We start from the raw sequence: 57,671 nt of genomic DNA, 5'->3' as shown, positions 1-57,671 counted from the left end.
AAAACAGATAAGATAACCATTAAAATTTCTCAAAATGCATCCGGCGCATATAGTGCCACAAGAGATGATGGCGTAGCTATTAGTGTAAATAATGGCACCATAGAGACCACGACAAAACTTTATGGCGTTACGACAAATTTCACGACCACATTTACCGACAAAGCTGGCAACAAAGCAGACCCAGTCACAGACGAGATCACCGTAGATAACAGCATAAAGGTGCAGTTTGCAAGGGATAATGACGGAGACGGGCTAATTGATAGCATCACCACGCCTTCTGGCTCACCCTCAACCCAAAGCGACCTTGATATCTACGTGCCTAGCAATGCAAAACCAGGAAGCAATGTAAGCGTCACTATCTCAACTCCGACCATACCAGCCATAACCACAACGGTCAAATACACAATAAGCGACGATGGACTAACTGCCTTGCCAAGCGACGGCTCGGCGCCACTTCCTATAGTAGATGGCAAATTTAGCATACCAAATGTCCCTATCTCGGTCGATCACTCTACGCCTGTTAGAGCCACTATCACTACACCAAACGAGGTCACCACAACTGATGGCGTTCGCGGTAGACTCTTTGACTTTGGAATTTTAAGCTACATAGATGACGTCAAGCTTGCCACGCAGATAGATGGCGGAGCTATAAATATCGCTAAATACCTTAGGGTAGAGGACTATGAGAAGGTTATCCAGAAAAATAACTTTGATGATGAGACAAAAACTATAAAAGAGTACAACATATCACTTACTAACGACGAACAGCCAAACATTATATTTGGCGTGGACCGCGACCCTGGCACAAAGCTTCGTTTAGCACTTGAGGATGATCATGGTAATGCCAAAATTTTACCAAGCGGGCAAACATATATAGATCTAACAGTCGGCGCAGATAAACGTGTAAATATGGACTTTGAGGCCCTTGGTATAAAGCTAGATGAGAGATATTCAAACATAAGAGCAACCGTTTTAAAGAGTGATGACACAAAGGATGATGATCTGATAGTTCACGTAGATCTAGACGCCACTCCTGATGCGATCGGCACTCCAACGGCAACTTCACATGTAACTAGCGTAGATATCTCAGGCAGTGTTGGCACCGATGCTAGTGGCAATAACACTCTAAATAAAAACACCATAAACAAAGTAGATCTTTATGATCTGCTAAATTCCGTCCATAAAAGCTCAGCCCTTGATGATACGCACAGCTACTCTGAAAATTTTGCCCTGCCAGCAAACAGCACTGGAGCAAATTTCATGATAAAAAATGCCGACACCGCAGGAAATGTCTCTGTTAGCACAGTAACTTTTATCGGCAATAGCGGCCTTGATGCTGATATGTGGTTTTATAACTACGTAGATCCATCGTGGAGAGCTAGAGTTGGTGGCGATTCTGGTGTTTATTCGCAGCGAGGGGGCAAATCCATCTATAAAGACTATATCAAAATTTACTCTCCAAGCGCCTCTACTACATATGACGTTGTGCAGTTTGCATCTGGGACGCGCTATAAGACCCTGTCTGATCAAGGCAATATGCATGCAGAAGATCTAGCAAGAGTGGGTAGATACGGAAACGATGCCTTGTATAGCGCATCTAACCCATACGCACCAAAGAAATTTATAAACGGCGTAGATACGACTGCTGGCACGGGAGAAAATATTGGCTTTGCAAATGGCGTACTAAAAGGCAAGCCTGGCAACTACACGCTTGGAGAGTCAAACCCTGTTGGCTCTGATCTTGTCATGAAAATGGATGGTTGGATATATGTAAATGCTCCTGGAACATACTCAGTAAGAGCAGCCGACCTACACAACTATGTAGAGCTAACTATAAATGGCAATACACAAAAATTTGGAAGTGCAACAACATTTATAAATCCGTCCACAGAGGTATCATATGGCAAAAATGGTCAATGGTGGAGCAGGGATTTTACATTTAATAAAGCTGGCTTTTATAAATTTGACATGGAGTATATGGACGGAACTGGCGAGATGAATTTATCTTTATACATAATGCAAAAAAATAGTGCGCCAGCTAGTGGACCTTATCCGATAGACACTTTAGTAGGATCAGAGCATAGTGGTACTCGCCTCTTTAGTAACAACTACGTTGAAGCGCTCATTCAAAATGATTTTATAAAAAAGATAGGCACTACAAATTCTTACGAGATAAATACAAGCAAATATAGCGAGGCAAATTTTGGTGACCCTGTATACCTAAAACAAGAAGGCGATGTAAAGGGAGGCAACCTAGATGACGCTTTTGTTTATAGTAAGGGCAGGGCGATAGATGGCAAAGGTGGAGTAGATACGCTTATAGTAGTTGATGATGTGGATTTTTCAAATTTAGACAATGTTAAAAAGATAAATAACTTTGAAAAAGTGCAACTTGGTAGTGCAGATCAGGCTGTTTCTATAAAATTTAGCCCAAATGGCATATTTGATATCGTAGATAGTAGAAATACAAGAGATGCGAGCAATAGTGCAGCCAGCGAGAGCGTAAATACTGTGCTAAAGGTTATAGGCGATAGTAAAGACCTGGTGCAGCTTACACATGATTTTGTAAAAGCAACAAAAGCAGATATCACCACGCTAAATAATAAACATAGCGTCGTTGGCGATACGTACAACAAAGTAGATGTCACAAGCGATGGTGACGCGGTAAATCAAGTCTATAAAGCAACATTTAATCGCCAAGAAGTTATCAATGGTAACACAATAAATTCAAAGCACACTGTATATGTCGAGATCCAAGATGGCGTGCAAGTCGATCTGTTATAAAACTCACCTTGGTTCTTTCAAGAGAACCAAGAATAGTCTATAAATTTAATTTTATGTAATTTTATATATAAAATAATATGTAAAATTTTATGCAAATAAAGCTAAATTTGCTCGTTTTTGCTCTTTGCTATCTTTTTTATAAGCTCCATATCGCCGTTCATTGCTAAACTCATAAAGCAAATGCCGTTTGCGCCTGCTTTTATGGCCTCTTTGTAGTTTTGGTTGTTTAGTCCACCAAGTGCGTAAATTTCTTTATCAAAGCTTTTTAGCTCACTTATAAAATTTAGCCCTTTTGGCTCTAAACCCGCCTTGCAAGAGGTGGTAAATATATGAGAAGCAACGAGCACGTCAGCGATTGTAGCTGAAATTTTAGCCTGCTCTAGGTCGTGAGCTGGGGCGTAAATTTTGGCTGTTTTTCTAAATTCATCTAAAAAAACGCCGTGATTTTTAAAAAAATCAAGCTGTGCCGAAGTGAGCCAAAAGTCGCTCTTTAGCTTGCAAGCTACGTCAAAAAATTGATTAATGATAAATTTCTTGCGGTAGTTTTCACAAATTTGAGCCACAACCCTAGCAAGATCGTAAAAATTAGCCTCATTTAGCCCCTTTGCTCGAAGCAAAATTTCATCCACGCCAGCCTTGCAAAGTAGCTGAATCCTCTTTAAAAAGTCATCGCCCTCATAGCTTTCAAAGTCGGCCACACAGAGAATTTTAAACATAGACATACTCGCTCATCAAGGGTTCTAGGCCGTTTGCTTTTATCATTGCTTTTATCTCATCCACGCTTCTGCTATCACTTATCTCAAACTGCTCGTCGCCCTTTTTCTCTTCGCCGTGAGCGCCGATGCTCACTTTTACGCCAGCGCTTATCTTGTTTGCAGCGATCTTTACGGCATTGTCGCGAAATTTCGCCTTTTCTCTGGTTGAGATCGTTATACTGGCTGTTGGCATGAAAATTCTATAAGCGCAGATCACTTGCAAAAGCTCGCGCTCGCCCACGTCACGGGGATTGATGCGGTCGTTGTTGATGATAGGGCGAAGTCTTGGGCACGAAAATGCGATCTCAGCGTGCGGATACTTTTTTTGAACTAAGCTTGCGTGAAGTGCCGTAGCAAAGGCGTCAAGTCTAAAGTCATCTATGCCAAGAAGTGCCGCAAAGCCAACTCCTCTCATGCCTCCAAGAAGCGCTCGCTCTTGCGCATTTAAGCGGTATGGGAAAATTCTTTTATTGCCGCCAAGGTGGATTTTCTCGTATTTTGTGGGATTGTAGGTCTCTTGAAAGACGGTCACGTAGTCTGCGCCGCTTTTGTGAAGCAGGGCGTAGCCGTCAGAGTTTAGTGGGTAAATTTCAACCCCAACGACTTTAAAAAATTTCTTTGCCAAAGCGCAGGCGTTTGCGATGTAAGCGACACTTGAGTTGGTCTCGCTCTCGCCAGTTAGAATTAAAATTTCTTCTAAGCCGCTCTTTGAAATTTCTCTTAGCTCCCTTGTGATCTCCTCGTCGCTTAGCTTTGCTCTTTTTATATTATTTTTAGCGTTAAAACCGCAATAAACGCAGAGATTGTCGCAGTAGTTTGCTATGTAAAGTGGGGTAAAAAGCGTGATGTTTGAGCCAAAATTTGCCCTTGTTTTTGCTTGGGCGAGCTGGGCTATTTGCTCTAAAAATGGCGCTGCAGCAGGCGAGAGCAGGGCTTTTAAATTTTCAAGTGAGCAGTGCTTTGCATTAAGAGCTGCTTTTACGTCAGCTTCGGTGTAAATTTCAGGTTTGTAGCTAGCGCGCTCTTTTAAAATCTCATCCATAATGTCGCTACCAACATCTTGCATGTGAGGTAGTAGCTGCATGTGGTCAGTTTTAGTAAAATTCATCAGTCTAAAAATCCAGTGAGCGGAGATGAGGCATTTGCGCTTTTGCTCTTTGCGCCAAGGCCTGCTAGATAGGCGTTGCGACCAGCGATGATGGCCTCTTTAAAGGCTCTTGCCATTAGCGGGATATTTTTAGATGAGGCGATGGCTGTGTTTGCCATGATCGCAGCCGCTCCCATCTCCATCGCTTCGCACGCTTGTGAGGGCCTGCCTATGCCAGCATCAACGATGATCTGCGTATCAAGCTCGTTTATCAAAATCTCAATGATATCTTTAAAAACTAGCCCTTGGTTTGAGCCAATGGGCGCAGCTAGAGGCATTATGCAGCTAGCTCCCGCACTTAGCATCGCTCTTGCGGCATTTAGATCTGGAAACATATAAGGCATCGGCACAAAGCCGTCATTTGCCAAAGCTTCGCATGCTTTTATGGTTTCAGCGTTGTCTGGAAAGAGAAATTTAGAGTCAGTGATGATCTCTATCTTAACAAGCTCGCCACATCCAAGCTCACGTGCGAGATGGGCGATACGAACGGCCTCTTTGGCGTTTCTGGCGCCACTTGTGTTTGGCAAAAGCGTCACCCCTTTTGGGATAAAGTCAAGTATATTTCGATCTTTGCTTTCGTTTATGCGCCTAAGAGCAAGGGTTAAAATTTGCGCTCCAGCCTCGTTTATGGCTGAGTCTATGAGCTCATGCGAGTACTTGCCAGAGCCAAGGATAAAGCGGCTTTGAAACTCCTTGCCGCCAAGGATCAAACTATCATTTTGCACTTACGCCTCCAGGTCCATAAGTAGTCTAATGGCCAAATTTGCTTGGTGATTTGCGCAGACTGCGACGCGCGGCGCCATGAGCCCTTGACCGATCTTTGCCTCGTTTGTGAGGTCGCCGCAAAGATAGACATTTTTGGCAAATTTTATGGTTTTTATGAGATTTGAGCTAAAGTGGCCTGCCATGCCAGAAGCGCCGATGATCTTTTTCTCTTTTAAGCTAGCTCCTGCTTCGTTTAGTATCATCGCCTTGCCAGCGACGTTGTCAAAGGCTTCGCATAAAATTTCGCACTCACCAAAGACGCTAGCCACGTTTTTTTCATCCAAAAATATATCGTGAGCTTCGACCTCGACAAAGGGATTTACGTCATTTATCAGCTCTTTTAGCGCCTGCGTCTTTTTCAAGCCGATGTGGCGGACAAAATACTGCTGGCGGTTTAGATTGCTTGGTTCAATAACGTCAAAGTCGGCAAGCACTAGCTTTTTTACGCCAACTCTTGCAAGGCTTAGTGCGATATTTGAGCCAAGGCCGCCAAGTCCAGCCACGCCGATTACTGCCTTGCTTAGGGCTAAATTTAGCTCAGGGCTGTTTCGTGAAGCGATCATCGCGCGTAAAACTTCACGCTCAGGCATCACGCCACGCCTTATAAATACGACGTTTGAGCCATCTTTTAGCTCGCTATCTTCTTTTATAGCAAAGCCATCAACTATAAAAATGTCCGGCTTTGTCGCGTTAAATTTCTCTAAAAATTTATAAATTTCACTCTCTTTATCGCCAAGAGCAAGCTCTTTTAGCTCGCCAAGGCTTTTTACTGGCACTTTAAATTTTGCGCCATTTAGTACTATCTCTATCATTTTCTCCTCATCCGCCACCAACTAAAGTGACGATCTCATAGGCTTTGGCCTCGCTCATAAAGTGCTCACTCCAAAGCTTTTTTGGCAAAATTTCTCCGTCACGCTCAAGGGCTATAAATTTAAGCTCATAGCCATTTTGAGCTAAAAAATCATAAACGCTTATATCGTTTTCAAGCTCGAAAATTTTGCCATTTACTCTAAATTTGATCATTAAATTTTGTAGCTTTTTACAAAATTTGCGATCCTCTCGATCGCTTTTTTTATGCTCTCGATGTCGGTTGCAAAAGAAATTCTAAAGTATCCCTCCATACCAAAGCCCACACCTGGCACGGTTGCTACGTTCGCCTCTTCAAGCATCTTTTTGCAAAACCTAAGTGAGTCGCTATCTACATCTTTACATTTTACAAATAGATAAAACGCGCCATCAGGCTTAACTACGCTTAGCCCAGGGATAGCATTTATCATCTCAACTGCCACGTCGCGTCTTTTTTCATACTCTTTTCTCATGTTTTCGATATCTTCGTCAGTTTCGCCTAGAAGTGATGGGATAGCACCTATTTGCACGATCGAGCTGATGTTGCTTGTGCTTTGGCTTTGTAGCTTTTTGATGCCTGCTATTAGCCAGTCCATCGAGCTTGCGATATAGCCAAATCTCCAGCCAGGCATCGCTCCGCACTTGCTTAGGCCATTTATCGTGACCGTTCTTTTGAAAAGATCCTCGCTTACTGAAGCCACTGCGTGAAATTCTTTGCCGTAGATCACTTTTTCATAAATTTCATCGCTTGTGATGATGATGTCAGTACCCTTTAAAATCTCGCCAAATGCTATGATCTCATCTTTTGTATAGACAGCTCCGGTTGGATTTGTCGGGTGATTTAGTGAAAATACCTTTGTCTTTGGCGTGATCGCTTTTTTTAGCTGCTCGGCGGTTATCTTAAAATTTGTGCTCTCATCTGCTTCGATAAAGACAGGCACGCCGCCACAAAATTTAACGATCTCAGGGTAGCTCACCCAGTATGGAGAGGGGATGATGACTTCATCACCTGGGTTGATAAGCGCTTGAAATACGTTAAAAAGTGAGTGTTTTGCGCCGATGTTTGTGACGATTTGGCTTGCTTTATAGTCAAGTCCGTTATCTCTTTTTAGCTTTACTCTGATGGCCTCTATCACTTCAGGCAGGCCAGGCACTGGCGTGTATTTGCCACTTTTACTGTCGTTATCAAGTGCGTTTTTTACAGTTTCTCTTATCTTTTTTGGAGTCATAAAGTCAGGCTCACCAGCTGAAAGCGAGATCACGTCGATGCCAGCAGCCTTCATCTCTTTGGCCTTTGTGCTGATCGCGATGGTTATAGACTCGCTTAATGTTTGCATTCTGTTTGCTAGTTGCATTTTCGTCCTTTTTTAGTTGATCGTCTTTAGGTAACTATTGTCATTTAAAAATAGATAAAGTTCGCCCAAAATTTGCTTCTTTTGCGTTTCGTTTATCAGAGTTGATTTCTCTAAGCGCTCATTTAGAGTGTCTTGGATCTCGTAGATATCGTAGTCCATGTCTTCCATGATATCAAGGATCGACTGGCTCTCTAGTAAATTTGTGATCTTGTAGCCATCACTTGTTATCTCCACGGTAGCTTCTGTTGGATGAGTGAAGAGGTTGTGCTTCATGCCGATCACCTCTTGATATGCGCCAACTAGGAAAAATCCCAAGAAATAATCCTCCTTCTCCACATCCACATCGTGCAAAAGTAGTGGGTTTTTCTCGTCATCATAGCTGATCTCGCCGTCGCTATCGCAAGTGATATCCCAGATCGAAGCTGGCAGAGTAGGGCGCTCATCGAGCCTGTCAAGTGGCATGATAGGGAAATTTTGCTTTAGACCCCAAAAGTCTGGCAAGCTTTGAAAGATCGAGAAATTTAGTAGGTATCTCTCTTGAACCTCTTTTTGAATTTTAGTTAGATCGCTTGAGTTGCTCTTATTGCCAAGCATCACGACAGCCTTTTTGCTAATGAGCCTTAAAAGCACCTCTGCGTTTGACCTATCTTGCAGATCGACATATCCTAGATCAAAGAGCGTGAGGATGCTTTCTGTGTGGTGGATGGCGTCGTGCAGATACTCTAGGGCGTTTGAAGGCTTGATTGATTTATAAAGATCGACTAGCTCGGTTATTAAATTTGGATTGTTTTTCTTTAAATTTAGCTTCTCTTCGGTGTATTCTTGAGAAAAAAGCTCAAGCACAGGAGCAACCAAAAGTGCGTGAGAAGCGGCGATGTAGCGACCTGACTCTATGAAGATATCTGGCTCGATCTCCTTTTTTTGCTCGCTTATAGTTTTAAGCATATAAACAACGTCGTTTGCGTATTCGTTTAGCGTATAGTTTCTGCTGCTCTCTTCTTTAAACTGCGAGTACTCGATCGCAAGGCCACCACCTAAATTTATAGCTTTTAAATTTGAGGCGCCCATTTTTCTAAGCTCAGCGTAGATGTTGCCAGCCTCGATGAGTGCTTTTTTGAGTGGATGGATCTCGCTTATTTGAGAGCCTATGTGAAAGTGTATCATCGTAAAATTTTCAAGTAAATTTGCCTTTTTTAGCATCTTTACAGCTTCTATTAGCTCAGTTGATGTTAGGCCAAATTTAGAGTGTATGCCTCCACTTTTTGCCCAGAGCCCTGAGCCTGTCGAGTGCAGTCTTACCCTAAGTCCGATCTTTGGTTTTGGTTTAAAGCGCTCTTTTGCGATGGCGATTATAGCTTCAAGCTCGTTTAAGCCCTCGATCGTTAGTGTGATGTTATGCCCCATTTCAGCGGCGATAAAGCCTATGTTTATCATCTCTTTATCTTTAAAGCCATTTACCGTTATAGGCGCTTTATCGTTGTTATAAGCCATAGTTAGAAGTAGTTCAGCCTTACTACCAGCCTCAAGGCCGTAGTTGTAGGGTTTGCCAAGGCGAACTAGGTTTTTTACAAAGCCTGGATATTGATTGACCTTAAGTGGAAAGACAGCGTTAAAGCTGCCTTTGTAGGCAAACTCTTTCTTTGCCTTTGCAAAGCTCGCGTGGATCTGCTCGATCTGCTTTTGGATAAGGTGCGGAAAGCGAAGCAGTAGCGGCCCTCTATAGCCATCGTCTCTTATCTCTTTTACGATGTCGATGATCGCTGGCTTGCTAGCTTCGTTTATGCAGACTTTGCCATCTTCTATCACAAAATTTGAATTGCCCCAAATGCTAAGTCCAAAATCATTCATCCCAGCTCCTTTTCAAGCTCATCTAAATTTATCGTTTTTTCTTCTTTGGTCTCTAAATTTTTATACCAAATTTTATTCTCTTTCATCTCATTTTCGCCCACGCAAAGGAAAATTTTTGCATTTTTATTGTCGGCATTTTGTAGATGTTTTTGAAGTTTTTTAGCTTCATAAGAAATTTCAACCTGATATTTTTTGCGAAGTTTTGAGCCAAGATTATAGATAAAATCAACATTCGCCGCATCAAGCGCGCAAAGATAAACTCCCTCTCGCTCATCCCCAGCTTCGCCTAAAATTTCCATTATCCTCTCAACGCCCATCGCAAAGCCAACGCCGTAACTTGCTCTACCGCCAAGATATTCAACTAGCCTGTCGTATCTACCTCCGCCTGCGACTGCGCTTTGTGAGCCGATCTCGTTGCTGATAAACTCAAACGCCGTCTTGCAGTAGTAGTCTAGCCCACGAACGAGCTTAGTGTCTATCTCAAATTTAACGCCATTTGCCGTTAAAATTTCTTGCAGTTTTGCAAAGTCAGCCTGCGCCTCATCGCTTAAGCTATCAGTGATAACTGGAGCATTTTTATAAATTTCTTGGCAGCTTTCTATCTTACAGTCAAGCACGCGGATAGGGTTTAAAAGCTTGCGTCTTTTGCAGTCCTCGCAAATTTTTTCGTCGTTTTCATCTAGAAATTTGACAAGCTTTGCTTTGTAAGACTTCATCGAGCTCTCGTCGCCAAGCGAGTTTATTTTTAGGGTTGTTTTTATATTTAGTCTGTTAAAAATTTCGCTCACCATCAAGATAATGCTCGCATCCTCATAGACGCTGCCCTCGCCAAAGCACTCACAGCCAAACTGGTGAAATTCTCTCAAACGGCCTTTTTGTGGGCGCTCGTAGCGAAACATCGAGCCGTGATAAAAGCAGCGTTTTGTCACATTTGCCCTGTCAAGTTTTGCCTCGATAAAGGCTCTAACCACGCCAGCCGTGCCCTCAGGACGCAAGCAAACGTCGTTGCCGCCTTTGTCTTCAAACTGATACATCTCTTTGCCCACGATGTCACTGCTCTCGCCGACACTTCTTTTAAAAAGCGCCGTCTCCTCGAGGTGCGGGGTCAAAATTTGCTCATATCCGTAGTTTTTTGCGACTTCCTCGCAGGTTTTGATTATCTGTGCATAAAGTTTTGCGCGAGCTGGAAGCATATCTTTCATGCCACGAAGTGCCGTTATCATCGCATTATCCTTTTTATTTTTTTGTGATTTTACTTAAAATTTATAAAATTTTCTATCTCTTTTGAAATTAGCTCTATGCTTTTAGATGCGTCTATAAAAAGCGTTTCAAAGCCATTTTTGATAAGAATTTGCTTCATCAAACTTTGCACTTTTAAAAGATACTCTAGCCCACGAGCCTCGATCTTATCGCTGGTGCCTCTTACTTTTAGGCGCGAGCTTATAAGCTCACGGCTTGCTTCAAAAAAGATGATCTTATCTGCAAATTTATCATTTAGTGCAAATCTATTAAGCTCTAAAAGCACGTTTTCATCTAAGCTTTCATCATTTGCCAAAGCGTAGGCGATGCCAGAGATAAAGCCTCTGTCGCTTAAAATCAGTTTGCCTAAATTTGGAGCGACTAGCTTTTCAAAATGCTCAGCCCTATCAGCTAAAAAGAGTAAAATTTCAGCCCTTTTGCCTATTTTTATGCTTGAGCTTAGTAAAATTTCACGTAAATTTTCACCAAGCTTTGTGCCGCCTGGCTCTTTTGTGACGATGGCATCGCTAAATTTAGAAGCTAAAATTTCTATCTGCGTGCTCTTGCCAACGCCGTCAATGCCTTCAAACAAAATATACATTTTACGCCTTTAAATTTTTAAGAATTTTTGCTGGCACTAGGTTGCTCACGTCGCCGTCATGGCGCAAGACTGAGCGGACGATCGAGCTTGAGATAAAGGCGTTGTTTAAGCTTGGCATAAGATAAACCGTCTCAAATTCGTCCCAAAGTGCAGCGTTTGCGTAGCCGATTTGTAGCTCGTATTCAAAGTCGCTAACCGCGCGAAGCCCCCTGATGACGGTGTTTATGCCGTGCGATTTAGCAAAATCAACAAGCAAGTTATCAAAGCCAAGCACGCTTACATTTTTTAGCTCACAAACTGCCTCTTTTACCATCTCTATGCGCTTTTCGTGTGCGAACATCGGCTGCTTGCTGTCACTTTTTGCAACTGCGACGATTACCTTGTCAAAAATTTTTGTAGCTCTTATGATAACGTCTAAATGGCCGTTTGTTATTGGGTCAAAGGTCCCTGGATAGATGCAAGATTTTTTCAAATTTGCCACCTTTTGTAAAGATTATTTTCGATTTTTAAGGCATCAAGCCACTTGCCGATGATGAAATTTTCCATATCAGAAAGGCTCTTTATGCCTGCGTAGTAGCCTAAAACTGGCGGAGCGATGGTAGCTCCAAGAGATGATAGAAGCTGCATCTGAGAAAGCGCGATCGTAGAAAATGGCATCTCTCTAACGCCCAAAACTAGGGTTTGTCTCTCTTTTAATGCGACACTTGCGGCCCTTGTGATGAGTGTGTCGCTTATACCGTTTGCAACTTTTGCCAAAGTATTAGTAGAGCAGGGCGCTATGATCATAGCATCCGTGCCAAACGAGCCAGAAGCTGGACCTGCGCTAAGGTCTTGATCATCATAAATTTTTACGCCAAGATCATCTAAATTTAGCTTCAAATTTTCTTCAGCCTCCAAGACTTTCATAGCATTTTTACTAACTATGACATGCGCTTCGCAACTATTTTTGGCGGCATTTACTAGCTTTAGAAAAAGCCCAGCACCGCTTGCTCCAGTGGCTGCAAAAACTACCTTTTTCATCTGATAACTGCCTCGTCTTTGCCTGAAACTGTGGCCTCTAAAATTTTATTTTCTCTTGTTCTTACCTTTATCATATCGCCTAAATTTCCATCTTCAAGCGCCTTTACTTCAGCGATTATCTTGACGCCACCTTCGCTTAAAACTGCGTTTAGCATTTGACCTTTTTTGACTAAACTTATGGCGTTAAACTGACGTTTGGTTAAAATTTCTCCGCTTCTTATCTGCACTTTTGTGACAAGCGTTGAGGCGCTAAGTCCAAAGAGTGCGTCACGCGGCCATTTGCTAAACTCGATCATCGTTGGTTGGTAGTCAAGCAAGCTTAAAATGTGGTTTGTGTTCATTGAGTTTATAGCGATAAAAACTGGCATTTTAGCGTTAAAACTAAATTTAAAATAAAGGCTCTTTAAACTTAGATCAACATCCTCAAATGAGGCTCTAAAAACGCCTTTTTGGCTATTTTGATCGTTTAAAAATATATTTTTAAAAACTAAGTCTTTAAAATTTGCAGGAAGTTTGTTTTGCGGACTGATGCTAAGATCGCTCACGCTGATGCCTGGATATTCGTTGCTGATCTCTCTTAGAAACTGCATCTGAATTTCATCCATGATAGAGCAGTTTTTCACAAAAGCTACGCTGCCGCCGCTTTTGTCATTATATGTTTTAAAATTTGCTGTTAGAATTTCATAGAGTTTTTTACTATCTATCTTGGCAGCTCTTTTGCCCTCTAAGTTTAAAATTTCATTGTCTTCGCCTTCAAAGCCAAAAGTACTAAGTGAAATTTGATCATTGACGACACAATACATCGGATAGATGCTGACTTCATTTGCAAAAAGTTTTGTGAAAAATAAAAAAAAGAGTATAAAAAAGATGGAGCGGGAAACGAGATTCGAACTCGCGACCCCAACCTTGGCAAGGTTGTGCTCTACCCCTGAGCTATTCCCGCAATCAAAATGAAGTCCGCATTTTATCAGATTGTTTTTCATTTGTCAAGGATTATGGAAGCTTTATAAGTGAAATTTCACTATTTTGTAAAATTTCACCTTGATCAGGGCTAGTTATCAACACAAAATCACTCTTTAATATATGATTTATCATGCCTGAGCCATATTTTCCGCCGTCAGTTGCTATAAATTTGCCATCAGTTACATTACCAAAAACCGCATTTGCTCTGCCTGATTTTACCTTTAAATTTTCGCTATTTATAGCTTTTTGCGTCACAAAACACTCGCTTTTTAGAAGTGGCAAAACAAGCATCATCGTACAAAGATAAGCAGCCATAGGGTTGCCAGGCAAGATAAAAACAAGCCTGCCATCTTTTTCATAAGCCTTGCAAGGTCTGCCAGGTCTTATGTCAAGGTGCGAGAAAATTTCGTTGTATCCAAGCTCACTTAGGGCTATCTTCATAAAATCAGCCTCACCAGCGCTTGCTCCACCAGAGCAGATAACGATGTCGTAGTTTACAGCGTTTAAAAATGCCTGCTTTACAGCGCTTAACTCATCTTTTATAATGCCAAGATATGAGCTTTTTTGGCTGATTGAGCTAAGAAGTGCAGCGATGCCAAGTGCGTTTGCATTGTAAATTTCATCCTCGCTAGCTCTTTGCCAAGGCTCGATGATTTCGTTGCCACTTGAGTAAATTCCAACACTAGGCTGCTTTTTCACATCTATAAAGCTTATGCCCTGAGCTGCAAGCATCATCACGCTTCTTGTGTTTAAAATTTCGCCACTCTTTAGTAAAATCTCACCAACTTTTGTCTCTTCGCCTTTAAAGCGGTAAGCCTCGCCTTTTTTAAGCTTAGCTGGCGCTTTTACAAACTCGCCCTCAACCACGCAATCTTCAAACCTCATGACAGTATCAGAGCCCTTTGGCATCTTAGCACCTGTCATTATCTTCACACACTCGTTTTTGCTGATAGCTAGCTGCTCTTTATCGCCTGCAAAGGCACTTGCGATTATCTTATAAGGTTTATCTTTCTCATCAAATTTAACAGCAAAGCCATCAAGCGCTGAGTTATCAAAGCAGGGCAGGTCTTTGACCGCTATCACGTCATTTGCTAAGGTTTTGCCAAGAGCCTCGCTGATGGGTAAAATTTCGCTCTCATTTTTTGGTTTAAATTTAGCTTTTAAAGCCTCAAGTGCGTCATTTACTAGCATTTTTACTCCTCAAGCCTAACAATTTTTGCCCCAAGGCTTTTAAATTTCTCCTCCAGCCTCTCATAACCTCTATCAAGGTGGTAAATTCTATGCACCAAGCTCTCGCCATTTGCGATAAGAGCGGCTAGTATCAGCGCTGAGCTTGCTCTAAGATCAGTCGCCATGACATCAGCTGCATTTAAATTTGCAGGGGCATAAACGCTTGCGATGTGACCGTTTAAGCGGATATCTGCGCCCATTCTAGCTAGCTCACTAACGTGCATAAAGCGGTTTTCAAAAAGCCTCTCATCTATCGTGCTAACGCCATTTGCCGCAAGACAAAGCGCCATAAACTGAGCCTGCATATCGGTTGGAAAGCCTGGATACTCAGTCGTTCTTATCCCGACTGGTTTTATCTCATTTGCCGGCAAAATCGTGATCTTATCGCCGTCTATTTCGATGCCAAAGCCCATCTCTTCAAATTTATTTAAAATGGCCGTCATGTGCGCAGCATTTGCCTTTGTGACTGAAATTTTGCTATTTGTGATAGCTCCAGCGCAAAGGTATGTGCCAGCTTCGATCCTATCAGGGATAACCTCGATATCACAAATTTCAAGCAGTTTTTGACCGCTTCCAGTGATCTTTAGCTCGCTCGTGCCTATGCCTTCGATCTTGACACCACTTCTTGATAAAATTTCACAAATTTGCACCACTTCAGGCTCAAGCGCGACGTTAAAAAGCTCTGTCGTGCCGTGTGCTAGAGCTGCTGCCATGATGATGTTTTCGCTGCCAGTTACGGTGATCTTGTCAAAAACTATCTTTGCACCTTTTAGTCCATTTGGTGCGGTTGCGACGACGTAGCCTTGCTTTATCTCGATATTTGCACCCATTTTCTCAAGTGCGCTTAGGTGCAGATCTATTGGTCTTTGTCCGATCGCACAGCCTCCAGGTAGGCTCACTTCGCAGTGTCCAAAGCGCGCTAAAAGCGGACCAAGCGTCAAGATAGAAGCGCGCATCTTTCTAACGATGTCGTAGTTTGCCGTGGTCGAATTTACGCTGCTCGTGTCGATACTTAGTGAGTTTTCATCTTTAAATTCACACTTTGCTCCAAGATTAACAAGCAACTGGCAAAGCGTCTTTATGTCAGCGACATTTGGGATATTTGTTAAATTTATCTTATTTTTAGCAAGTAGGGTTAGGGCGATGATAGGTAGGGCGGCATTTTTGGCTCCGCTGATCTTTACTTCGCCGCTTAATTTGGCATTGCCTTCTATTTTTAAATAGTGCATCATTATTTTTTACCTTAAGAAAATATATTTTTTGCCGATTATATTGTTTTTAAACTTAGAGTAAAGAAAACAGGGCGCTATTTTCGCTTTATTTACATTTAAGAGTTAAAATTACGAAAATTAATTATTTTGGATAAAAATATGTTAAGTTTAATAAATAAAAGAGTATTTTTTGCACTTTGTATCGCACTTTTTACAGGTTGTTCTTTCACCTCAAATGAGCCTAAAATCCCACAAAATGACTACAATCAAACCGCCTCTACAAATAGTGACTTTAGCAGGCAAACTTCTGGTGAGCTTTTAGACGAAGATGACGGCAGAGCTGATAAAGAATTTGGTTCATTTTTTAAAAAATACTTAAATACTAGAGCAGGGGGCGATTGCTCAGGCTTCGTCTCTATCGTTAATGCAAAATATAAAAATATGTATTTTGATGAAAAAACCATCAATAACTACTACAGCAAGGGTGGCAGAAAGTCAAAAGCCATCTACAACTTCTATGAAAGCCAAAATTTGATCACTCATAAAAATCCAAAAAAAGGCGATCTCATCTTCTTTTCAAACACTCTTGGCAAAGGCATACAAAAAAATAAAGACAAGAAAAACGTCACTCACGTTGGCATCGTAACTGCCATACTTCCAGATGAGACGGTCAAATTTATCCACAACTCTGGCGGCAGGATCATCCACAGCTATATGAATTTAAAACAAAAAAACACGCATCTAAAGGGCGATAAAGAGATAAATAGCTACGTTGTAAGATGCTCAAACGCTAGCTGCCTAGCGGCAAACAGATTTGCTGGATATGGCAAAGCTAAGTAGCCCAGCTACATTTGCGCTTATCCTTTTAAATTTAGCTGCATTTTTTGGCGTTACCTTTTTGCACTCGCGTGAGCTATGGCTTGCGCTTGGTTTAAATATCTATTTTTTAGAAAAACTCTATTTATTTCAGCCCCTCACATCTATCTTTATGCACGCAGGCACAGCTCACTTGCTCATGAATATGATCTTTTTATATCAAGTTGGCACGATGAGCGAGCTATATCTTGGCACGAAGAAATTTATCATTTTTTATATTGTTGGCGGCGTTTTGACGCAAATTTTAAGCTTTATTTATATATATTTTGCATTTGAAAATGAGAAATTTATAAATTTAGTCGGTGCAAGCGGCGCTTTGTGTATGCTCTTTGGCATGCTGGCGACCTCGATGCTTTACTCAGACAAAAAGGCGTGGTTTGGCTACTTTGCCATAGTTGTCGCTATGAGCTTTTTGCCGCTACTTATGGGCATAAATGTCGCATGGTACGCGCACTTTATAGGCTGGGGCATTGGCTGTTTGTATGCTAAATTTTACTTAAAGAGAGCAGATGAGATTTTTTGATGAGATCTGGGACATTTTAAACGAAGGCGACGTGGGGCTTAAATTTTTAAAATTTGAGCTATTTTACGAGAAATTTAGATCAAATTTGGATATTTGTTTTGACGAAATTTCTGCGCCAAATGAGCTAACTACCCCATGCTACGCTAAATTTTGCGACGTTGTTAGCATGAAAGAGCTAAACAAAAAGGTAAAGCCAAAAGATAAAAACCTAAATTTCATCCACTCAGTCGCTCACATCGAGTTTAGTGCCATTGACATCGCGCTTGATGCTTGTTATAGATTTAGAGGGCTGCCAAGGGAGTTTTACGAGGACTGGCTGGAGGTGGCTGATGATGAGATCAGACACTTTTGCATGATAGAAAATTTACTCACAAAGCAGGGCGGTAGATATGGCGAGCTAAGCGTACATGATGGCCTATTTATCGCACTTCAAAAGACTTCAGACAAGCTTACTAGCCGCATGGCGCTACTACCAAGATATATGGAGGCAAACGGGCTTGATGCAAACGCTCACATCATCAAAAGGCTAGAAGCTGAGGGCGGGCAAGAAGAGCTCATTGAGTGCCTAAAAGTCATCTTAAAAGAGGAGGTCTCTCACGTTTATAAGGGCGATAAATGGTTTAAATTTGCCTGCAAAAAAGAGGGCGTCGATGAGAAAAGCTACTTTGACATCATCTTAAATTTATATCCAAATTCATTTAAAAGCATTAGAGAGATCAACGAAAAAGACCGCTTAAAGGCTGGATTTAGCGAGGAAGAGCTTAGTTGGATAAAGAATTTCTCAAAGGAGAGATCATGAGCAAAATTTACTTCATAAGGCACGCAAAAGCAGTTGATGAGAACAAAGACGGCGCAAAAGACGCTTCAAGAGAGCTTAGTCCAAAAGGAAAAGAGGACGCTAAATTTATGGCTAGCAGGCTAAAAATGTATGATGTGATGCCAGGAGCTATCTTTTCAAGCAGTGCTAAAAGATGTGAGCAAACAGCAAAAATCATCGCTAAAACTTTAAAATTTAAAGAAAAATCCATAGAGATAAAAGACGAGCTTTACGACATAAGCTTTGAGGATCTGTTGGAGTTCGTAAGAAATTTAGACAAAAATTTAGATGAAATTTTCATCATCACGCACAATCCAAGCATAACTGAAATTTGCGAATATCTAAGTGACTCATCGATCGATAATATCCCAACTTCAGGCATTTTTTGCATTGAGTTTGAATGTAAATTTAAAGAGCTAAAAGAGGGCAGTGCAAAAGCTCTGTTTTTTGACCACCCAAAGAAACATCAAAGATAATTTATTAAAAAATCCACAAATTCACTCATCGCAATTTGACAGGCACAAAGAACATCTGCTTGTTTTATTTTTAAATGCAAGTTTTGCTTTTGAATCAAAAATCATTTTCTACTCAAATTTAAAATTTATTACTCTTGAAAATTTAACCATTTCAAGTTCAAATTACTAAGCATAAAAGCAAATTTAAAATCAACCATAATTGCAATGCAAAATATGACAAAAGGTAAAATGCAAGGTATTTTATATATTTTATATTGAAAACTATAATTTTCAAATTGATATTTTAAAATCTTTATTCTGCTCTTTTAAATGTTTTAAATGGCTAGATTTGGCTAGTTTTTGCATTTTATCTTTTGTGTGATCTAAATTTATCCATTAAATTTAGCGTAAAAATATTTGTAAGAAAATGAGTTAAATTTTACACTTTTCAAAAATTGTGAAATTTACATTTATCTTATACGTAACTTAAAATTTGATCTACCCTATTTTGAAAATGTAAATAAAGTACTTGCTTGAGATGGCATTTTTGGAGGCAAATTTAATCCAAAGCGAGTGCTTTTTAAAAGCTAATAAGGCGATCTTATGCATATAAATTTTAAGAGCAGCATAAAATAGAATAAATGCGTGATATCTGTTTTTGTGTGCCAAATAGTGATCTTGTGAGTTCAATTTTGAAGCAACTAGTAGTTAAATTTGCTGTGAAAACACGCATAAAAACTATTTTTCAAGCTAAAGTGCGTAATTAAATTTTATCGTCAAAAAGCGTGCGGATATCTAGTGTGTAGTTTTTAGACATAAAGATCGGTGAGTCTAAAATTTCAAGCACGCCGTCATCAAATGAGAGAAATTCCACTACTCTTTTTGGCTTTCCGGCGGTTTTTATGCTCATATCAGCTTAGGCGCACTACCTTTATGATCTGCATTTTATCTGCCGTCCATTCAGAAAAAGCTAGAAATTTAGAGTCCTCTGAAAATAAAAAGCAAGCAGTCGCCCTTTCGCTAAGTAAAATTTGATGGGCACTGCCATCTTTAACTAAATTTTGATCCAAATTTGATAGTCTTTTTGCGTGGTTTGAAAGCTCGTTTTTTAAATTTAAATAGTGCTTGCTATTTATAAAAAGCCGTAGCTCACCAATGGTTGGAGCGCCCATAGCGACCTCGCAACCTTCAAATTTGGCGCTAAATTTACCATCACTGCTACATGCATTTGCCTCGTAGTCCCAAGCCGAATTCATAAATTTACCTATTAAATTTGCCTGCCATGGCTTTGTAGATATTTAGCTCGTCTTGTAAAAGCGTGTATTTTGCTTTTAGTAACCCTATTTTAGCCTCTAGCTCGCTGTTTTTAGCCTCTAAAAACTCTTTTAGCTCAACCTTGCCGTAGGAGTATTTTAGCTCGTAAATTTTTGAAATTTCTTCATAGTTTTTTATCTGATCTTGGTAGTTTGTAAGTAGCGCTTCGTCGGATAAATAGCCTTTGTAAAATGCGTCTATCTCGTTTAATGCGTTATTTAGTATGCTTATGTAGTTTAGCTTTGCAAGCTCGAAATTTGCCTCGCTAACTTTTAAATTTGACTTTAGCTTGTGGTAGTTTAAAAATGGTAAATTTAGAGCGATGTTGCCATTTAGAAATTTAAGGCTAAAGGCTTCCTCTTTTTTGTCGGTGCTGCTTTTGAGGCTGGCTCCTAGCGTGATGCTTGGATAAAACTCTTTTTGGCTCGCTTTGTAGTTTAAGATGCCCTCTTCTATGCGGTAAATGGCCGCTCTTAGATCAGGCCTGTTTGCTATGGCGCTTGTTGGCACATCTAGATCAACACCCGCACTTTTAACGGGACTTAGCGTGAGGCCTTCAAATTTAAGCTCAAATTCTGGCCTCTCATTTAGCAAAATCCTAAGCGTTTTTTTAGCACTCACTAGCTCTTTTTTGGCACTTTCTATCTTATTTTGAGCGTTTAGTTGCTGCGAGTTTATCTGCTTTAGGCTTAGCGCCTCCTCTTTGCCAAGCTTAAATTTAAGCCCAACTATCTCATTTAGCTTGTTATAAATTTCTAAAATTTGCTCATAAGTTTTTATGCTCTCGTTTAGATATAAAATTTGAAAATAAGCATCTGCCACGTAGTTTATCACGCTTAGTTTGCCAGCCTCTAGATCAAATTTAGTAGCTCTAGCTTCAAACATCGCTGCGTCTTTGCTATTTGCTAGCTTTTGCCAAAGATCAAGCTCGTAGCTAAGCCCTATGCTTGAGCCAAAGCTTCTAGTGACCGCGCCACCCTCTTTTATGTTTTTACTACTTGTTGCCTCGATGCCAGCGCTAAAACTAGGGATCAAATTTGCCTGCAAAACGCCAGCTTGAGCGAGCGCTTTATTTACATTTATCGCAGCTTTTGCAAGGTCGGTGTTGTTTTTAAGAGCAAGCTCTACAAGCTCATCAAGGTAGCTTTGCTCATACTGCTTCCACCAAGAAGTGTCTAAATTTAGCTCACCACTGGTGTTATCTTCAAGTAAAATTTGTTTGTAGTTTTCATCTATATTTTTAACAGCGCAGCCGCTTAAAACGAGCACTAAAGCTAGGCTTAGAAATTTCATATTACTCCCTTGAAAGTGCATCTATTGGATTTAGTTTTGAGGCGTTTTTAGCTGGCATGTAGCCAAAGATGATGCCAATCGCCATCGACGTGACAAGTGCAAGCACGATCGAGCCGTTTGAAAAGATCATGCTAAAGCCGTTTAAGAAGTTGTTAAAGATGTAGCCAATGGCGTAGGATAGGACGATGCCGATGGCTCCGCCGATAAGGCAAAGTAGCACGGCCTCTATCAAAAACTGCTGCAAGATGTTGCTCTGTCTAGCTCCGATCGCCATTTTTATGCCTATCTCTTTGGTGCGCTCGGTGACTGAGACTAGCATGATGTTCATGACGCCTATGCCCCCAACTACGAGTGAGACGACGGCGATGCTTGAGATGAGAAGGCGCATGGTTGAGATGGTCTCTTCGATCGTTTGTTTGATGCTGTCTGAGTTTCTTGTAAAAAAATCCTTTTTGCCGTGCTTGATCTCTAAAAGCTCAGTTAGTGTTTTTTCGGCGATTTGCGCATTGACGCCCTCATTTACTTTGGCTGTGACCGAGCTTATAAATTTATCTCCAGTGACCTTGTTTAGCACGGTCGTGTATGGAGCGTAAATTTTAAGCGTGCTTGAATCTCCCATCTTAAAATCATCCTTTTGCAAAACGCCGATAATGCGAAGTGGCTTTTTGTTAAAAAGTATGATCTTGCCGATAGGATCATCATTTTTAAAGATGCTATTTTTGGTGTTTTGATCGATTAGTGCGACTGAAGCGGAGTTTAAAACCTCGTCATCATCGTAAATTCTGCCCTCTTCTAGCTTTAGCCCATTTACGTCAAAGCTCCCTACCCCGCCACCTTTTAAGCTCGCACTTAGCGAGATATTTTCATAGGTTAGCACGCCTGAAGTGCTTGTATTTGGCGTGACTGAGTCTAGAAAGGACTGCTTGGCAAGCATGTTTGCGTCGCTAATGGAGAGCGTTTTTACCTTGCCTGAGAGCATATCGCCAAAGCCTTTACCTGGCATGATGTCGATCGTGTTTGTGCCGATCTTTCTGATACCAGCTAAAATTTGCTCCTGCGAGCCTTTGCCAAGGGCTACGACGCTAATAACCGCGGTGATACCTATAATAATGCCAAGCATCGTTAAAAGCGATCTTAGTTTGTGCGCTAGCATCGCATTTACCGACATTTTAAAGCTCTCTATTAGCTGGTCTTTATAGTAGGTAAATTTACTCTTTTCTGGCTGGGTTTGCTTGCTGGCTTCATAAATTTTGCTATTTTTGACATTGTCAATTACGATGTTGCCATCTTTTATCTCTATCACCCTACTCGCATACTCTGCGATCTTTGGGTCGTGCGTGACGATGATGATGGTGTGACCTTTTTTGTAAAGATCAACTAAAATTTCCATCACCCTAAGCCCACTTTTGCTATCAAGCGCGCCAGTTGGCTCGTCTGCTAAAATGATCTCGCCGCCATTCATCAGCGCCCTTGCTATGGATACCCTTTGCTGTTGTCCGCCTGAGAGCTTGTTTGGCAAATTTTTAGCTTTTTCGCTAAGTCCAAGCGAGCCAAGAAGCTCATTAGCTCTTTTCTCTCGCTCGCTCTTATTTGCCCCTGCGTAGATGCTTGGTAGCGCTACGTTTTCAAGGGCATTCATCGTGCTAAGCAGGTTATATCTTTGAAAGATAAAGCCAAATTTATCTCGTCTAAGCTTAGCAAGTGCGTCGCTATCAAATTTTGATATGTCTTTGCCGTCCAGTAGGTACTGCCCACCACTTGGGCTATCTAAGCAGCCAAGGATGTTCATCAGGGTTGATTTGCCAGAGCCAGACTGACCGATGATGGCTATAAACTCGCCCTTTTTTATCTCTAAATTTATGCCATGCAGGATCTCTATCTCATTGTCACCTAGCTTAAAGCTTTTGGTGATATTTTTTAGGCTTATCACTTAAAACTTCTTATGTTCTTTTGCGATCATCTTAGCGATCTCGCTTGATGAGCCTTGAGATGTGATGATCTCGTCACCCTCGTTTATACCGCTGATGATCTGCGTATCGAGGTTGTCTTTTATGCCGGTTTTGACCGCTGTTTTTACTGGCTTGCCATCTTTTAGCAGATAGACAAAAGTGCCGTTTTCATCTTTTTTGATGCCGATGCTTGGCACGATGATGGCGTCCTCGACGTTTGCTATTAAAAGCTCGTTTTGTGTGGTCATGCCTATTCTTAAAATTCCATCTTTATTATCAACGATGCTTTGTGCGTAGTAATAAACCGCCGAGCTGCTACTTGAGCTACTTGAGTATGAAGACTTGCTGCTACTACTTGAGCCGTAGCTGCCATCACTTAGCGTAGTAAGCCCAGGATCTATCGAGCTAACAGTCGTTTTAAATTTCTTCGTTGGCTCAGAGAGGATCGAGTATTCAACTGGCGTGCCGACTTTGATCTTTGTGATGTCGCCCTCTGCTATTTGCATCTTCATTTTAACTCGGCTAAGATCAGCGATATTTACGATAGTTGGCGTAGTTTGGTTGGCATTTACAGTCTGACCCTCTTCAACCTGCACGCTTACAACCGTGCCATCTCTTGGAGCGGTGATCTTTGTGTAGCCTAAATTTATCTTTGCGGTGCTTAGCTCGATATTTGTCTGCTTGATCTGAGCTTCAAGCTCCTTTATCTTGGCGCTATTTGCACTATATGTGTTTTTTGCGCTTTCAAATTCTTGCTTTGAAGTGGCGTTTTTGGCAAAAAGTGCATTTTCTCTATCAAACTGCGTTTTAGCGATATTTAGAGCCACTTTTGCGCTTTCAAGCTGGGCTTTGTAGATGGCAAGCTGAGCTTCTTTATTGTCTATGCTATTTTGCTGGGTTGAGCTATCGATACTTGCGATCATATCGCCCTTTTTTACCTGATCTCCAAGCTTAACATATAGCTTTTTTATCTGACCGCTCACCTGAGCTCCCACGTCGATTAGCTCGGTGGCGAAAATTTCTCCAGTTGCATCGACTTTTTTGCTAAATGAGCCTTTCTTTGCCTTTTTGGTGATAAACTCCACCTTTTCATCTTTTATATTAAAAAATTTATCATAGATGAAGTATCCACCAACGCCTAAAATAAGCAGGATTATTAAAATTTTAGTTTTTTTCATCGCTTCTCTTTGTAAAAAATTGGTAAATTCTACTTCACAAGAGTAAATACTCTCTAAGCTTCCTCTTTTGCCATGCCAGCCTCTATCAAAAACCTACTTGGTTGGTAGGTCACCTTCTTTATCTTGTCGTATTTTGCATAGCTAAGATATAGCTCGTCTTTTGCTCTAGTAACTGCCACATAAAAGAGCCGCCTCTCCTCTTCTAGGCTGCCGCCCATGCTCATTAGCTTTAAATTTGGAAAGCGATTTTGCGCGAGATCGACGATGAAAACTTGGTCAAACTCAAGCCCCTTGCTCGCATGCACGCTAAGCAAGCTAACGCCCTGCCCTTCGCTCATCTCGTTGCTTCCAAGGGCTAAGAAGTTGTAAAATTTACTGATATCTTGATACTTTTTAGCTAGCTCGCTTAGCACCACGCTCTTTGCCATTATGCGCTCTTTGACCTCTTCTTTGAGCGCTAGATCGACGTTGCCGTTTTTTAGAGTTGCCCTTTTTGTACTGATGTTTTCGACGATTAACGAGTAAATTTTGCTAGTTTTTATCTCATTTATCATCGTAGCTGGCTTTGAGATATTTCTCATGCCTCTTAAAAAGTTGTAAATTTCATATAAAAATTGCGCCCCACTCTCGCTTAGCTTTTGTAGCTTTAGCACAGGGTGGCCTAGAAATTTATCGCTAAAGCCAAGCTTAGAAAACCTTGAAACCTCGGCAAATTCGTCAAGGTCATCAAAAAGTCCTAGCTGGTAGTTTCGCCTTTTGTTTGATGAGATATTTACGCTCTCATCTGGCTCAACTATCCCTTTTATCAAATTTCCATGCCCAAGCTTAAGCAGTGCGTCAAAAATTTCTTTGCTAACTGCGCTGCCAACGCCCTTTGCGTATTCGCAGATGTGGATAAATGCCATTATATCTTTTGGATTGACATAAATTCCCATGATGTCGATGAGCGCCTTGATCTCGCGGCTCTCAAAGAAGCTCACCCCACCCTTTCGCTTTGAGCCGATGCCTCGCTCTTTTAACGCGACCTCGATGCCGTCTGCTGATGAGTTATTTCTAAAAATTATGGCGATATTTTCTCTATTAAATGGCGAGAGCGAGATGATATCGGCGATATTTTGATACTGATCAAAAAGCTCGTTATAGACAAGTAGTCTTGGAGGCTTGAAATTTCCCTCTCGGCTAACTGTAAGGTGCTTTTCATAAAGCCTTGGATTGTTGTTTATGACCTTATTTGCAAGAGCTAGTATGCTTGAGCTTGAGCGGTAATTTACATTTAAAGCGTAGATATTTGCGTTTGGGAAGCGATCTTTAAATGAGCCAATGATCTCGATGTTTGCGCCGTTAAATGCGTAGATGCTCTGGTCAAAATCGCCCACACAAAATAGGCTCTTTGTCTTAAATGCGTCTATGAGGCTACCTTGAAGTGTGTTTGTGTCTTGATACTCGTCGATCAAAATTTCATCATAAACTAAATTTGCCCCTTTTTTTAGCTCGTCGCGCATTTTTATGAGAAGGTCGTTAAAATCAGCGTAAGAAAATTTAGCCTTTTCAGCCTCAAACTCCTCTAAAACATCTTCATAAATTTCAGCATAAACGCCCTGCTCTTCGCTCTTCTCACTTATCCATTTGCCAAAAGTTGTGCCTTGTTCGCTGTTTTGAAAGAGCGAGTAAAGGTCGTATAGATAGGCTCCGCCGTAAGGCTTGACGTCGCTTAAATGGTAAAATTTACGCCTCTCAACAAGACTTTTTAAAAGCGTCTTTAGCTCGCTTGGCTGCTTTAGCGTGACGCCTTTATCAAGGCTTTTTAAAAGCAAAAATGAGACCGAGTGAAAGGTGCCTGCGGTGATTTTGGAGGTGATTTGTTTATCAAAATACCTATTTAAGCGTTCTATCATCTCGCTGGCTGCTTTGTTGGTAAATGTTAGAAGCAAAATTTTCTCAGGCTTTACGCCTAAATTTAAAAGATGTGCGATGCGAGCGACAATCGTGCTAGTCTTACCAGTGCCAGCTGAAGCGATGATGAGATTGTGTCCAAATGGCGCAGTTGCGGCGGTGTATTGTTCTTTGTTTAACCTAGATAAGGGCATTGTTTCCTCTTTTTTAAAAAGGGCTAATTATAGCTACTTAAACTTTAACAGCTATAATCACGCCGATGAAAAAGTTTAAATTTTTAAAATTTCTTGCCCTATTTTTGGCTCTAATGGTCGCTATTTTTTTGATACTTGATCAAATTTATCCATTAAATTTAGACGCGCTTAAAAAAGACGAAGCCAAAATTTTGCTTGATAAAAATGGCGAGATCATAAATATGAAGCTTAGTAGCGACGGAATTTGGAGATTTCACGAGCAAAGCTTCCCAAACTCGCTAAAACAATGCGTCGTTCTCTTTGAAGATAGATACTTTTACTACCATTTTGGCGTAAATTTTGCCTCCATTTTTAGAGCATTTTTCCACAACCTAAGAAGCGACAACCGCATAGGCGCTAGCACTATCACGATGCAAGTGGCAAGAATGCTTGAGCCAAGTGATAGGAGCTATAAAAATAAGATAAGAGAAATTTTTAGAGCATTTCAGCTAGAGCTTCACTTTAGCAAGGATGAAATTTTAAATTTATACCTAAATTTAGCCCCTTATGGCGGCAATATCGAGGGTGCAAAGGCGGCAAGCTTCTTTTACTTTGGCAAGGAGCTAAACGAGCTTAGCTACGCTCAGGCCGCACTTTTAAGCACGATCCCTAAAAATCCAAATAAAAATAGACTAGACCGCGTCTCAAACATAAATGCCCTAAAAAACAGGGTCATAAAGATGCTTTATAAGGCAAATTTAATCGATCTAAGTGCATTTAAAAGAGCGCAGGCTGAGCCATTTAAAAATGTAAGGATAAGAGCTGTCGTAAATGCTAGCGACTACGCAAATGTCGCTTTTAAAAACCAAATTTCAAAGGCGAGTTTGGATCTAAATTTGCAAAAAGATATACTTAAAATTTTAAAAGACGCGATGTTTTCGCTAAAGGCTAAAAACGCAAACAACGCAGCAGCGGTAGTCATCGATAATAAAAAAATGAGCGTTGCTGCCTTCATAGGCTCGCATGATGAGCGCGCACGCGACGGCAAAAACTCAGCCCTAAATATGAAGCGAAATACCGGCAGCACGCTAAAGCCTTTTATCTACTCGCTTGCGCTTGATAGCGGGCTTATCACGCCAAGTTCACAGCTGATAGACACGCAAATTTATCTAAATGAATATGTGCCAAAGAACTTTAGTAACGACTTTTTGGGGCTTGTAAGCGCAAAGGACGCTCTAAATTTTAGCCTTAATATCCCAGTTATAAATTTAGACTTAAAGCTAAAAGACAACTCGCTTTATGAGCTGCTTGAAAAGGTAAATTTAGTTGATGAAAACAAGGAATTTTACGGCTCTTCGATAGTTTTAGGCAGCGCTGAGATGAGCCTGATTGATCTTGCGCATCTTTATACGATATACGCAAATGGCGGGGTTTATAGGCCGCTTGAGTTTGCGGGCAAAAGCTACAAAAATGAAGACAAAAACATAACCCTCATCTCGCCTCAAAGCGCATATCTAACCGCTAAAATGATGAGTGAAGCTTCAAGATCATATCTAAAAAATGCTTGGCAATATGCGCAAAACACGCCAAAAATAGCCTTTAAAACTGGCACAAGTGCAAACTCACGCGATCTTTACGCCATTGGAGTTGATGAGGACTACACAATAGCCGTCTGGGTGGGCAACTTTAACGCCGAAAAAACTGACAAACTAACTGGGCTAAATGACGTTTCAAAGATCGTTTTTGATATGTTTAAGATCACGGCGCAAAGGCAAAATTTAGAGTTTATGAGCGAGCCAGAGGGCATCGAAAAAGTGCCAACCTGCCTTGATGCTTTTAGCTATGAAACATGCAAAAAAACGGCGCTTGATGATAGGATAGTTGGAGTTAAACTGCAAGATAAATGCGAGAGTTTAAGAGGCGAGGAGCTTGAGTTTTTGATAAAAAATGGCTTTTTAGACAAAGACGAGGTCAAAAATAGTCCTTGCGCTGAAGTCTTTAAAGACAAAAAGCCAGTCTTTGCCTATCCGTATGACGGCGAAGAGATCGTGACAGATGAAAATGTAACACAAATTGTGCTAAAATGCTACGCGTTTTTAGGTGATGAAATTTACCTAAAAGTGGATGGTTTGAACTTTTCTAAGATAGAAAATGCAAGTGAAAAAAGGCTAGATCTAACTCTTGGCGAGCACACTTTAAAATGCCTTGATCAAAACTCAAATCAAAGTGAAATAACAATAAAACTAAGGAGATAAAATGCAGCAAAAAGCGCTACTTCTAGCACTTTTAGGAGCAATAAATTTATATGCTTTAAGTCTAAATGGCACCGCCGAGGTAAAGTCGCCTTTAAGCGTGGAATTTGGACTAGAAGATGATGTTAGCAAAAATCTCATAGGCACGCTAAGCGAGAAAAAGCTTATCTCGTGCGAGCCAGCGCTAAGTGGCACGGTGAAATTTAACGCTCAAAGCCTTACGCTTTTTACAAAAGATATGCACGCAGGCGTAGAGTATAGCTGCAAGCTAGAAAATGGCAGCAGTGCTAGCTTTGAAACGAAAGAATTTGCGCTTGAGAAGATAGAAAAGCTCTCTGATAGCAAATTTATCCTTAAATTTAATGACGAAGTTAGCGATGAGCTTATAAAAAAAATAGCCGTAAAAGGTGCAAACTTTAATGCCTTGCAACTCTCTCAAAACAGCTTTGAGCTTGATCTTGATAAAAATATAAGCGAGCCTACTTTTGATCTTGGAGAAAATTTTGAAAGTAAATTTGGCGCTAAACTTGCAGGCGATAGCGTGGTGAAATTTAGTGAGCAAGCAAGCGATGAGAGCACAAATTTAAACGCTGAGGCAAAAAGCTTTGAGATAGCTAAAATTTATCCGACAAGCCTTGATAACGGCATCTTAGCATTTAGAATTTATCTAAAAGAGTGGCTAAGCGATGATAATAATCTAAAGAAATTTATAAAGATAAAAGGCGTAAAAAGCTTTAGCATAAGCGACGTGGCATATAAAAATGATGATGAAAATAGCGCGCCAAATTCTGAGCTTGAGGGGTATGATTATTACATCGATATCACAAGCGATGAGTTTAAGCCACAAAATAGCTACGAGATCACGATAAAGCCAGGCTTTGGAGATGATAGAAATGTCGTAAGGGAGGCTAAAACCTACGAGGTTGTCGCTAGCAACTTCACTCCATTTGCAAATTTCACAAATGAAGAGCCATATATCTCAAGCGTTGGGGAGATCGGCATTAGAAGTGCAAATTTACCTGAGCTAAATGTGAGCGTTGAAAAGTTAAGCGATCAAAATTTTAGATACTTTTTAAATTTCAACGACAATAGCGAAGATTTAAGCAATTTTAGCTCAAAAGTAGCAAGCAAAAGCTACAAGCTAGAAGGTGCATTAAACGAAATTTCACTAAATAAGATCAAGCTTGACTTTGCAGGAGCAGGAGACGGAGTTTATAAGATAAGCTTAAACTACGGCAAAGATAAGAGCGTCGCAAAGGTCGTCTATCTAAGCGACATCGCCATAAATGCAAAACTTGGCAAGGATGAAATTTTCGTCTTTGCAAACCGCCTTGGCGAAAACACAATGCTGCCAAACGCAAATGTAAAAATTTATGGCAAAAGAAACGAAGAGATCGCAGTTGGCGCGACAAATGATGTTGGCGTCTTTAAATTTAACAAAAAAGATATTTACAAAGAGATCTCATCAGTCGTCGTCTCACTTGGCAAGGAGCAAAATTTCCTCATTATAAAAGATGGCGAAGCGCTAAATGAGGCAAAGCTCATCAGTCAAAATCCAAGCGAGAGCATCGATGCTTACACGCATTTTGCCTCAAATATCATAAGACCAAACGAGAGCTTAAAAGGAGCAATTTATCTAAGAGATAGGGACTTTAACCCGCTTAAAAATATGCCAGTTAAGATCAAATTTATCGATCCGCAAGGCAAAAGTAGTGCCCAGATCACGCAGAATACAAATGATGTTGGCATGATAAATTTTGAAAAAGAAATTTTAAGCGATCTAAGCGGTAGATTTAACATGCAGATAATCTACGCTAGCAAGGTGATAGCAAGCGTGCCATTTTATGTCGAGAGCTTCGTGCCAAACAAGATAAAAAATGACATAGCCATAGACGCGGATAAATTCTTTTCAAACGAGCTAGTAAAGGTAAATTTGACAAGTAGCTATCTCTTTGGCGGAGCAGCTAGCGACCTAGCTGGCAGCATGCAGGTTAGCTTCTTTGATGATGAATACAAAAATAGCGAATTTAAAGAGTATAAATTTAAAAATGACACCCTAAAAGCGGCTGCTTATCCAAGCATAGAAAATGATCTAACTCTTTCAAAAGATGGCAAATCAAGCCAGATGATAGATCTTAGCTTTAACACTAAAAACGCACCTTCTATCATAAAAGGCGTCATAAATTTCAACGTAAATGACGATGGCAAAAACGTAAGTGACGCAAAAAGCTTTACACTCTATCCTTATAAAGATATGGTTGGCATCGCTGCTAGCACGGCATTTGCTGATCCAAACGAAGATGTAAAGATAAGAACAGTAGTTATTGATATGTCAAGCCAAAAGGCAGTGAAGTCAAATTTGAAATTTGATATAAAACGTGTATCATGGCAGTATCAAAGGGACGCAAATGGCTATATAAAATGGATCCAAACGCTTGAAGATGTGGATAGCTTTTATAAAAATAGTGGCGAGTTTAGCTATAAATTTACGCAAAGTGGCTCATACGTCATCACTGCTACAAATTTAGTAAGTGGTGCGAGCACGAGCCTAGACATCGATGTGAGCGGTTACAACTACTCAACCCTAGCCCCTACAAAAGAGCTTAGCAAGTCTCAGATAAAGCTAAACAAAAGCGTCTATAAAAAAGGCGACGAGCTAAACGCAGACATAAGCTCAGCCATAAAAGAAGGCATCGCGCTTGTCACGCTTGAAGATGCAGGTGTCAAAGCCTACAAGGTCGTCAAGATCAAAAACAACTCAGCAAACGTTAAATTTAAACTTGACTTTGACTTTAATGGCCTTTATGTGAGCGCAAATATCTACCGCATGACTGACGCTGGACTAACTCCGTTTAGAACCTACGGCAAGGTCTATGCAAACGGCGATAAATCTTCAAGAAAGATAGAGCTTACTCTTGATGCGCCAAAAAGTGCAAAGAGCGATGAAAATATCAAAATTTCACTAAAAACAAAGCCAAAAGCTTATCTGAATTTATTTATTACAGATGTTGGCGTGCTTGATATCACCTCACAAAAGCCAGCCGATCCGCTTAAGTTTTTTGACAAAATTTTACCTGATGGCGTCTTTGACTACGACATCTATAATATGCTCACAAACTACAAGGTCGAGGGTAAAACGCTAAGCTTTGGTGGTGATGCCGCGGCGATGGCTGTGGCAGCAAAAATGGCAAAACACGCAAGCCCAGTAGATAGTAAAAATGTAAAAACTTATGCAAATTTAGTGAGCCTTCAAGCGGACGACAAAGGCGAAATTTCATACGAATTTAAAACACCAAATGGCTTTAACGGCGCTGTTAGAGTAGATGCTGTGGCAAATGACGCAACTGCGATGAACGCCGTAAATAGCGAGATAAAAGTAAAAGATGATGTGATCATTAAGCCAAGCGCTTTAGTTTATCTTTTAAAAGGCGATGAATTAAGCGCAAATTTAAGGCTTATAAATACGACAAATACGGACAAAAACCTTACTATAAACATCGTAACAAGCAAAAATTTAAACATCAAAACGCAAGAAAAAGCCAACCTAAAGCCGCTTGAGAACAAGGCGTTTGTGCTTAAAATTTCAGCCCTTGAAATAGGTGCTGGCGAATACAATATAACAGTAAGCGACAAAAATAGCTCAAAAACGCTTGAAAATTTACTAGACGTCATTAGTCCTTATACGATCAGCACCTACGAAAAGAGCAGCGTCTTTGACAAAGAGAGTAAAATTTCACTTCCAAAAGGCTATCACGATGTGAGCGTTGATGCGTCAAGCTCGGTCTCAAGCGTGCTTTTGGCAGCTTCAAAGAATTTAGTAGAGTATCCTTACGGATGCGCGGAACAAAGAAGCTCAAGACTGCTTGCGCTTTTAAATTTAAAACCAAAAGATGAGCTTGAAAAAAGCGATCAAAAGAGATTTATCGTTAGCGGCATAGATGAGCTAGTCAAGATGCAAAAACCAGACGGCAGTTTTGGCTACTGGAGCGATCTAGGTGAGACAAATGCATTTGCAAGTATCTTTGCAACAGACGTGCTTCTTGACCTTAGTGAGGCTGGATATGAGGTAAATAAAGGCGTCAAACAAAATGCTCTAAATTCACTCTTAAAATACGCAAACAACGACCTTGAGGCACTTTACGCACTTTATGTAAGCTCGCGTGCAAATATGGCCGATAGATCAATCTTAAATAAAATTTATGACGACAAAGCCTACAATAAAACAGCACTAAGTAAATACCTAATGGCAGCAGCCCTAAAGATAAACGGCCTAAATGACGAGGCAAAAGTCGCGCTAAAAGATATCAAAAATGCCAAAACAAGCGAAGAAAATGCATCTGATTTTAGCTCAAAAGTAAGAGATAACGCCTTTATCTTATATCTGCACGCAAAATATTTTGAGAAAAACGACTACTCAGACGACCTTGCAAATTTCTTGATAGTAAATTTAAATGAGCTTAGCTCAACGCAGGAGCGTGCATTTACGCTAAGAGCGCTAAACGCCTACTTTGGCAAAGATAGCGGCGAGAAAAATAATAAATTTAAGCTTAGCTACAACGGCGAAAGCAAAGAATTTGACGGTCTTTTAAGTACCTCTTTTACTACAAAAAATGGCGAATTTAGCATCACTCCACTAGGCTCAAATAAGCTTTATGCAACTATCTTAAGCTACGCTTACTTACCACTTGAGATCAAACACAAAATCGAGCCAAAAGAGCTTGACATCTACCGCGTTTTTGTCGATGAAAAAGGCAAAGAGCTGGGTCTTGACAGCCTAAAAGTAAATGACGTCATCTACTCAAAAGTGGTGATAAACTCAAAAACAATGGTTAAAAATGGCGTTATTAACGAGATCGTAAGTAGCTGCTTTGAGCCGATAAATGAAAATTTAAGCAACTTTAGCAAGAGTTTAAAAAATAGCTTGCAAGTTGAGTATAAAAGCGTAAAAGATGACCGCGTGCTAAGTTTTTACACGCTAAGTGGCGACGAAAAAGACGCCGTGCTCTACACACCTTATCGCGTAAGACTTGGCGGCAAATGCTCGCTTGGTGCAGTCACAACTGAAAATATGTATAACGAAAGACAAAATGACTACGACCTAGCCGTGAGAAGCTTTAACGTCAAATAGCTATTTAAACTTCGGGGCGTTTAACCGCCCCAAGCCCATATTTCCCCACTTTTGCAAAGATTTTTTTAAACAAATTTTAGATAACATTAAGCATTTTTTAAACGAAAGAGGATACAAAAGTGGCAGAATTTTACAATGCAAAAGAGATAGAAGACAAATTTTATAAAATTTGGGAAGAACGCGGATATTTCGAGATAGACGCAAACAAAGATATCCAAAAAGATGGACGTAAATTTTGCATTATGATGCCACCTCCAAACGTGACTGGCTCGCTTCACATCGGACACGCCCTAACCTTCACACTCCAAGATATCATGACTCGCTACAAGAGGATGGACGGCTACAAGACGCTTTGGCAGCCAGGACTTGACCACGCCGGTATCGCCACTCAAAACGTCGTTGAAAAGCAGCTTTTAGCTCAAGGGATCAAAAAGGAAGAGCTTGGACGTGAGAAATTTGTAGAAAAAGTGTGGGAGTGGAAAGAAAAAAGTGGCGGCATGATCGTCCATCAGATGCGAAAACTTGGCATCACTCCGGCTTGGTCACGCCAGAGATTTACTATGGATGAAGGCTTAAGAAAAGCTGTGAAAAAAGCCTTTGTAAATTTATATGACAAAGGGCTAATTGTCCAGAAAAACTACATGATAAACTGGTGTACGCACGATGGCGCACTCTCTGACATCGAGGTCGAACATAAAGAAAATAAAGGCAAGCTTTATCATTTGAGATACTACTTTGCAGATAAGTCGAGCGAATTTGTTGTTGTTGCGACCACCAGGCCTGAAACATATTTCGGTGATACAGCAGTAATGGTAAATCCAAACGACGAGCGCTATAAAAATTTAATCGGCAAAAAAGTGGTGCTGCCTATCATAAATAGAGAGATCGAGATCATCGCGGACGAGCACGTTGATATGGAGTTTGGAACAGGCCTTGTTAAGGTCACGCCTGCGCACGATCAAAACGACTACGAGGTAGGCAAAAAACACAACCTTGAGTTTATCACCGTATTTGACGAAAAGGGCATCTTAAATGATAAGTGTGATAAATTTGCAGGACTTGAGAGACTTGAGGCTAGAGATATCGTAGTAGCCGAGCTTGAAAAACTTGGCAATGTTGAAAAGATAGAAGACTACGAAAACCAAGTAGGTTACTGCTACCGCTGCAAAAACGTCGTCGAGCCATACATCTCAAAGCAGTGGTTTGTCAAAAAAGAGATCGCAGACGAAGCGATACAAAAGGTCTCAGAGGGCCTTGCTAAATTTTACCCGCCACACTGGATAAACAGCTTTAACGCGTGGATGAGAGAGCTAAGAGACTGGTGTATCTCACGCCAGCTTTGGTGGGGACATCAAATTCCAGTATTTTACTGCGACGAGTGCGGTCATATGTGGGCTGACGAGGGAGAGCCGTGCGAGTGCAAAAAGTGCAAAAGTAAAAACATCCACCAAGACCCAGACGTGCTAGATACGTGGTTTAGCTCTGGTCTTTGGCCATTTAGCACACTTGGCTGGGGCAATGAAAATGAGCTAAAAAATGTAAAATGGTTTGAAGGAGACCTCGCCGAGTTTTATCCAAACAACCTTCTTATAACTGGCTTTGATATATTATTTTTCTGGGTTGCTAGGATGATGTTTCAGGGTGAAAACGCCCTTGGCAAGCTGCCGTTTGACGACATCTACCTGCATGCACTTGTAAAAGATGAGTTTGGCAGAAAGATGAGCAAAAGCCTTGGCAACGTCATCGACCCGCTTGATAGTATAAATGAGTATAGCGCCGATATCTTGCGCTTTACGCTAACGCTTTTAGCCGTTCAAGGACGCGATATCAAGCTAAGTGACGCTAAGATGAAGCAGGTAAGAAATTTCACCAACAAGCTTTATAACGCGAGCAAATACCTCATGCTAAATGAGAGCAAATTTGCAAATTTAGAGGATATCAAGCTTCAAACAAAGCTTGGAATTTACATGAATAGCCGCTTTAACGAGTGCGTGAGAGAGGTGCGCGAAAACATTGACGCCTACCGTTTTAATGACGCTGCAAACACACTTTATAAATTCCTTTGGGATGAGTTTTGCGACTGGGGCATCGAGCTTAGCAAGGCTGACAAAGCGAGCGTAAAAGAGCTTGGAAGTATATTTAAAGAGGCGATGAAACTGCTAAATCCTTTCATGCCGTTTCTTTCAGAGTATCTATTTCAAGAGCTTAGTGGCACACAGCTTGAAAATGCAAAATCAATAATGGTGATGAGCTATCCAGAGATAAAAGAGCGAAATTTAGAGGTTGAGAAGAAATTTGAGCTAGTTATCGAAGCGATCGTCGCTATTCGCCGTGCAAAAGCGACCATTGATCTTGGCAACTCAAAGATCGCAAAAGCCTTTGTTAAATTTAACGAAAAAATCGATCTTAACGAGGTTAAAGAATACATCAAGCTGCTTGCAAAATGCGAAGAGATCGGTTTTGTAGATGAGAAAATAGAAAACTCAATAAGAGATGTGAGCGAAAATTTAGAGGCATTTGTCCCGCTTGAAGGGCTTGATATGAGCGGTATCATCACAAGGCTAAGGTCTCAAAAGACAAAGCTTGAAAAAGAGATAGCCAAACTCTCAGGCATGCTAAATAACCAAAATTTCGTGACAAACGCACCAAAAGAGGTCATAGAGACAAACAAAGAGGCGCTAGAGAGTGCTGAGGCTAAATTTAAAAAAGTATGCGAAGAGCTAGAAGCTCTTGGAGAAAAATAGTGATAAAAATAGAAAATTTAACCAAATTTTATGGTGATACGCAGATCCTTTTTGATATAAATTTAGAGGTTAAAAAGGGTGAAATTTTTGCTATCGTGGGACACAGCGGCGCTGGTAAATCAACGCTTTTAAGGTGTATAAATGGGCTTGAGAGCTATCAAGGTGGCAGCTTAAAAGTCTTTGATCAAGAGATAAAAAATTTAGATGAGACACAGCAGAGACATTTAAGGCGAGATGTTGGGATGATTTTTCAGCATTTTGCCTTGATGGCTAGAAAAAACGTCTTTGAAAACGTCGCTACTCCGCTTAAATTTTGGGGATACAAAAGTGATGAAACTGAAAAAAGAGTGAGAGAGCTTTTAAATTTAGTCGGTCTTGAAAGCAAGGCAAAAAGCTATCCAAGCGAGCTAAGCGGCGGGCAAAAACAGCGTGTGGCGATCGCCAGAGCGCTTGCTTTAAACCCTAAAATTTTACTAAGCGACGAGGCGACTTCGGCTCTTGATCCAAACACGACAAATCAAATTTTAGAGCTGCTTGAAAAGATAAACAAAGAGCTAGACATCAGCGTCGTCATCGTCACGCACGAGATGGAGGTTGTAAAATCGATCGCAAAACGTGCGATACTGCTAGAAGGTGGTAAGATCATAGGCTCTGGAAGCATCGAAGAGCTATTTTTAAAGCCAGATGAGAAGATGAAAGAGTTTTTGGGCGAAGTTGAAATTCTGCCAAGCACTGGCACAAATATCAGGCTATTTTTCCCAAAAGAAGTGGCTCAAAACAGCGTGATCACGCACATGGCAAGAAGCCTAAATATCGACTTTAACATAGTCTGGGGTAAGCTTGAGAAGCTAAATGACAACGTCCTTGGCTCACTTGTCATAAACATAGATGAAAAAGATAAAGAAAACGTGCTTAACTATATCAAGCAAAGTGGCGTTTTGTGGGAGGTTGCTTGATGTTTGGTATTGATTTTTCTAAATTTCCAGATGTTTTTTCTAGGATACTTTTACCAGCTATCGGCGAGACGCTATATATGAGCATAGTCTCTACCCTGCTCGCCTTTGCCATAGGCCTCATACCTGCAGTTTTGCTCATACTTTCGGACAAAGACGGACTAAAACCAAACAAGCAGCTTTATTTTGTACTTGATATCGTTATAAACGTGCTTAGAAGCTTTCCATTTATTATCCTCATTATTGTGCTCTTTCCGGTCACAAAAATGATCGTAGGCACAAGCATCGGCACCACAGCTGCGATCGTTCCGCTAACTATTGGCGCGGCTCCGTTTGTGGCAAGGCTTATTGAAAACGCTCTAAAAGAGGTTGATAAAGGCATCATCGAAGCTGCTCAAAGCTTTGGTAGCTCGAAATTTCAGATCATCTTTCGCGTGATGTTTATAGAGGCGCTTCCTGGCATCATCTCGGCATTTACGCTAACGCTTATCGTAAATATCGGCTTTTCAGCGATGGCTGGCGCAGTTGGCGGTGGCGGACTAGGATCTGTTGCTATAAACTATGGTTACCAGAGATTTCGCCCAGATATCATGCTCTACACTGTGGTTATTCTTATCATTATGGTTCAAATTTTTCAAGTTTTAGGCAACTATCTCTATAAAATTTCGAAAAAATAAGGCCACATTTTTTATCTGATTTTAAGCTTTTTTCTTTAAAATTGCCAAATTAATTTTAGCTGAAAGGACAAAAGATGAAATCAGATATGTGCCAGATGTGCCGCCTACTAAAAAACGCGTCGTCGAAAGACTAATCTCTAAGCACAGAATTTCTTTTTAAGTGCTTAGAAATAGCTTAAGCGCTTAAAAAGAAATTTAACCTTCTAGCTTAAATTTATCCTTTTTTGGTGCTTGGCAAATTTTAAAAAAGGATAATAAATGAAAAAACTACTTCTTACCTCTTTAGTTGCCCTAGGCCTTAGCGTTAGTGCAAATGCTGCTGACAAGTCAAAAACAATAATCGTTGGTGCTACACCTATCCCACATGCTGAAATTTTAGAGGTTGTAAAGCCTATTTTGGCAAAAGATGGCTACACACTTGAGATCAAAGAATTTAACGACTACACCACACCAAACCTTGCGACAGAGGACGGCGACCTTGACGCAAACTTCTTTCAACACATCCCATATCTTGAAGAATTTAACAAAAACAAAGGCACTCACCTTGTAAAAACAGTTGGCGTACACCTCGAGCCAATGGGCGTTTATTCTAAAAAGATCAAAGACATAAAAGAGCTAAAAGATGGCGCAGTTGTCTCTATACCAAATGACCCAACAAACGAGAGCCGCGCACTTGACATCATAGCAAGTACCGGACTTATCAAGCTAAACAACAACCCACTAAAAACTCCGCTTGATATAGTTGATAACCCTAAAAAGCTTAAATTTGAAGAGATTGAGACTGCTCAAGTGCCAAGAACGCTTGATGACGTTACTATCGCAGTTATCAACACAAACTACGCGCTAAATGCAAATCTCAATCCAACAAAAGACGCGCTTGTGATCGAGAGCAAAGATAGCCCATACGTAAACTACGTAGTTGTTAAAGCTGGCAACGAGAACAGCCCTAAAACTAAAGCCCTTGATAAAGCGATCAACTCACCAGAAGTTAAGAAATTTATCGAGACAAAATATAACGGCGCTATCATCCCAGCGTTTTAATTAAATTTATAAGAAGCGACGTAAAAGCTTTTACCTTTTTAGCGTCGCTTTACCAAAACAAAAAAAAGGAAAAACAATGAAATTTATCAAACTTTTAACCGCATCTTTAGTTGCTCTAAGCCTTCACGCAGCCGACAAGGACCACACTATCACTGTTGGCGTCTCACCAGTGCCACACGCTGAAATTTTAGAATTTGTAAAACCAAAGCTAAAAGATAAGGGCTACGACCTTGTTATCTCTGAAATTTCAGACTACTCTATCCCAAATGTCGCCACAGAAGATGGTAGCTTAGACGCAAATTTCTTTCAGCATTTGCCATATCTTGAGGAGCAAAACAAGGCTAGAGGCTTGCATCTTGTAAGCGTTGCAAATGTCCATGTCGAGCCACTTGGCTTTTATTCTAAAAAGATAAAAAACATAAAAGATCTAAAAGATGGCGCAAAAGTAGCGATCGCTTACGATCCGTCAAATGGCAACAGAGCGCTTAGAATTTTAGAAAAAGCTGGTCTTATAGAGATCGATAAAAATGTAAAAGTTGCAACTGTAAATGACATAACTAAAAATCCTAAGAATTTGCAATTTGTCGAGCTAGAAGGCGCTCAGATCCCAAGAACGCTTGATGACGTCGATATCGCTGCTATTAGCACAAATTTCGTCCTTGACCTTGGCATGAGCGTGGCAAAAGACGCACTTTTGCTTGAAGATGCCAACAGCCCTTACGCCAACATCATCGTCACAAGAGCTGGCAACGAGAACAATCCTAAGATCAAAGCTTTAGTTGATGCGGTTCTTAGCCCTGATACTAAAAATTTCATCATCACTCGCTACAAAGGCGAGGTCATACCTGCATTTTAAAAACTGGGCGAGCTTTCGCCCTACTTTTACCTTTAAATTTAAACCTTATAGCTTTTCGTTTTAACTATCTTTTTTAAAATTTATCGCTTTTGTTAGTTACTATTAGTAAATAAAGCTTTGCTACAATGCCTCACTTAAGATAAATTTCGGAGTAAAAATGCTACATGACATTATTGATTTTATAGTCTCAAGCGTGAGCAGCTGGGGATATGCTGGCATATTTGTAATGATGTTTTTAGAGAGTTCATTTTTTCCATTTCCAAGCGAAGTGGCGATGATACCAGCTGGATATCTAGCTCACAAAGGCGAGATGAGTCTAGCGCTTGCTTTTATCTCAGGCACGCTTGGTAGCTTGCTTGGAGCTATTTTTAACTACTATCTTTGCTACTTTTTTGGACGCGAGATCGTCTTAAAATATGGCAAATTTGTGGGTATCACTCACGAAAAGATGGATAAATTTGAAGCATTTTTTAATAAACATGGCGAAATTTCAACCTTCAACTCACGCCTCATCCCAGGAATTCGTCAATACATCAGCCTGCCAGCCGGGCTTGCTAAGATGAACATTTTTAGATTTTGCCTATTTACCACACTTGGTGCTGGGATTTGGTGCGCGGTTTTGCTTGGAGTTGGCTATTTTCTAGGTTCAAATCCTGACAAACAGACGCTTCTAGGTATTACGATCGCTCTTTTGGCAGTGGTTGCGATAATAAGTGCAGTCTATATAATGAAGCAAAGAAAGAAATAATACATATAAAAATACATAAAATTTAATGTATTTTGCAAATTTAGCTCAAATTTTTAGCTAAATTTAGCTTAGCAGATCGCTCTCATTTTTTCTAAGCGAGCTAAATTTCTTGAAATTTTCTCTAGTTCGTTTTGCTCGCGTACCTCGTCACCAGAGTAAAAAAATTTCACATTTGGAGTTAAATTTGAATTTGAAATTTTAAGTTTAAGCTCGCTTATGAGGCGCTTTATCGTCCCTTCGTTGCCGTCTATTATGCTTACATTTGGAGGTAAAATTTCTCTTAAGCTATCTTTAAAATAGTTAAAATGCGTGCAGCCAAGCACCAAAAAGTCAAATTTACTTAGATCAAATTTACCTAGCTCTTCTTTTAGATATAACTTAACGTTTTCACTCTCAAACTCAGCCTTTTCAGCAAAATTTACAAGGCGAGGCAAAGCAAGTAGTTCGGTTTTATTTTTTGCGTTTAAATTTGTGATTAGCTCTTTTAGTTTTGCGCCATTTACAGTGACTGGAGTGGCGATGACAAGCGTTTTTAGGGCATCATCGTGGCTTAGATCGTGAGCCTTTTTTACAGCTGGCTCCATGCCGATGATCGGCACGCTTAAATTTGCTCTAAGCTCTTTTATCGCCACGCTTGTAGCTGTGTTACAAGCTACCACAACAGCTTCTGCGCCATTTTCTACAAGAAATTTAACCGCGTCAAAGCTAAATTTTAAGATCTCATCTCTGCTCTTTTGTCCGTATGGGACATTTTTCACGTCTGCGTAATATAAAAATTCATGCTCACTAAGCTTGCTTAAAGCTTCGTTTAAGACGCTAAGTCCGCCAAGCCCCGAGTCAAATATACCTATCTTCATGCCCATCCTTAAAGCCTGCAATTATAGCAAATAATATCTTTGTAAGCCGTTTTTTATTATACTTTGGCTCATTTTAAAGTTGGAGCTAAATTTGGCAGTTGATAAGGTTATTTTCTATCTTTGCGCGACTTTGATCGCCATAAGCATCATTTTTTCACTATCTTTGCCAGTTTTTACAGTTTTATTTTTTAACTACGACGAATTTCACTTTTTTATCCGTCAGTTTGCAGTCGGCTGCATAGGAATTTTTCTCATGTGGTGGCTCTCAAGGCTAAATCCCGACAAAGCGCTCGTTTGGATAGGCTTTGGACTGCTTATCTCGTGTGGTATCGCTATGGGGCTCATGCATGCCTTGCCAGCTTCGATGGTGACTGACTCTGGAGGTGCTAGACGCTGGATCAGACTGCCAGGCTTCTCACTTGCGCCAGTTGAGTTTTTCAAAGTCGGTTTTGTATATTTTTTGGCGTGGAGTTTTACTAGAAAATTTAGCGACGGCAAGAGGACTTTGATGGCTGAGCTAAAGATACTTTTGCCTTATATCATTCTTTTTGGTATCGCTATCTTTCTTATCGCCGTTATGCAAAACGACCTTGGTCAGGTTGTAGTTTTGGCACTTACTTTTGTGACGATGGCGCTTTTTGCAGGGGCTAGCGTTAGGCTATTTGGCATCGGTATCTTGGGCGCTGCCTTTGTCATGACGGTGGCGATAGTTAGCTCTGAGCACAGAATTTTACGTATAAAGTCATGGTGGGGTACGATACAAAATATGGTTCTCTCTTTCTTGCCAGATAGCGTGGCAAACGTGCTTAGAGTGGCAGACGCACCAGAGCCATATCAAATTTCTCACTCACTAAATGCAATTAAACACGGCGAGTTTTTTGGCGAGGGGCTTGGAGCTGGGATATTTAAGCTTGGCTTTTTAAGCGAGGTTCATACAGACTTCGTGCTAGCTGGCATAGCTGAAGAGGTCGGTGTTTTTGGCATTTTATGCATCACAGCGATCTTTATCACGCTACTTTATAGGATATTTAGAATTTCAGCTAGGAGCGAAAACAAGGTCTATCACCTATTCTCACTTGGTATTGGCCTTATCTTGTCGTTTTCATTTTTGATGAATAGCTACGGCATCACATCGATCACGCCGATAAAGGGTATCGCGGTGCCGTTTTTAAGCTACGGCGGTAGCTCCGTGCTTGCTATATGCATCGGCATCGGCATGGTTTTGATGGTTAGTAAAAGGGCAAAACTATGATAGTTATTTGTGGTGGCGGCACCGGCGGGCATTTGGCGATCGCCAGAAGCTTTTGCGAGGAGCTAAATGAGCGAGGCATAAAGCCAATTTTCATCGGTTCAACGAGTGGTCAGGATAAATTTTGGTTTGAAAATGATGAGAAATTTGCGCAGACATTTTTCCTGCCAAGCAGCAGCGTCGTAAATAAAAGAGGTCTTGCCAAGCTAAAATCACTAACAAACATCATAAGCCTAGCTCTAAAATGCAGGCAAATTTTTAAAGAAAATGGCGTTAAAGCAGTCATCAGCGTGGGAGGCTACTCAGCAGCGCCAGCAGCCATAGCAGCCATCATCTCAAAAACGCCACTTTTCATTCACGAGCAAAATGCCGTAACTGGTAAGCTAAATAAAATTTTAAAGCCATACGCAAAGGGCTTTTTTAGCTCTTATGATGAGCTCTCTCCCTGCCCTTACCCTGTGGCAAATAAATTTTTTGAAAGCCAAAGAGTTAGAGACGAGCTAAAAACTATACTATTTTTAGGTGGCTCACAAGGTGCAAAAGCGATAAACGAGCTAGCTATAAATTTAGCCCCATATCTTAAAGAAAAAGGGATAAAGATCATTCATCAATGCGGCAAAAACGCCCTTGATGAGCTTAAAAAAAGATATGATGAGCTTGGCTTTAGCGAGGCAAATTTAGAAATTTTTGACTTTAGCAAAGAGATAGAAAAGAAGATGAGTGAGGCTGATCTTGCCATATCAAGAGCTGGAGCTAGCTCGCTTTGGGAGCTTTGCGCAAACGCCCTGCCCTCTATCTTTGTGCCGTTTCCTTATGCCGCTGGCAATCACCAGTTTTATAACGCTAAATTTCTAAAAGATAAAGGCATAGCTGAAATTTGCCTGCAAAATGGCGAAAATTTAGACAAAAATGAAGTCATAAAAATGATCGAGAGCTTTGATCTAAACAAAAGCAGCAAAGCTCTAAAAGATATCCTTTTGCCAAATGGAGCAAAAGAGATAGTGGATAAAATTTTAAGCTAAATCCTCGCCTATGGCGTAAGCTTTTAGCTCTCGTAGCTCGTAAATGAGGTAGTGATAGATAAGCTCGTTTGTCTTTAGGCTTTTGCCTGAAAGCACTGGTCTTATCATCTCGATGATCCTGTCTGTGATACCTGCGATCTCAACCAAAAGTAGCTCGTCACCCCTTTGTTTGGCCACTCTTATGCAGTTATAAAAAAATGTGTAGATAGTCTTAAAATTTTCCAAAACGACGTTTGAGACGATTTGAGAGTCGAGATGTAAAATTTTATTCATCCTATTTTGTAGCTCCATAAGCTCTGCAAGTAGCCCTCTTATCATCGCTGTGTCGCCACTTCTTGAGAAGATACTCTTTTTCTTTTTTTTATTTTGTATCTGATATTCAGCGACTAAAATTTGCATGATGTTTGAGATGTTTGTTAGGCTCTCTTGCAGGTTTTGATTAGTCTTTAGGCTCACGCCAGCCTTTTCTATCTTGTAGTATAGGCTTTTGTTTGTCTGCTCGAGGTATGAGCTAATGTTTTCGTAGTAATCTTCAGTGTTAAAGACATTTTTAAAAAAACTGCCCTCGTCTGTTGTGCTGTAAAGTCTTTTTTTGATCTCTTCGACATTTTTATTAAAAGTGAGCGCATCGATCTTTATTTCAGGCTCGACAACGCCGTTGTTTTCGATAACTTCCAAGTTTTTCTTAAGCGTGCTTATCAGCTTTTCAATCTCATTAAAATCCATTTTGCCTCTTTGAAATTTTTGGCTATTTTACTATAAAAAGCTGAAGTTTTCGCTTGCAATCCTTAAAGAGATAAATTTATGCTTCTTTTAATAAAATATCTCAAAAAAGGAGCAAAAATGAATGGTGAAGTTTTTAACGCTTGCATTATCGTAGCCTCAATAAAGCAAGCTCTAAGGTCAAATTTAGAGTTAGACTACAAAAGCGAAAAATATATAAAAAGCCTAATTTTTGACTATATTTTGGAGGATAAGCAAGAAAAAAGAGAGCAAGCTAGCATAAATGAGTGGTTTAAGCACGCTAAAAAGCTTGGGCTAAGCGACGTGAGATTTGCTACAAATTTGACGGTTTCATCGAATGAGCGCTCGCTGCAAGGTTTTTCAAATGTAAGCCACAAGTCAATCCTTTGCATTTATAAAGATAAGATGAGCTACTTCGTGCCGCACTGGAGCTTTGAAGAAGATAAAAAGGGCTGGGACATAGTCTATAAAGAATTTAGCCTAGATGGCACGCCAGAAATTCAAAAATTTAGCGATAACACTTTGGAGTTTAAAGATATCCTAACAAGGATCTCTAAATTTGCAGATGAGATAGAGTGTGAGAACTTTGGCGACTGCTTCAGAAAAGGGCTAAAAGCGCTAAATGAGCCAGAAAATATAGAGCAAAATGTCCTAAACGCGCCACTTATGCCAAAGTTAAATTTAGCTCTTTTTACTGCGGCAAGTGCGGCTGATGTCTTTGGTGGCATGGGCTCTTGGAACGACGACGCAGCAGGCTGGGCGCAACATAAAAAACGAGGCAAAGAGTATGATGAGCTTAGCAGTGAGCTTTTTACGCAGATGCGCAAAGCCACGCTTTTTGCCATAAATGAGTGGTAGCTAGCCGTTTATCTGATAGATTTTTTTTCGCTGGCTTGAGCTGCCGATGTTTAGGATTTTGCGGTATTTGGTGATGGTTCGGCGAACGATTTGGATGTTAAATTTAGCTTGGATGAGCTCTTGGATTTTTAGATCAGAAAGCGGCTTTTTATGATCTTCGTTTTTTATAAGCTCTAGCAAAAATTCCTTTATCGCGGCGTTTGAAGTCTCCTCGTCAAAGCCAGTTGCAAAGAAATTTTTAAGTGCGACCGTGCCTCTTGAAGAGCTTAGATATTTGTTCGCGATCGCTCTTGAGATGGTTGAAGGATTGCGTCCAAGCTCGTTAGCTAGGTCTTTTAGCTTCATAGGCTTTATGTCACCACCCAAAAAATAGTCATACTGATACTCAACTATCATGAGCCCTATCTTATAAAGTGTCGCCTTTCTCATCTCTAGGGCGTCTATGAGCTCGCTTGCCTCTTTTATGCGCGAGCTTACAAAGGCCTCTTTCTCATCTAGTCCCTCAGTGTCGATAGAAATTTCAGGATAATAATCATCATTTATCTGCACGCTTATGCCGCTACTTGTGCTTAGCACGAAGATATCAGGCACCGCCTCTTTTTTATCTTCAAGATACTCAATGGCTGGAGGATTTTTAAATTTCTTTATGATCTTTAGTGCGTCGTCGTAAAATTTAAGCTTTCTAAGCTTCTCTATATTTTCAAAATTTAAGATGATCTTTTTTGCGCACTCTATGATCTCATCACTCGCCTCTGCCTCGCCAAGCTGAAACAAAAAGCTCTCTTTAACATCCTTTGCACCCACGCCACAGGGCTCAAGGTAGGCAAATCTCGCCCTAACTCGCTCCACTTCACCCTCGCAAAAATCCGCAAAAATTTCATCATCATAAAAAAAATATCCCTCATCATCCAAGCACTCGATGATCTTATATGCGATATCTTGGGACTTTAGCGTGGGGAAAAGTGGTGGATTTATCTGGCTAACGAGCTTTTCGTAGAGGCTTTCTTTATAGATGCTTAAAGCCTCGATGCTCTCGCTAACCGAGTTTTTGCTAACCTGCTCGAAAAAATTTCGCTTTTTTTCGCTTTTTTCTAAATTTTTGTGTTCGATCGTAGCAAATGGATTCTCTCTTACAAAAGGCTCAAGCGTCTCTTTTAGCTCATCAAGCCCGCTTTGAAGGATAGGAAGCCAGCTTCTTAGCGTTTGGTTTAGTTTGATCTTTGGCGCTAAAGTTTGCTTTTGCCTTAGCATCATCTACTCAAGTAGTTTAAATTCTTCGCCAAGATAGTGCGTTCTAACGAGCTTGTTGTTTGCCACTTCGCTCGCACTGCCGCTTGCTAGCAGTGAGCCATCTTTGATGACGTAGGCTCTGTCGCAAATGGCTAGTGTCTCACGGACGTTGTGGTCAGTTATCAAAACGCCGATACCTAGCTTTTTAAGGTCTCTAACGATGCTTTGGATGTCGCTAACTGCGATAGGATCGACGCCTGCAAATGGCTCATCAAGTAGCAAAAATTTTGGCTTTATGATGAGGCTTCTAGCGATCTCACAGCGTCTGCGCTCGCCGCCACTTAGACTAACGCCCTTTCTTAGGCGGATAGGCTCGATATTTAGCATATTTAGCATCTCATTTACTCTTTTAGAGATCTCTTCTTTGTTTTGATTTAAAATTTCAGCCCCAAGGAGCAAATTTTCTTCTACGCTTAGCTCTTTAAATATGCTTGATTCTTGCGGCAAATAGCCAATGCCAAGGTGCGCTCTTTTGTGAAGCGGGACGTTTGTGATCTTTTCGTCATTTAAAAAGACATCTCCGCTAGTTGGTGAGATGAGCCCGCAGATCATATAAAAAGTGGTCGTCTTTCCAGCGCCATTTGGCCCAAGAAGCCCCACCACTTCGCCACTATTTACCTCTAAAGATATGCCTTTTATGATCTCACTTTTCTTAATCGTCTTTTTTAGATCTTTTACTTCTAGTTTATGCACTTATAACCTCGTATTTTCTGCCATTTTTGCTAGGAGAAATTTTTACTAACGTATAGTTCTCGCCGTTTTTCTTTAGAGCTTTTTCTAAATTTTCATCGCCCCACTCTACTAGATGAAGCCCCTCTTCAAACAAATTTTCAAAAAGGCCATTTTTTGCCATCCCGTCAAATCCGATTTGATAGATGTCGTAGTGGTAGATATCTTTACCATAAATTTGCATCAAAGAAAATGTCGGCGACGTCACGCTATCTTCTATGCCGTGCGCCTTTATGATCGCCTTTACAAGCGTCGTTTTGCCACTTGCTAGATCGCCACTTAGTAGCACCACGCCACTTTTTGGAAGCACCCGCACAAGCTCATTAAGCTCATTTTCTAAAAGCTCAAAAACCATCAAAGCTCTTTTACGTACTCGCTCTGGGCGCTTTTTGGTATGCTTTTTGTAGTTGGGATCGCTAGCACCTCGTATCTAGCCTCACGAGCTAGAAATTTGATGGTGATAACATCGCCGATCTTTACGTCTTTTGCCGCTTTTGCCTGCACGCCGTTGATGCTCACAACGCCGCTTTTACACATATCTTCGCTAACGGCACGCCTTTTGGTGATATTTACTACGTTTAAAAATTTATCTACTCTCATGCGGCGGATTTTAACAAAAATAGCCTTAAATTTTTAATCCTTTAGATATTTTAAAAGCTCTTTTAAATTTAGAGGTATGACGCTACCATGGGTTTCATTTTTAAAAAGCTCAAAGTGAGAATTTATCCCACTTTGCTTTAAAATTTGGGCTAGATCACTCGCCTTTAAAATGCCAGCTTTGTCAGTTTTGCCCTTTCTCTTTTCAAGCTCGCCAACGCTAAGAAAGACGAATTTGGCCTTTAGTTTCTCTTTAAATTTACCATCATTCACATTTTGCTTTAAAATTTCAGACTCGCCCCACCAAAGAGATGGCGAAGCAATAAAGAAATTTGAAAATACGCCCTCATTTTTAAGCATCGCATAGAGCGTAAAAAGGCCGCCAAAAGAGTGTCCATAAAGGCTCTTTTGGCTGCCTTGCACGTTAAATTTCTCATCGATTAGCGGCACTAAATTTTTAGTTAAAAAGTGGTAAAACGCATCTGCGCCACCACCTTTGCTAAACTCCTCGCCCTCTGCTTTTGGTGTGAGATCTCTTGTGCGTTTTTCTACTTCGTAGCTTTTGTCTGTGTCATATCCTATGCCTATTATTAGCGGGGCAGTCGTGGCGTCAAATTCGTTTAAAAGCATGTTAAACTGGGCGTTTGCGTCAAGCAAGAAAAGCACGTTTTTAAACTCATTTTGCTCCTTTAGCTTGGCTGTGAAAATTTTATAAATTTCATCATTTGCGCTCATTTTAAAGGTTGAAATTTCAAATTTACTAGCGGCTTTTTCGCTTAATGGCTCAGGCGTTTGTTGTGGAGCCGCTTGTAAAATTTGCATCACACCAAGCGTAAAAAGCAAAAATTTAAAGGCCCTTACCATTTTGCAGCGACCTTAAACCAAAATCTCCTACCCTCTTGCGGATAAAAGTAGTATGTATCGCCCACAAGCGCCTCATCGTATCTTACCTTATCAAAGATATTGTATGCATTTAGGCTAAGAGTTAGGTGCTTGTTTGCATCCCAACTGACGCCTGTATCGAAGGTGAGTAGGTCTTTTGTGTTCTCTCTTACGCTGTTGCCAGCACCAAAATTTACACTTGTTAGCTTACTCTCGTAGTTTGCGCCAAAAAATGTCTTGACGCTTTTTACAGGCTTATATGTAAGCGTGGCGTGAAGTGTGTGCTCTGGCGTTGCTGTTAGGCTTTTGCCATCAAGTCTGTTAAGCCCAGTTTGGCTAAATTTCATAGGGCCATTTGGCGTATTTATCGTTGGGTTGCCAGTTTTTATCTTTGACTTATTGTAGGTGTAGTTTGAGCTTAAATTTAGATTTGAAAGGATGTCATAGTCGCCACTTAGCTCTACGCCCCAAACGGTCGCACCTTCTATGTTAAAGTAAGTTCCCCAACCAGGGCAAGTAACGTGTGGTGCATTTGTGCAAGTGCCAAAGGCTGGAATCCCATTTACTCTTTTACTGCCGTCAGTGTCTAGGATCTTATCTTTAAACTCATTTCTAAAAAGCGTTACCGAGCCTCTAAAATCAGCTTGATTATCATAATATGCTCCAACTTCATAAGTCGTGCTCTTTTCTGGTTTTAGGTCTTTATTACCAAAATCAACTATCCTCCAGCCACCTTGAATAGTGCCTACTTCTGGAGAAATTTGATTGACATTAGGTGTTTTATAGCCAGTCGCTACGCCACCTTTTAGGCTTAGCGTATCTGTGGCGTTATAGACTAGATAGGCTCTTGGCGAGAGGTGGTTGCCAAAAAATTCGTTGTGCGTGAGCCTTGAGCCAAGCGTTAAAAAGAGCTTCTCATCTAAAATTTGCCACTCATCTTCGATAAATCCCGCATGCTCGCTCATCGAGTAGGTCTTTGGGTCTTTTAAGCCGTTTTTTGAGGCGTTTGAGACGATGAAGGTCGTGCCGACATTTTGCTTGCTAAAGTCATAGCCAAAAGTTAGAGTATGTGCGCCAAAAAAGGTTGTAAATTTTGAGTTAAAGTTGTGATTTTTAGCTTTTGCTGGTATAAATTTGTCAAAAAGGCTCGTTCTTTGCGTCTGGTCGTAAATGTAGCTAAGATCGGCATTTAGGCTATCAAATTCGCCAAGGTAGCCCACGCCATAGCTCTTTTTCTCGTAGTCATAGGCGTTTAAAAACTTATTTGTATTTATAGTGGCTGTTTTACCGACGGTGCGCGAGTAGTCGTGTTTTTCACTTGAGCCAAGGATGAAAAATTTATTGTGTTCATCTGGCGTGATCCAAAGTTTTGCGCTTAAATTTCTCTTATCACTCTTTTGATAGCCGCCTTTGTAATTATCCTCATCTCTTAGCTTTTTATATCCCCAAAGCTGAAGCGCAAAAAGCTCTTTATAAAGAGGTAAATTTAGATAAAAGTCGCCCTGCCTGCCATCTCCTATGCCTTTATGCGCATTTATCGTGGTTGAGATGCCGACGTTGCCGCTAAATTTTGAAAAGTCCTTTTTGGTAATGATATTTATAACTCCTCCAACCGCGTCGCTACCATAAAGCGAGCTCATAGGGCCACGGATGACCTCTATACGCTCGATCGCTTCAGCTGGCGGGATGAAATTTGAGTTCATATCCCCTGCTCCGCCCTTTGGGTTTGCACTGCTTGAATTTACTCTTTTGCCATCAATCAAAACTAGCGTTTGAGACTTCTCCATGCCGCGTATCGAGATACCACTAGCTGCCCCGTCCTCGCCACCGACGACATTTACGCCTGGCACTTTTTGCGCGATTGAATGAAGTGAGGTAAAGCTATCTTTTGTTAGCTCATCACCGCTTATCACGCTGATGCTTGCAGGGGCTTCTTTTATCTGCTGCGAAAAGCCGCTCGCGCTTACTACGATGCCATCTAGCTTGGTTTCGTTATTCTCTTTCTCTACTGCATAGAGAGAATTTGCCACACAAGCACTAAGGCAAATGGCGATAAATTTTGATCTATTCACGGATATCCTTTTGTTAAATTTAATCTTTGATAATGAAAGCGAAACGCAAATTTAACAAAGCAAGCATAAAAACAATATTAATTATCATAATTTTAAATGATAATGTAGAAAAAATTTATGAAAATAAAATTTAAATCAATCTAAGAGGAGCTAGACCCAAAGCGAGTCTAGCAAATTTGAAGTTATTTTGAAGCGACCATTTCGTTGTATGAGTTAAATATCTCTCTACTTAGATCTTCGAGCTTTCTAAATTCAGTGACAAAATGTTTTAAATTTTTCTCGTTATAGCCCTTGCCAGCTTCTGTCAAGATGGCTTTGATGTTTTTGTTAAACTCATCCACCAAATGGCGTGATTTCTCGTATGTTTTAGTGTGGCTAAAGCTCTTTGCACACTCGTTTTCATACCACGCTACAAGATCGTCTGCGTCTTTTGCTATATCGTCGCCGTAGCCCTGCTCATTTACAGTGTCTGAATAAACGCCCACTTTATAGACGATGATAGCTATCTTAGCGATGATGCCAAAGGTCTTATCTTCTACATATTTTGATCTTTGGGCTGTCTCTTTTGCATTTTGATTAAAGCTAGCTAAAGTTTGTTTGAAATTTTCGACATTTGCTGTGGCAATCTTTGAAATTTCATCTATCTTTTTAGAATTTTCATCTATATCTTTGGCTTCTTGCTGAAGTGTTTGGATATTTACGCCGATCTCATGTGTCGCTTTTTGGGTATTTTCAGCTAGTTTTCTAACCTCATCAGCGACAACAGCAAAGCCACGTCCATGCTCACCTGCGCGTGCTGCCTCAATAGCTGCGTTTAGAGCTAGCAAATTTGTCTGCTCAGCTATATCTTTTATCAAATTTACAACCGAAGTGATGTCATCTGTTCTGCTATTTAGCGTGCTTATAGCGTGGCTTGAGCCCTCTATCAGCTCTTCAAGTGAGCTCATATTTACGCTTAGTTCATTGATGCTTTGTGTTGTATCCTCAGCGATCCTAGCTGTATCTTGTGCCATGTGCGCCATTTGGCTTAGGTTTTTGATGCTCTCATTTAGATCGTTTCTAACATCTTCTATGCCGTCGTTGCCATTGCCAAGTGTATCAAGCTCTTTTGAAAGCAGGCCACGAACTTTGCTTTTGTGACTATCTTTTATGCCAGTTACGCCGTTGCTCATAGAGATGGCATTTTGTTTAAATATACCGCGAAATCCCTCTGTAAAGATATTTCTATATGTTAGTCCGCTTTGAGCAGCGTCTATTGAGGTTGAAATTTCTCTTTGGAGCGCCTCTACTTGATCAAGCAAGTCATTTATACCAAGTGCTACTTCATAAAGAGGGTCATTTTCTTTTACATTTACTATCCTAGGCTCTAATATGCCGTTTCTAGCTGAGCCTACCACGCTTAAAATTTCATTTATAGAGTCAAGTTTTTTTCCAAACATCTTATAGCCTTTGAAGGTTATTTATAAATTCATCATAACTTATATTTTTTTCTTTTAAAAATTCAGTTAAAAATTTCATCGAAGCATCCATGCCACCGCTTTTTTCTACCGATAATAACTTTTGATATATAGGCTCTATTATCTCAATCGCCTTTGGATTTGGCTTGCGTCTAACTGAGTAGTAGCCAACTGGATTGTTTTGCACATCAAGCGAAGTTGTGATATTTGCAAATACCCAGTAGTACCCGCCATCAAAGCTTTTGTTTTTAACATAAGCAAAAATTTCTTCTTTATTTTTTATGCGCTCCCAAAGTAGCTTGAAAACAGCTCTTGGCATATCTGGGTGTCTTATGATGTTGTGAGGCTTACCCAAGACTTCAGCTTGCTTTGCTCCAACTATCTTTAAAAATGGCTCGTTACAATACGTAATACGTCCTTTTAAGTCGGTCTTTGAGACCAAAAAGGCGCTCTCTTCGACCATGTGTTCTTTGTTTTCAGACATCTTCTCTCCTTTAAGATTTTAATTATTTTAGTTTTTAACGGCTTTTGATAGATCCCACATCGGCAAAAATATACCAAGAGCTAGTAAAAGCACCATACCTGCTATAAAAACGAGCAAGATAGGCTCGATATAGTTTGAGATGTTATCAATAATATCGTTAAATTTCATCCTGTAATAGTCAGTTACTTTTCCGGTCATATCGTCTAAGCTACCGCTTTGCTCGCCAGCGCTTATCATCTGTATGAGCATATTTTCATATAAATTTGTATCTCTAAAAGCCTCTGTTAGGCTAACACCCCTACCAACAAGTATCTTAACACCGCTTAGCTTCTTTTTGATATCCTTGTTTGAAACCGTTATCACAGCTGTATCAAGGGCATCTGCTATAGGCAAACCAGCTCGAACAAGCTCTGTAAAGATGAGGTTAAACCTGCTCATATTCGAATAAAATATGATCTTGCCGATGAGATAGACTTTCAAAAGGTATTTATCGACCTTATCTTGAAATTCTTCACTCTCAAGGTAGTATTTTCTAAGCAAATATCCGATAAACGCAAGTGCTCCAAGGATATAAAAGCCGTAGTTTGTCATTACGTATTCGATATTTAGCAAAATTTTAGTTGGCAGTGGTAGCTCTGCATTTAACTGCTCGAAAATTTCTCTAAACTGCGGCACAACAAGTATCATAAGGATGACAAAGGCTATAATGATCGCGCAAATGACTGTTATCGGGTATCGGATAGCTTTTTTAAATTTTTGCTGATTGTCCCAGACCTCTTGCAAGATAGAGGCGAGCTTTGCAAGCGCGTCAGCCATATTACCAGTGCTTTCCCCTAGTCTTATCATCGCAAGCGTTACGTCGCCAAGCTCTTCTTTGAAATTTTCTATGCTATTTGTGAGGCTTGAGCCTTGATTTAGCTCCTCATCTATAGTCTGAAATATAAATTTAAGGCGCTTATCCTCGGTGGAGTTTGCAACCTCTTTAATGCTATCGTGGATAGAAATTCCAGCATTTGTCATAACGCTAAGCTGTCTTATGGTGGCAACTAAATTTGGGATTTTGACCTTTGGATTAGTAAAAGCCTTTGCGATTACATTTTGTAAATTTTCAAAGTTATTTATGCTAGAAGTTTGCGTCTCTTTGATCTTGACGATCATGCCAGTGACATTTGCTTTATCTTTGATCTCACTTTTATTGTTCGCTCTTAGGCTCATCTTGTGGCGTTTGCCGTTTTGGATGTACTCAACCTCAAAGTATTTCATATCTTAGCAACCCTATAAACTTCTTCAAGCGTGGTTATGCCATTTGCTGCTCTTATAACGCCATCATGAAACATATCTATAAAGCCCTCTTCGTAAGCTACGCTTTTAAGCTCATCTTTAGAAGCACCATTTGCAACCATGCTTGCTATATGGTCACTAATAGGTAAAATTTCACTTATCATCTCACGTCCTAGATACCCAGTTTGTGAGCATTGCGGACATCCGACGCTTTTATAAAACTGGTAGTTTTCAGGGACAAATTTCTTAACCTCGTCAAATGCCTTTTGAGATAGAGTGATCTTTTGTTTGCAGTGTGGGCAGAGCTTTCTAACAAGCCTTTGAGCCTCTATGCAAACGAGCGCGCCGCTTACTAGATAAGGCTCGATGCCCATATCTATCATACGAGGAAGCGCGCTAATGGCGTCGTTTGTGTGAAGTGTAGAAAAAACTAAGTGACCAGTAAGTGCCGCTTGTATCGCTATGCGAAGCGTCTCTTGATCCCTGATCTCGCCTATCATTATGACGTCTGGATCTTGCCTCAAGATAGAGCGAAGGGCTGAGACAAAGGTAAGTCCAGCCTTTTCATTTACGTGCACTTGTTGGATCATATTTAGCTGGTATTCTACTGGGTCTTCAACTGTGATGATCTTAGTTTTTACGCTTTTTATATCATTTAGCGCGCCGTAAAGTGTTGTTGTCTTTCCTGATCCTGTTGGACCAGTAACAAGGATGATGCCATAAGGCGCTTTCATGCTCTTTTTAAATTTAGCGAAGTTATCAGGATGCATGCCAAGATCTTCTAAATTTATAATAACCTTTGACTTATCCAAAATCCTTAAAACTATACTTTCGCCATTTAAGATAGGTAGCGTCGAGATACGAAAATCATACTCTTTGTCTAAAATTTGAGCTGAAAATCTACCATCTTGTGGGCGGCGGCGCTCTGCGATGTCCATGTTTGAAAGTAGCTTCATACGGCTAACCATCGGCGGATAGATATCTTTATCAAATATAAATGTCTCGCTTAGCATGCCATCGATCCTGCTTCTTACGATGCAGTTTGTCTCGGTCGGCTCGATGTGGATGTCGCTGGCTCTGCTTTGGATAGATGTTTTTAAGATGATCTCTATTAGCTTTAAAATTCCAGAGTTTTCAGTGTTTTGACCTTGACTAGCTGAGCTTGAAAGCTCTCTTCTGATCTCTGTTATCACATCTTTTATACTCTCATTTAGTGCTAGCTTGCTTATATATTTTTCTATCTGAGTTGGCTGAGCGATGGCAACTTTTAGCAGTTTTCTATTAAATAAATTTTGCACCTTATCTTGAGCCATAACGTCAAATGGGTTTTTAAAAGCGACATATACGCTTATCTCATCTTCTTTTACTGGGATCGCGCTATATGTTTTTAGCTGAGCGGTGCTTAGCTTCTCACTGATGCGGTAGTCGATATCGATATCATCAAGGTCAAAGTATAAAACCTTAAATTTCTCGCTTATAAATTTAACAAAAGCCTTTATGTCAAGCTCAAGATCGTTTGAAATTTCATCGATATTTACATGCCCTCTTCTGTAAATATCAGACAAAATTTCCATAAAATCTTCATCATTTATTAAATTTTCATCTCTTAAAATTTTAACAAGACCTTTGCCTTCTTGCTCGCTTATCTGCTTTATCTTTTCTATATCTGATGTGCTTAGTTTACCGTTTTGTTCTATATTTTTTAAGATTACATTTTCTACATTTTTCATTATCTATACTCTATTTGTGATTTCAGGTCGTTATTTTTAAAAATTTTAAGCACTAGCTTTGGTATTTGTCCATTTGTTGGGCTTATCTCATATCTTGTGTCAGAATTTGGCTCTTCAAAGATAAATGTGCCAAGCTCTTCGACATACTCTTTTTTTACAAATTTATCAAACAAAAATGAAAGTATATAATCACTCTTCGGAAGCCTGATATAGCTTATATCAACGCCATCTATCATAGCGTGAAATAAGAGCTTTTTCTTAAATAAGATGTCAGCAAAATAGGCAGCATTTTCTCTTGATTTTTCGCTCTTTACTAGTTTATCGATCGGAGTTGCTAGCCTATTTAGATCGTTCATCTTTATGCAAGCGATGCCAAACATAGAAATTTGCTCTTCGTTATTTTGTGTTTTTAAAAATTCTTCAACTTTTTGGTTGCAGACTTTTGCATAGTTTGCGCTGTTAAAGTCATCCCTTATCTCAGTCAGGCTAACAGCAAAAACTTCACAAACAAAAACCAAAAAAATAACAAAAAATTTCATAATGTTCCACTTTTTATCTTATTTATAAGCTCATTTATCGAAGCTTTGTTTAAGTTTTTATTATACTCCCTTAGAGCTTTGACGGCATCATCGCTTTGTTTTAGCTTATATTTTGACTTTGCAAAGATGATCCACGACTCCTCTAAGCTATTATCTATATCGTTCGCAGCAAGCGACCACTTTATAGCTTCTTTGAAATTATTATTTCTAAAATTTAATCTAGCAAGCTCAAGTGCGATAGTTGGATTGTTTGTTTTTAAAAACTGCTCTCTTAGCACGCTCTCTTCATTTGATGCTGAAGTTACTTGTATATTTACACGCTTTCTAGCTGGTTTTGACTCAAGATCTATCACTTCATCTTGTGGCACGCTCATGCCGTTTATGCCATTTTGTTCGCTAAGTGGCTCTTCATCAGGGATATTTAGCTTAAGCCACCCTTGTGAGCTTCTTTGCCTTTTTGGCTCATTTTTTGAAGTATCGTTTGTTTCGTTTATCTTTACAACCTCTTCTAGCTTTTTGGCTATCTTATCAGCTAGCTCATCTTGCTTCTTACCCTCTTCAAATTTAGCCTTAGCAACCTCGCTCTTTTGCTTTAGCTCGCTAAGCATGCTTGCATTTGTTTCGTTTTTTTCTACCATTTTTACTGCGGTTGCATTTTTGGCTAAAAATTTATCGCTTTTACTAGCAAGACTTGGGGTTTTTTCTATGCTTAGCGCTATCAATGCAGCCAGCAAAATGATGATAAGTAAAAGCTCGATGATTAAAATTTTAGAGTTTTTGGCATTAAAAATTTTATGCAAAAAGCCACCATTTTTTTTCTTGTAGCTTTCATAAAGCTTTTCTAGTCTTTGAATTTCTTGTGGTTCAAGCATCGATTAGCCCCGCATCAAGTGCAGCCATGGTGAGTATCATGATATTTGCCTTATCACCGCTAAGCTTTGAAGGCTGATACTGCTCGTAGTATTCGCAAATTTCATAGAATTTATACATGATCTTGTTTAGCGTTCTTAAATTTCCACCGCAAAATGAGTAGGCGCACTCGTAGTCTTTTTTCTCAAATTTAAGATATTTGTCATAGTTTTTTTGACTAAGCTTTCTTTGTAAGTAGATGATGATCTCATTTACATCAGCGCTACTTAGCTCGATGCTCTCCCAAATTCTAGTCTGAAAATAATCTTTTGCTAAAATATCTTCGTTTTCAGTTTTGTGTATCGTAAAGAGAAATTTAAACATCCTAGTATCAGCC

General features: G+C 40.3%; 48 protein-coding genes, 1 tRNA gene and 2 pseudogenes (2 of these 51 running past the window's edge). 16 read left to right on the top strand and 35 right to left on the bottom strand.

Going from position 1 to position 57,671, the window contains the following annotated elements:
• Positions 1-2,784, top strand: the 3' portion of a protein-coding gene (locus tag B9N65_RS06430; protein ID WP_087583257.1) for a hypothetical protein. Its footprint begins 1,917 nt before the window's first position; the window shows 2,784 of its 4,701 coding nt (coding positions 1,918-4,701); the start codon falls outside the window, past its left edge; the stop codon is at positions 2,782-2,784.
• A 101-nt stretch (positions 2,785-2,885) separates the two neighbouring features.
• Here the strand turns inward: B9N65_RS06430 and B9N65_RS06425 are convergent, their stop codons facing one another.
• The 15 genes from B9N65_RS06425 to murA form a co-directional block, all read right to left on the bottom strand.
• The gene (locus tag B9N65_RS06425) at positions 2,886-3,500 is read right to left on the bottom strand and encodes a thiamine phosphate synthase (protein WP_087583256.1); all 615 of its coding nucleotides are present in this window, start codon (positions 3,498-3,500) and stop codon (positions 2,886-2,888) included.
• Positions 3,493-4,647 carry a 2-iminoacetate synthase ThiH gene (gene thiH / locus B9N65_RS06420; protein WP_087583255.1) on the bottom strand — a complete coding sequence of 385 codons (1,155 nt, stop codon included), beginning with the start codon at positions 4,645-4,647 and terminating at the stop codon, positions 3,493-3,495. The genes B9N65_RS06425 and thiH overlap by 8 nt, the downstream gene beginning before the upstream one ends.
• On the bottom strand, positions 4,647-5,411 hold the full coding sequence (locus B9N65_RS06415; protein ID WP_087583254.1) for a thiazole synthase: 765 nt from the start codon (positions 5,409-5,411) through the stop codon (positions 4,647-4,649). Before B9N65_RS06415 ends, thiH begins: the two co-directional genes overlap by 1 nt.
• A complete protein-coding gene (gene thiF, locus B9N65_RS06410) occupies positions 5,412-6,263 on the bottom strand; it encodes a sulfur carrier protein ThiS adenylyltransferase ThiF (protein WP_087583253.1) in 852 nt (283 codons plus the stop codon). It lies immediately after the preceding gene.
• Between the two features lie 7 nt (positions 6,264-6,270).
• A complete protein-coding gene (gene thiS / locus B9N65_RS06405) occupies positions 6,271-6,474 on the bottom strand; it encodes a sulfur carrier protein ThiS (RefSeq protein WP_087583252.1) in 204 nt (67 codons plus the stop codon).
• Positions 6,474-7,652 carry a pyridoxal phosphate-dependent aminotransferase gene (locus B9N65_RS06400; RefSeq protein WP_087583251.1) on the bottom strand — a complete coding sequence of 393 codons (1,179 nt, stop codon included), beginning with the start codon at positions 7,650-7,652 and terminating at the stop codon, positions 6,474-6,476. The genes thiS and B9N65_RS06400 overlap by 1 nt, the downstream gene beginning before the upstream one ends.
• A 12-nt stretch (positions 7,653-7,664) precedes the next feature.
• Positions 7,665-9,500: a biosynthetic arginine decarboxylase gene (speA, locus tag B9N65_RS06395; RefSeq protein ID WP_009293792.1), complete on the bottom strand. Its 1,836-nt coding sequence runs from the start codon at positions 9,498-9,500 to the stop codon at positions 7,665-7,667.
• Complete coding sequence (gene hisS, locus B9N65_RS06390; RefSeq protein ID WP_087583250.1) at positions 9,497-10,723, bottom strand: histidine--tRNA ligase; 1,227 nt, start codon at positions 10,721-10,723, stop codon at positions 9,497-9,499. Before hisS ends, speA begins: the two co-directional genes overlap by 4 nt.
• Before the next feature lie 29 nt (positions 10,724-10,752).
• The gene (gene tmk / locus B9N65_RS06385; protein ID WP_087583249.1) at positions 10,753-11,340 is read right to left on the bottom strand and encodes a dTMP kinase; all 588 of its coding nucleotides are present in this window, start codon (positions 11,338-11,340) and stop codon (positions 10,753-10,755) included.
• Position 11,341: 1 nt separating this feature from the next.
• On the bottom strand, positions 11,342-11,812 hold the full coding sequence (gene coaD / locus B9N65_RS06380; protein ID WP_087583248.1) for a pantetheine-phosphate adenylyltransferase: 471 nt from the start codon (positions 11,810-11,812) through the stop codon (positions 11,342-11,344).
• On the bottom strand, positions 11,809-12,360 hold the full coding sequence (locus B9N65_RS06375) for a UbiX family flavin prenyltransferase (RefSeq protein WP_087583247.1): 552 nt from the start codon (positions 12,358-12,360) through the stop codon (positions 11,809-11,811). Before B9N65_RS06375 ends, coaD begins: the two co-directional genes overlap by 4 nt.
• Entirely contained in the window at positions 12,357-13,163 is an 807-nt protein-coding gene (gene flgA / locus B9N65_RS06370) for a flagellar basal body P-ring formation chaperone FlgA (protein WP_087583246.1), read from the bottom strand. Before flgA ends, B9N65_RS06375 begins: the two co-directional genes overlap by 4 nt.
• A 65-nt stretch (positions 13,164-13,228) precedes the next feature.
• Positions 13,229-13,303, bottom strand: a tRNA-Gly gene (locus tag B9N65_RS06365).
• A gap of 50 nt (positions 13,304-13,353) precedes the next feature.
• On the bottom strand, positions 13,354-14,514 hold the full coding sequence (locus tag B9N65_RS06360; RefSeq protein WP_087583245.1) for a molybdopterin molybdotransferase MoeA: 1,161 nt from the start codon (positions 14,512-14,514) through the stop codon (positions 13,354-13,356).
• 2 nt (positions 14,515-14,516) lie between these two features.
• Complete coding sequence (murA, locus tag B9N65_RS06355) at positions 14,517-15,785, bottom strand: UDP-N-acetylglucosamine 1-carboxyvinyltransferase (RefSeq protein WP_087583244.1); 1,269 nt, start codon at positions 15,783-15,785, stop codon at positions 14,517-14,519.
• A gap of 138 nt (positions 15,786-15,923) precedes the next feature.
• Here murA and B9N65_RS06350 point away from each other — a divergent pair, with 138 nt between their 5' ends.
• Genes B9N65_RS06350 through B9N65_RS06335 form a run of 4 tightly spaced genes read left to right on the top strand, consistent with a single transcriptional unit; the run spans position 15,924 to position 18,456 of the window.
• Positions 15,924-16,604, top strand: a complete 681-nt coding sequence (locus B9N65_RS06350) for an NlpC/P60 family protein (RefSeq protein WP_087583243.1) — start codon at positions 15,924-15,926, stop codon at positions 16,602-16,604.
• On the top strand, positions 16,588-17,163 hold the full coding sequence (locus B9N65_RS06345; RefSeq protein ID WP_087583242.1) for a rhomboid family intramembrane serine protease: 576 nt from the start codon (positions 16,588-16,590) through the stop codon (positions 17,161-17,163). Before B9N65_RS06350 ends, B9N65_RS06345 begins: the two co-directional genes overlap by 17 nt.
• The gene (locus tag B9N65_RS06340) at positions 17,150-17,962 is read left to right on the top strand and encodes a ferritin-like domain-containing protein (RefSeq protein WP_087583241.1); all 813 of its coding nucleotides are present in this window, start codon (positions 17,150-17,152) and stop codon (positions 17,960-17,962) included. Before B9N65_RS06345 ends, B9N65_RS06340 begins: the two co-directional genes overlap by 14 nt.
• Positions 17,959-18,456, top strand: coding sequence for a SixA phosphatase family protein (locus tag B9N65_RS06335; RefSeq protein WP_087583240.1), 498 nt, complete (start codon positions 17,959-17,961; stop codon positions 18,454-18,456). The genes B9N65_RS06340 and B9N65_RS06335 overlap by 4 nt, the downstream gene beginning before the upstream one ends.
• Before the next feature lie 742 nt (positions 18,457-19,198).
• Here B9N65_RS06335 and B9N65_RS06330 read toward each other — a convergent pair.
• The 5 genes and pseudogenes from B9N65_RS06330 to B9N65_RS06310 form a co-directional block, all read right to left on the bottom strand.
• A pseudogene (locus B9N65_RS06330) lies at positions 19,199-19,691 on the bottom strand (flagellar protein).
• Between the two features lie 4 nt (positions 19,692-19,695).
• The gene (locus B9N65_RS06325; protein ID WP_087583239.1) at positions 19,696-21,042 is read right to left on the bottom strand and encodes a TolC family protein; all 1,347 of its coding nucleotides are present in this window, start codon (positions 21,040-21,042) and stop codon (positions 19,696-19,698) included.
• A 1-nt stretch (position 21,043) separates the two neighbouring features.
• Positions 21,044-22,972: a MacB family efflux pump subunit gene (locus tag B9N65_RS06320; protein WP_087583238.1), complete on the bottom strand. Its 1,929-nt coding sequence runs from the start codon at positions 22,970-22,972 to the stop codon at positions 21,044-21,046.
• On the bottom strand, positions 22,973-24,169 hold the full coding sequence (locus tag B9N65_RS06315) for an efflux RND transporter periplasmic adaptor subunit (RefSeq protein ID WP_087583237.1): 1,197 nt from the start codon (positions 24,167-24,169) through the stop codon (positions 22,973-22,975). It abuts the gene before it with no gap.
• A gap of 53 nt (positions 24,170-24,222) precedes the next feature.
• Positions 24,223-26,256 carry an ATP-dependent helicase gene (locus B9N65_RS06310; RefSeq protein ID WP_087583236.1) on the bottom strand — a complete coding sequence of 678 codons (2,034 nt, stop codon included), beginning with the start codon at positions 26,254-26,256 and terminating at the stop codon, positions 24,223-24,225.
• 65 nt (positions 26,257-26,321) lie between these two features.
• Between B9N65_RS06310 and pbpC the strand changes: the two genes are divergently transcribed.
• The 8 genes from pbpC (at position 26,322) to B9N65_RS06270 (ending at position 40,634) form a co-directional block, all read left to right on the top strand.
• A complete protein-coding gene (gene pbpC, locus B9N65_RS06305) occupies positions 26,322-28,490 on the top strand; it encodes a penicillin-binding protein 1C (protein WP_087583235.1) in 2,169 nt (722 codons plus the stop codon).
• Between the two features lies 1 nt (position 28,491).
• Positions 28,492-33,615 (top strand): alpha-2-macroglobulin family protein, encoded by a 5,124-nt coding sequence (locus tag B9N65_RS06300; RefSeq protein ID WP_087583234.1) that lies wholly within the window; start codon positions 28,492-28,494, stop codon positions 33,613-33,615.
• A 119-nt stretch (positions 33,616-33,734) separates the two neighbouring features.
• Entirely contained in the window at positions 33,735-36,359 is a 2,625-nt protein-coding gene (locus tag B9N65_RS06295; protein ID WP_087583233.1) for a valine--tRNA ligase, read from the top strand.
• Complete coding sequence (locus B9N65_RS06290) at positions 36,359-37,315, top strand: methionine ABC transporter ATP-binding protein (RefSeq protein WP_087583232.1); 957 nt, start codon at positions 36,359-36,361, stop codon at positions 37,313-37,315. Before B9N65_RS06295 ends, B9N65_RS06290 begins: the two co-directional genes overlap by 1 nt.
• The gene (locus B9N65_RS06285) at positions 37,315-37,989 is read left to right on the top strand and encodes a methionine ABC transporter permease (RefSeq protein ID WP_021084643.1); all 675 of its coding nucleotides are present in this window, start codon (positions 37,315-37,317) and stop codon (positions 37,987-37,989) included. The genes B9N65_RS06290 and B9N65_RS06285 overlap by 1 nt, the downstream gene beginning before the upstream one ends.
• 258 nt (positions 37,990-38,247) lie before the next feature.
• Complete coding sequence (locus tag B9N65_RS06280; protein WP_021084583.1) at positions 38,248-39,030, top strand: MetQ/NlpA family ABC transporter substrate-binding protein; 783 nt, start codon at positions 38,248-38,250, stop codon at positions 39,028-39,030.
• A 76-nt stretch (positions 39,031-39,106) separates the two neighbouring features.
• Entirely contained in the window at positions 39,107-39,886 is a 780-nt protein-coding gene (locus tag B9N65_RS06275; RefSeq protein WP_087583231.1) for a MetQ/NlpA family ABC transporter substrate-binding protein, read from the top strand.
• Positions 39,887-40,043: 157 nt separating this feature from the next.
• A complete protein-coding gene (locus B9N65_RS06270) occupies positions 40,044-40,634 on the top strand; it encodes a DedA family protein (RefSeq protein ID WP_087583230.1) in 591 nt (196 codons plus the stop codon).
• Between the two features lie 68 nt (positions 40,635-40,702).
• Here the strand turns inward: B9N65_RS06270 and murI are convergent, their stop codons facing one another.
• A complete protein-coding gene (gene murI / locus B9N65_RS06265) occupies positions 40,703-41,491 on the bottom strand; it encodes a glutamate racemase (RefSeq protein WP_087583229.1) in 789 nt (262 codons plus the stop codon).
• Positions 41,492-41,582: 91 nt separating this feature from the next.
• On the opposite strand from murI, the gene B9N65_RS06260 reads away from it, so the two are divergent.
• Together B9N65_RS06260 and murG are read left to right on the top strand one after the other, a co-directional pair.
• Positions 41,583-42,743 carry an FtsW/RodA/SpoVE family cell cycle protein gene (locus tag B9N65_RS06260; protein WP_087583228.1) on the top strand — a complete coding sequence of 387 codons (1,161 nt, stop codon included), beginning with the start codon at positions 41,583-41,585 and terminating at the stop codon, positions 42,741-42,743.
• On the top strand, positions 42,740-43,762 hold the full coding sequence (murG, locus tag B9N65_RS06255) for an undecaprenyldiphospho-muramoylpentapeptide beta-N-acetylglucosaminyltransferase (protein ID WP_087583227.1): 1,023 nt from the start codon (positions 42,740-42,742) through the stop codon (positions 43,760-43,762). Before B9N65_RS06260 ends, murG begins: the two co-directional genes overlap by 4 nt.
• On the opposite strand, the gene B9N65_RS06250 is transcribed toward murG, so the two are convergent.
• Positions 43,754-44,488, bottom strand: coding sequence for an imidazole glycerol phosphate synthase (locus tag B9N65_RS06250; RefSeq protein ID WP_087583226.1), 735 nt, complete (start codon positions 44,486-44,488; stop codon positions 43,754-43,756). The genes murG and B9N65_RS06250 overlap by 9 nt on opposite strands.
• Before the next feature lie 117 nt (positions 44,489-44,605).
• Between B9N65_RS06250 and B9N65_RS06245 the strand changes: the two genes are divergently transcribed.
• Positions 44,606-45,364, top strand: a complete 759-nt coding sequence (locus tag B9N65_RS06245) for a hypothetical protein (RefSeq protein WP_087583225.1) — start codon at positions 44,606-44,608, stop codon at positions 45,362-45,364.
• Here the strand turns inward: B9N65_RS06245 and B9N65_RS06240 are convergent, their stop codons facing one another.
• The 13 genes and pseudogenes from B9N65_RS06240 to B9N65_RS06180 form a co-directional block, all read right to left on the bottom strand.
• A complete protein-coding gene (locus B9N65_RS06240) occupies positions 45,365-46,615 on the bottom strand; it encodes an RNA polymerase factor sigma-54 (RefSeq protein ID WP_257640032.1) in 1,251 nt (416 codons plus the stop codon).
• 3 nt (positions 46,616-46,618) lie between these two features.
• On the bottom strand, positions 46,619-47,347 hold the full coding sequence (gene lptB / locus B9N65_RS06235) for an LPS export ABC transporter ATP-binding protein (protein ID WP_021086207.1): 729 nt from the start codon (positions 47,345-47,347) through the stop codon (positions 46,619-46,621).
• Positions 47,340-47,738 carry a tRNA (adenosine(37)-N6)-threonylcarbamoyltransferase complex ATPase subunit type 1 TsaE gene (gene tsaE / locus B9N65_RS06230; protein ID WP_087583223.1) on the bottom strand — a complete coding sequence of 133 codons (399 nt, stop codon included), beginning with the start codon at positions 47,736-47,738 and terminating at the stop codon, positions 47,340-47,342. The genes lptB and tsaE overlap by 8 nt, the downstream gene beginning before the upstream one ends.
• Positions 47,738-47,983 (bottom strand): RNA-binding S4 domain-containing protein, encoded by a 246-nt coding sequence (locus B9N65_RS06225; protein ID WP_002940508.1) that lies wholly within the window; start codon positions 47,981-47,983, stop codon positions 47,738-47,740. The genes tsaE and B9N65_RS06225 overlap by 1 nt, the downstream gene beginning before the upstream one ends.
• Positions 47,984-48,016: 33 nt before the next feature.
• Entirely contained in the window at positions 48,017-48,844 is an 828-nt protein-coding gene (locus B9N65_RS06220; protein ID WP_087583222.1) for an alpha/beta hydrolase, read from the bottom strand.
• Positions 48,838-50,934, bottom strand: coding sequence for a TonB-dependent receptor domain-containing protein (locus B9N65_RS06215; protein ID WP_087583221.1), 2,097 nt, complete (start codon positions 50,932-50,934; stop codon positions 48,838-48,840). Before B9N65_RS06215 ends, B9N65_RS06220 begins: the two co-directional genes overlap by 7 nt.
• 182 nt (positions 50,935-51,116) lie before the next feature.
• Positions 51,117-51,824 (bottom strand): annotated as a pseudogene (locus B9N65_RS11440) (methyl-accepting chemotaxis protein); the annotation flags it as partial.
• Positions 51,825-52,374: 550 nt separating this feature from the next.
• On the bottom strand, positions 52,375-52,875 hold the full coding sequence (locus B9N65_RS06205) for a PAS domain-containing protein (protein WP_087583220.1): 501 nt from the start codon (positions 52,873-52,875) through the stop codon (positions 52,375-52,377).
• Between the two features lie 27 nt (positions 52,876-52,902).
• The gene (locus B9N65_RS06200) at positions 52,903-54,138 is read right to left on the bottom strand and encodes a type II secretion system F family protein (RefSeq protein WP_012001751.1); all 1,236 of its coding nucleotides are present in this window, start codon (positions 54,136-54,138) and stop codon (positions 52,903-52,905) included.
• Entirely contained in the window at positions 54,135-55,886 is a 1,752-nt protein-coding gene (locus tag B9N65_RS06195; RefSeq protein ID WP_002940441.1) for a GspE/PulE family protein, read from the bottom strand. The genes B9N65_RS06200 and B9N65_RS06195 overlap by 4 nt, the downstream gene beginning before the upstream one ends.
• The gene (locus B9N65_RS06190; protein WP_009293846.1) at positions 55,886-56,425 is read right to left on the bottom strand and encodes a hypothetical protein; all 540 of its coding nucleotides are present in this window, start codon (positions 56,423-56,425) and stop codon (positions 55,886-55,888) included. Before B9N65_RS06190 ends, B9N65_RS06195 begins: the two co-directional genes overlap by 1 nt.
• A complete protein-coding gene (locus B9N65_RS06185) occupies positions 56,422-57,297 on the bottom strand; it encodes a CDC27 family protein (protein WP_087583219.1) in 876 nt (291 codons plus the stop codon). Before B9N65_RS06185 ends, B9N65_RS06190 begins: the two co-directional genes overlap by 4 nt.
• Positions 57,290-57,671 carry the end of an ATP-binding protein gene (locus tag B9N65_RS06180; RefSeq protein WP_012001747.1) on the bottom strand. It continues 446 nt past the right edge of the window, so 382 of the gene's 828 nt are visible here — the last part of the coding sequence; its start codon lies off the right edge, out of view; it ends in the stop codon at positions 57,290-57,292. The genes B9N65_RS06185 and B9N65_RS06180 overlap by 8 nt, the downstream gene beginning before the upstream one ends.

This window comes from Campylobacter concisus (genome assembly GCF_002165815.1).
GTDB lineage: Bacteria > Campylobacterota > Campylobacteria > Campylobacterales > Campylobacteraceae > Campylobacter_A > Campylobacter_A concisus_BH.
The sequence above is the reverse complement of the archived record's forward strand: the minus strand, read 5'-3'. Positions and strand labels throughout refer to the sequence as shown.

What these genes read in the sequence shown, in the direction of transcription:
- B9N65_RS06270 (WP_087583230.1), top strand. Translation starts at nt 40,044, where the DNA reads ATGCTACATGACATTATTGATTTTATAGTCTCAAGCGTGAGCAGCTGG.
- B9N65_RS06185 (WP_087583219.1), bottom strand. Translation starts at nt 57,297, where the DNA reads ATGCTTGAACCACAAGAAATTCAAAGACTAGAAAAGCTTTATGAAAGC.
- B9N65_RS06325 (WP_087583239.1), bottom strand. Translation starts at nt 21,042, where the DNA reads ATGAAATTTCTAAGCCTAGCTTTAGTGCTCGTTTTAAGCGGCTGCGCT.
- B9N65_RS06220 (WP_087583222.1), bottom strand. Translation starts at nt 48,844, where the DNA reads ATGGTAAGGGCCTTTAAATTTTTGCTTTTTACGCTTGGTGTGATGCAA.
- B9N65_RS06335 (WP_087583240.1), top strand. Translation starts at nt 17,959, where the DNA reads ATGAGCAAAATTTACTTCATAAGGCACGCAAAAGCAGTTGATGAGAAC.
- murG (WP_087583227.1), top strand. Translation starts at nt 42,740, where the DNA reads ATGATAGTTATTTGTGGTGGCGGCACCGGCGGGCATTTGGCGATCGCC.
- B9N65_RS06350 (WP_087583243.1), top strand. Translation starts at nt 15,924, where the DNA reads ATGTTAAGTTTAATAAATAAAAGAGTATTTTTTGCACTTTGTATCGCA.
- B9N65_RS06225 (WP_002940508.1), bottom strand. Translation starts at nt 47,983, where the DNA reads ATGAGAGTAGATAAATTTTTAAACGTAGTAAATATCACCAAAAGGCGT.
- flgA (WP_087583246.1), bottom strand. Translation starts at nt 13,163, where the DNA reads ATGTATTGTGTCGTCAATGATCAAATTTCACTTAGTACTTTTGGCTTT.
- B9N65_RS06245 (WP_087583225.1), top strand. Translation starts at nt 44,606, where the DNA reads ATGAATGGTGAAGTTTTTAACGCTTGCATTATCGTAGCCTCAATAAAG.
- tsaE (WP_087583223.1), bottom strand. Translation starts at nt 47,738, where the DNA reads ATGGTTTTTGAGCTTTTAGAAAATGAGCTTAATGAGCTTGTGCGGGTG.
- B9N65_RS06400 (WP_087583251.1), bottom strand. Translation starts at nt 7,652, where the DNA reads ATGCAACTAGCAAACAGAATGCAAACATTAAGCGAGTCTATAACCATC.
- B9N65_RS06285 (WP_021084643.1), top strand. Translation starts at nt 37,315, where the DNA reads ATGTTTGGTATTGATTTTTCTAAATTTCCAGATGTTTTTTCTAGGATA.
- thiF (WP_087583253.1), bottom strand. Translation starts at nt 6,263, where the DNA reads ATGATAGAGATAGTACTAAATGGCGCAAAATTTAAAGTGCCAGTAAAA.
- hisS (WP_087583250.1), bottom strand. Translation starts at nt 10,723, where the DNA reads ATGATAACGGCACTTCGTGGCATGAAAGATATGCTTCCAGCTCGCGCA.
- B9N65_RS06275 (WP_087583231.1), top strand. Translation starts at nt 39,107, where the DNA reads ATGAAATTTATCAAACTTTTAACCGCATCTTTAGTTGCTCTAAGCCTT.
- B9N65_RS06240 (WP_257640032.1), bottom strand. Translation starts at nt 46,615, where the DNA reads ATGCTAAGGCAAAAGCAAACTTTAGCGCCAAAGATCAAACTAAACCAA.
- B9N65_RS06310 (WP_087583236.1), bottom strand. Translation starts at nt 26,256, where the DNA reads ATGCCCTTATCTAGGTTAAACAAAGAACAATACACCGCCGCAACTGCG.
- B9N65_RS06345 (WP_087583242.1), top strand. Translation starts at nt 16,588, where the DNA reads ATGGCAAAGCTAAGTAGCCCAGCTACATTTGCGCTTATCCTTTTAAAT.
- B9N65_RS06190 (WP_009293846.1), bottom strand. Translation starts at nt 56,425, where the DNA reads ATGAAATTTTTTGTTATTTTTTTGGTTTTTGTTTGTGAAGTTTTTGCT.
- B9N65_RS06280 (WP_021084583.1), top strand. Translation starts at nt 38,248, where the DNA reads ATGAAAAAACTACTTCTTACCTCTTTAGTTGCCCTAGGCCTTAGCGTT.
- murI (WP_087583229.1), bottom strand. Translation starts at nt 41,491, where the DNA reads ATGAAGATAGGTATATTTGACTCGGGGCTTGGCGGACTTAGCGTCTTA.
- speA (WP_009293792.1), bottom strand. Translation starts at nt 9,500, where the DNA reads ATGAATGATTTTGGACTTAGCATTTGGGGCAATTCAAATTTTGTGATA.
- B9N65_RS06315 (WP_087583237.1), bottom strand. Translation starts at nt 24,169, where the DNA reads ATGAAAAAAACTAAAATTTTAATAATCCTGCTTATTTTAGGCGTTGGT.
- pbpC (WP_087583235.1), top strand. Translation starts at nt 26,322, where the DNA reads ATGAAAAAGTTTAAATTTTTAAAATTTCTTGCCCTATTTTTGGCTCTA.
- B9N65_RS06360 (WP_087583245.1), bottom strand. Translation starts at nt 14,514, where the DNA reads ATGCTAGTAAATGACGCACTTGAGGCTTTAAAAGCTAAATTTAAACCA.
- B9N65_RS06250 (WP_087583226.1), bottom strand. Translation starts at nt 44,488, where the DNA reads ATGGATTTTAATGAGATTGAAAAGCTGATAAGCACGCTTAAGAAAAAC.
- B9N65_RS06340 (WP_087583241.1), top strand. Translation starts at nt 17,150, where the DNA reads ATGAGATTTTTTGATGAGATCTGGGACATTTTAAACGAAGGCGACGTG.
- B9N65_RS06375 (WP_087583247.1), bottom strand. Translation starts at nt 12,360, where the DNA reads ATGAAAAAGGTAGTTTTTGCAGCCACTGGAGCAAGCGGTGCTGGGCTT.
- murA (WP_087583244.1), bottom strand. Translation starts at nt 15,785, where the DNA reads ATGATGCACTATTTAAAAATAGAAGGCAATGCCAAATTAAGCGGCGAA.
- B9N65_RS06200 (WP_012001751.1), bottom strand. Translation starts at nt 54,138, where the DNA reads ATGAAATACTTTGAGGTTGAGTACATCCAAAACGGCAAACGCCACAAG.
- tmk (WP_087583249.1), bottom strand. Translation starts at nt 11,340, where the DNA reads ATGTATATTTTGTTTGAAGGCATTGACGGCGTTGGCAAGAGCACGCAG.
- B9N65_RS06195 (WP_002940441.1), bottom strand. Translation starts at nt 55,886, where the DNA reads ATGAAAAATGTAGAAAATGTAATCTTAAAAAATATAGAACAAAACGGT.
- B9N65_RS06425 (WP_087583256.1), bottom strand. Translation starts at nt 3,500, where the DNA reads ATGTTTAAAATTCTCTGTGTGGCCGACTTTGAAAGCTATGAGGGCGAT.
- thiH (WP_087583255.1), bottom strand. Translation starts at nt 4,647, where the DNA reads ATGAATTTTACTAAAACTGACCACATGCAGCTACTACCTCACATGCAA.
- thiS (WP_087583252.1), bottom strand. Translation starts at nt 6,474, where the DNA reads ATGATCAAATTTAGAGTAAATGGCAAAATTTTCGAGCTTGAAAACGAT.
- B9N65_RS06205 (WP_087583220.1), bottom strand. Translation starts at nt 52,875, where the DNA reads ATGTCTGAAAACAAAGAACACATGGTCGAAGAGAGCGCCTTTTTGGTC.
- B9N65_RS06300 (WP_087583234.1), top strand. Translation starts at nt 28,492, where the DNA reads ATGCAGCAAAAAGCGCTACTTCTAGCACTTTTAGGAGCAATAAATTTA.